The organism is Nonomuraea sp. KM88, from assembly GCF_052245635.1.
In the GTDB taxonomy this organism is placed as follows: Bacteria; Actinomycetota; Actinomycetes; order Streptosporangiales; family Streptosporangiaceae; genus Nonomuraea.
The window spans coordinates 506,210-561,784 of sequence record NZ_JBQQCC010000005.1 but is presented as its reverse complement, the minus strand read 5'-3'; the positions used below and the strand labels follow the sequence as shown (position 1 = coordinate 561,784).

Below are 55,575 nucleotides of genomic sequence, written 5' to 3'. Positions count from 1 at the left end.
ATGTTCATGAGTCTTCTCTTTGGCAGAGTGTCTGGGGGTGGCGGCCGCGGGGCGGACCCGGGGTCCCGGGTCCGCCTGAGAGCCTGAGGGGGAATGTCCGCGTCAGATGAACTGCTGTCCGGGCTGGTAGTCGCCGCCGGGCGTCCGGGTGATCACGTTCAGCCGGTTGAAGGCGTTGATCGTGCAGATCAGGGCCACCAGAGCCATCATCTGATCCTCGTCGAAGTGCTTCGCCGCGTTCGCCCACGCCTCATCGGTGACGCCGCTGGAGTCGGCGAGGCGGGTGCCCTGATCGGTGAGTTCCAGCGCCGCCCGCTCCGCCTCGGTGTAGACGGTCGTCTCCCGCCATGCCCCGACCAGGTTGATCCGCACCATGCTCTCGCCGGCGGCCGCGGCGTCCTTGGTGTGCATGTCGAGGCAGCCGCCGCAGCCGTTGATCTGGCTGGCGCGGATCTTCACCAGCTCCTGCACCGCCTTCGGCAGTGCCGAGTCGGTGATGACCTTGTTCGACGAGATGATGTACTTGGCCCACTTCGACCCGACCTCGTTGACCATGGGGTTGATCCGGGTTTCCATCTCAATCTCCTTCGTCTTCGGATACTTGCACCACTACGACGAAGCACCCCACCAAGACGTAACAACCCCATGCGGCAGACGTGCGCTACTCGGGTCGCGCGGGCAGATTCATGGCGTCGAGGAGCTTGCGGTCGCTCACGGTCAGGAGCTCGACGATCCGGCCGTCGACCACGGTGCACCCCACCACGCCGAGCACCTTGCCTTTCGCACCCCAGACCACGAACCCGGGCTCGCCGTTGACCAGAACCGCCAGCGCCGAGGTCATCGACCGCATGCCGCGCAGGACCGGACCGGCCACCTCGGCCGCCCCGACCGTGGTCAGCACGCCCTGCGGGTGGTACGTGCGCCAGGTCACCTGCGGATCGAGCAGCCGTACGAGCCCTTCGAAGTCCCCGTTCCGAGCCGCGGCAAGAAATGCGTCGACCACGGCGCGCTGCCGCCGCGGCTCCTCCTCCGGCCGCGACGTGCCCTGCACCTTCCGGCGGGCCCGGCTGGCGAGCATCTTGGTCGCGTCGGCGGACCGGCCGATGATCTCGCCGATCTCGGCGAAGGGCACCGCGAACATGTCATGCAGGACGAACGCCAGCCGCTCGGTAGGCGTGAGGGCGTCGAGCACCACCAGCAGTGCCAGCCCGACCGACTCGGCGAGCACCGCATCCTCCTCGGGCGCCGCCCCGCCGTCCACCGTCACCACCAGCTCGGGCAGCCAGTCGTCGTACGACAGCTGGGCCCGGTTCTTACGCGAGCGCAGCACGTCGATGCAGACCCGGCCGACCACCGTGGTCAGCCAGCCGGCCAGGTTGTCGATCCCGGCCGCGTCCTGCCGCGCCAGCCGCATCCACGCCTCCTGCACCGCATCCTCGGCGTCCACCCGCGACCCCAGCATCCGGTAGGCGACCGCCACCAGGCGCTCGCGCTGCTGTTCGAAGGCTCCCGCCAGTGCTTCGTGAGGACCTGATCCGGCCATGTTGTTACCTTCCTCGCGCGAATTCCGTCATGGTCATGACGCGACCGAAGGTGCCGAGGTAACCGTTCGGCGTGCGTCTGATGGGAGACCGCAATGTCACAGGGATCGGGTCGCCGGCGTCTCATGGTCGTCAGGACGCCGCGCAAACGATCCACGCGCCTCGTGGAACTTACCGCTGACCTCGAATCCACCGGACGGCTGGTCGAGTGACGCGATCGTCACCGACCGGCCCCCGGCTCAAAGAAACCAAGAAACTAAAGGAGATCCCCACCATGATCCTGGTAACCGGTGCCACCGGAAACGTCGGTTCCCACGTCGTCCGCCAACTCCTGGAGGAGGGTGAGAAGGTCCGCGTCATGACCCGCAACCCCAGCGGCCATGCGTTCCCTGACCAGGTCCAGGTCGTGACCGGCGACCTGACCCAGCCGGAAACGCTGTCTGAGGCACTGTCCGGCATCGAGCGGGCCTTCCTGTTCCCCGTTTTCCAGGGGATCGACGGATTCCTCGACGTGGCCAAGCGAGCCGGCCTGCGGCATGTCGTGATGCTGTCCTCGGTGTCCGTCACGTGGCCCGAGCCCGGCTGGGTCGGCGAGGTGCACCTGCGGCTCGAACGATCCGTCGAAGCGTCCGGGTTGGCGTGGACCTTCGTGCGGCCCGACGGGCTCACGACCAACGACCTGGTCTGGGCGCCCCAGATCATCGAGGGCGATGTCGTACGCGGACGCTACGGCGACGCCGAGACGGCCCCGATCGACCCGCGCGACATCGCCGCGGTCGCCGTCCGCAGCCTCCTCGATGGGCGTGCCGGCGAGGGGTACTCGGTGACCGGACCGCAGTCGCTGACCCAGATCGACCGCGTGCGCGTCATCGCGGAGACCATCGGGCGGCCGTTGCGGTGGGAAGAGCAGTCCGAGGACTGGTTCCGGGACGAGATGGCCCGCGCCGGCATGCCTGCCCCGGGGATCGACGATTACGTCAACTTGCTCACAGCGAGAGTCGGCAAGCCCACGGAGGTCCTGCCGACGGTCGAACAGGTCACCGGCCGAGCGCCCTTCACCTACGCACAGTGGGTCGCCGACCACGCCGACGCCTTCGGCGCGGCGTCGGCCTGACGGATAGGCGGCACCTGCCGGCCTCCGCGCACGTCCCGAGGACGAGCTCGACGATGACGACCCCCACCTCCTGCTCGCCTTTGTCCAGCTCGTCGACGACGTGTCGAAGGCCGGGTGCCTGTCCTCGCCCTCTGAAAGACCGGCAGAGGGCCGCAATCGCGCAGCCAGGCCGCCCGCCGCGGACGATTCGCCGGATCCGGGAGGGGTGACAGCCGCCGCAAAGCCAAAGCTCTACACGCCCTCTTCCTCCACCGTGCCCTCGCCGTCGGGCAGGTCGGGGATCTCGCCGAGCTGGCGCAGGCCTTCGGCCGGGGCGGAGGAGGCGATGGCGTAGCGGCCCAGGACGTTGACGTGGGCGTGGCCGAGCGGGCTGAGCCGGGCGGCGTCCTCATCCTTGACCGGCACGCTCTGGGCCCGCAGTTGGTCGACGGCGGCCGACAAATACCTCGATTCCACAGCGTGACCGCGTTGACGACCAGGCCGAGCGCGGCGAGTTGATCCTCCTGGCCCTCCCGATAAGCCTTCCGGATCTGCCCGCTCGCGCCGTGGCAGATCTTGCGGGCCAGCCGGTGCCGGGACTCTTGCACGGTGAGCTGTTTGTTCAGCTTGCGCCGGTAGGTGTCGTCGATCGGGTCCAGGATGGACAGCAGGTGCAGGGTCTTGTCGATGCGGCCGTATTCGGCGAACGCCTGCCCCAGCGGGGTCGGGCGCCCGGTGCGGGCGAACATGCGCAGCAGGTCGTAGGCGCGGACCTGGTTGGTGACCAGCGATCCGGCGACCCGGGTCATGTCCGACCAATGTGTAGCGATTTTCTGCCGGTTGATCTTGTTGCGGGCGATCGCGTCCAGCGGTCCGTACGTCGGCGTGCTCCCGTCGGGCGGATCGGCCCGCCAGAACCGCTGGTTGCCCAGGTCGGCGAAGCGCGGCGCGAACCGGTAGCCGAGCATGGAGAAGATCCTGAACACCATGTCCGACTCGGAGGCCTGGTCGGTGGTGACGACCTCGGGCTGGGGTCCGGCGTCGATGTTGATCAGGGTGTCGAGGATGTACAGGGAGTCGCGCGGCGTGCCCGGCACGACCATCTGCCCGATCCCCATCACTTGATCATTCAATGCCGCGTAGTTAAGGATCTTGCTGGTCTGTCAAGGTCCGGGATGAGATCTTGTAGGTTGCGGGGCCGGTCTTGGTGAGGAGTCCTTGGCTGGCCCATTTCGCCATCCGGGTACAGAAGGCGTCGAGGGGTTTCTTGCCGCTGATCCCAAGAGTTCGGGCGAGATCGCGGGCGCGCCAGGAGTGTTCTGGTGTGGCCTGCATGATGGCCAGGACGATCGTGGGGCCCGGAGGATAGGTGGCGGGGGTGTCGTCATCGTGTGGCTGGGCTGGGGCGCCTTGGCCGATGATGATGATCGCGATGTTGGTGATGTTCGTGCTGGCCAGGGGGCGGTTTCCGCCGTTCCAGGTGTGGTAGCGGGAGATACCGGATTTGACGGTGCGAGCGCTGAAGCGTGGCCGGCGGGGTGGGAGCAGGCTGGTCAGGACGGCGGTGGTGATCCGTCCAGTGTCGGGGGTGGGCAGGACGCCGGCGGCTGCGGTGACAGTGTCGCGGGCGGCGGCCAGTGCGGTGGTGAAGGAGGCCCGGTCGGGGTCGGTGCCCGGCATGCTCTCGACCGCGGTGACCATGGCGTGGCGCAGGGCCTGGTAGAGGGCCAGCAGTGCCCACATCTCCTGCTCGATCCCGGCGGGGTCCTTGGAGCGCAGGACTCGCCCGTGCAGGAGGGTGTGGCGCAGCGCGTAGTAGGCCGATTCGATCTCCCAGCGTTCGTGATACAAGGCCACGAGCGTCGCGGCGGGGTCGGTGTGTGGGTCGGTCAGGGTGGTCAGGAGCCGGTAGGTGCTGGTCACGACGGTGCCGTCCGCGCCGGTCACAGTGATGTCGGCTTCGATCGCCCGCAGCTTCAGGCCGGCGATCCGGGTCAGGTAGGAGCCGTCGCGCAGCCGGGCCAGAACCGGCGGCCGCCGGTCGGTCCTGCCCCGGACCAGGAATTGCGCACCGGTCTGGGTCACCGCTTCCAACAGGTCGTTGCCATCGAGACCGCGGTCGGCCAGCAGCAGCATGTCCGGGCCGAGCAGCGGCGCCAATCTCATCGCGTAAGCACGCTCACCCGTCGCCGAGGGGCCGAAGATCGCCCCGAGCAGCCCTCGGGTGCCGGTCTCGGCGAGCGTCATCAGCATCAAGGACGGATACCCGGCCACCCCGAACCTCGCCTTGAGCCTGCCGAACCAGCCACGATTGGCCTCCCGGTCGGGGACCCGCAAGGACGCGCACCCGTCGAAGGCCACCGTCCGCCACCGCCGATACCGCACCCCAGGTGTGGACGGTCGCGCCAGCGGGACGGCCAACACCTCGAACAAGGCCTTCAATGGGGCCGCTCCGATCCGGCGGCGCAGATCCCGCAACGCTTTCTCCGACGGGGCCGGAACCGGCAACCCAGCCAGGCCCGCGACCAGCTTCTGCCACACCAGCGCGGCGCCCATCTGCTCGAACAGCCCCAACGCCAGCATGAAGTAGACACCCACCCGCGACGGCAGCGACCGCAGCCGCCGCTCGGTCGTCCCGGTTTCCTCCAGTACGGCATCGACCAGCTCGAACGGCACCACCTGCGTCAACTCGCCCAGATGCCCCGGCGCGAAAACACCGCCGGCAACCTGGACCCTCCGCACAACCTCGACAACTACAGACCTGGCAGACTTGGGCAGCAACGAGACCTCGGCTCCGGGACGGATCTTTGGACGGACCACCCCGGCATAGCAGAGGTCTCGTCCCATACCCGGCCCCGACGCACTGTGCCGACGATCACACCCTCAGCCCCTTGAAGAACCCCGAACATCCTTAACTTCGCGGCATTGCTTGATCATTGACCGCGTTGAGGAGCGTCAGGCCGCGTTTGTAGCCGAAGTACTTCGGGGAGGGCGCGGCGTTGATCGTCTGGACCGGGACGACGAAGCGCAGCCCGTCGACCGAGGCCAGCAGCCCGCCGCCCCACAGCTTCACGATCGGCACGCCGCGCTGGGCCTTGATGAGGGTCGCGTTGGCGGCGGCGTGGGTTTCGGCGCGCACGTAGTTCTGGTCGACGTGCGAGAGCCGGCCGCGGGTCAGCGCCTCGTCCCCGTCCTTGATCACCGGGGCGAGGCCGACGTTGCCGGCCTCGCTGATCAGCAGAGCCGCCAGCGATCGCGGCCGGTCGTGCATGCGCGTGGAGATGTCGGCCAGATGCGTGTAGGCGTCCAGGAAACCGGTCCAGGAGTGCACCTCCAGCAGCAGCTCGGGCAGGTCGATGCGCGGCAGCATCGCCTGGCAGGCGCCGCGCAGCCACTTCAGCGACGGGCTCTCGCCGAGCGCGCCGAGCTTTTCCACCGACAACCGGGCGTGCCCGTCGGCCGGGGTGACCACCCGTACCAGGGCGTCGTCACCGGCCTCGGCCAGGCGGCCGGCCATCTGCTTCCACGCCGCGTCCAGCGCCAGCAGCTTGGCGTCCAGGTGCGCCTCGACCGGGTCGGTCAGCGACAGCGAGGCCAGCACGTCCTCGCTGATCGCCTCCCACGCAGCGCCGTCCAGCAGATGGGCGCGCGGGTCGGCCCAGCGCAGCGACGGCGCGGCGAACACGTCCCGCACCTGGAGCGCCCGAAAGGCCTTCGGGAGGATCGGACCGGATTTTGGCGCTACAGAGTCGATCTCGACGACGATTCGGTGACGACGGCTGTTTGCCCTGGTGCAGCGCCCTAACGTGCCTGCTCATGCCTGTGGATTTCCTCTCGAATGAGCAAGTGGCCCGCTATCGACGGTTCCGGCCCGAGGTGTCGGTGGCCGAGCTCGAGCAGTTCTTCCGGCTGGATTCCCGAGCGCTGGAGGCACTGGCGAGCAAGCGCCGTCCGGCGACGAAGCTCGGGTGGGCGCTGCAGTGGGGCACCGTGCGGATGCTCGGCACCTTCCTGGCCGAAGACCCTCTCGACGTGCCCAGGGACGTGTTGGAGTTCGTGGCCGAGCAGCTCGACATCGATCCCACCTGCGGGCCGGAGTACCTGACCCGGCCGAAGACCGCCTACGAGCACGCCTGGGAGATCCGGGGCCTGCTGGAGCTGTCGGAGTTCTCCAAACGCGAGCAGGAGGTCCGCGACTACCTGGCCGCGCGGGTGTGGTCGACGATCGAGGGGCCGCGGGCGTTGTTCGACCGGGCCGTGGTGCACATGCTGCGCGAGGGCATTCTGCTGCCCGCGGGGATCACCACGCTGACCCGGCTGATCAGTGAAGTGCGTCGGGCTGAGCACGCCCGGTTGTATCGCACGCTGGCTGAGCGCGCCGGCCCGGAGCTGCGGGCGAGGCTGGCCGATCTGCTGCAGGTGCCCGCCGATCGGCGAGTGTCGGAGCTGGAACGGCTACGTACCGCGCCGACGCGGGCCTCGGGGCGGGTGATGGTGGCGGAGTTGCATCGGGTGGCCGAGATCGTCGGCTTGGGCGCCGGGGCAGTGCGGGTGGACCCGGTGCCGGCGGTGCAACTGTCGGCGCTGGCCCGCTACGGGCTGGCCTCCAAGGCTCCGACGCTGCGAGATCTGGAAGGCGATCGGCAGGCGGCCACGCTGCTGGCCACCGTGCGGCACCTGGAGACCTCGTCCGTCGATGACGCCCTGGACGTGCTGGACCTGCTCATTACCTCCAACCTGCTGGCCCGGGCCGAGCGGGCGGGCAAGGCCGAGCAACTGCGCACCTTCCCGAAGCTGCGCAAGGCGGCGCGCACGATGGCCTCGGCGGTGGAGGTGCTGATGTCGGCGCCGGAGGCGACCGAGGATCGGCTGGTGTCGCTGGTGGAGGTGTGGAAGGCGATCGAGGAGGTGGTGCCGCGCGAGAAGCTGGCCTCGGCGGTGGAGACGGTCGCGGCGTTCGTGCCTACGACTGACGATGACGCAGCCGCCGAATGGCGAGCCGAGCTGGTCAAGCGCTACCGCACCGTGCAGGGCTTCATCGAGCTGCTGCTGGAGGTGATCCGCTTCCGCGCGGTCGAGGCCGGCAGCGCGGTACTGGCGATGGTGCGCACCGCCGCGGCTATGGCCAAGAGCCGCCGCCGCTACGCGCCGAGCGATATCGCAGCGCACGAGGAGTTGATCACCTGGTCGTGGCGGCCGCTGGTCTACCGCAACCCGGATCTGCCGGAGGGGCAGATCGACAAGGCCGCGTTCGTGCTGTGCGCGGTTATGCACCTGCATCATGGGCTGCGCTGGCGCGATGTGTTCGCCGAAGGCTCCGATCGGTGGAGTGATCCGCGGGCCCGGCTGCTGGACGGGGCGGCGTGGCAGCAGGCGCGGCTGCGCATCCTCACCTCGCTGGAGCTGGAGGTCGAACCGGCCGGGCATCTGGCCGAGCTCGCCGGCGCGCTGGAGGGCGCGTATGCCCGGGTGCTGAACGGGCTCGGCGCCAACACCGCGGTGCAGTTCGTCGGCGGCCGACTGCAGCTGGAGAAGCTCGGCGCGGCCGAGGAGCCGCCGCTGATGAAGGAGCTGCGGAGCCTGGTCGACGGCATGCTGCCCCGGCTGGACTTTCCCGAGCTGTTGCTGGAGGTGTTCGACCGCACCGGCCTGCCGGGCGACTTCACCCACATCTCCGGCGCTGATGCGTCGATGGAGGACTTCGGGGTGAGCCTGGCCGCGCTGATCGTGGCCGAGGCGTGCAACGTCGGCCTGGTCCCGATCGAGAAACCGAATGTACCCGCGCTGACGAGGGCCCGGCTGCTCCAGGTCGACCAGGGCTACCTGCGCGGCGAGACGATCGCGGCGGCCAACGCCCGCCTGATCGCCGCCCAGGCCGAACTCGACATCGTCGCCTGCTGGGGCGGCGGGCACATCGCCTCTGCCGACGGGTTGCGCTTCGTGGTGCCGGTGCAGAACCTGCACACCGGCCACAACCCCGTCTACTTCGGCCGTCAGCGCGGCGCGACCTGGCTGAACGTGGTCAACGACCAGGTGATGGGCATCGGCGGGCTGGTGGTGCCCGGCACGCTGCGCGACTCGCTGTTCATCCTGGACGCCATCCACAACCTCGACGGCGGGCCCAGACCGGAGACGGTGGTTACCGACACCGCCAGCTATTCCGACATCGTCTCGGGCCTGTTCGCGATCTGCGGCTACCAGTTCTCCCCGCGCATCGCCGACCTGGCCGACACCCGGCTGTGGCGCACCAACACCCGCGCCGTCTACGGGCCGCTGGAGCACATGTCCCGCCACACCGTGCGGCTGGACAAGATCCGCGCGCACTGGGGCGACATGCTGCGGGTGGCCGGCTCGCTGACGATGGGCACGGTGCGCGCCTACGACCTGATCCGGATGCTGTCGGCCGACGGCCGCACCACCGGTCTGGGCGAGGCATTCGCGCACTACGGCCGCATCTTCAAGACGCTGCACCTGCTGCAGTTCATCGCCGACGAAGGCTACCGCCGCATGATCGGCACCCAGCTCAACGTCCAGGAAGCGCGCCACCGTCTCGCCCGGAAGATCGCCTTCGGCAACCGGGGCCAGCTGCGCCAGCGCTACCGTGAGGGCCTTGAGGATCAGCTGGGCAGTCTGGGTCTGGCGTTGAACGCGGTCATCTGGTGGAACAGCCTGTATCTGGACGCGGCCATCAAGCACCTGCGTGAGCAGGGGTTCCCGGTCACTGACGAGATGTGCGCGCGGCTGTCGCCGATCCAGTACGACCACATCAACTTCCTGGGCCGCTACGCCTTCTCCCGCGCCGATGTGGCCGGAGGCCTGCGCCCCTTCCACGACGGCGCTCACGAGCCGAGCTGACCCGGGTCGGCATCGACGTGCGGGGCGGCTTGGACCCGCGGTGGGCGTCACCCGGCCCGGTCAGTCGTGTCTGGGGATGCCGGAGACCTCGTGGTCGGCGTGGAAGAGCGCCTCGCCGATCAGGGCGCGGACGTGGGCGTCGCGGGCTCGGTAGAGCACGCGGCGGCCGTCGCGCCGGGTCTGTACGAGACCGGCGAGGCGGAGTTTGGCCAGGTGCTGGGAGACCGATGGCCGGGCGACGTCGATGGCGGCCGACAGGCTGCTGACGTCGTACTCGCCGCTGGACAGCAGCCACATCAGCCGTAGCCGGGTGGCGTCGCTGAGCATCCGGAAGGCGTCGACGGCCGTGTCGACCTGCGCGCTTGTCGGTTGCTGTTGCGGCTGTGACGCACCTGATTGATTGTCGCGTGCATACATGACTACATATAATCCCGGCAATTGGGTCAATTGCAAGCGAGAGGTACGCGATGGCTGAGGTTGGTCCCCCGCAGCACGGACATGGTCACGGGCATGGGCACGGTCACGGGCATGGGCACGAACAGGTCAGGGGCAGGCGGTTGCTGTCGAAGCTTCGCCATGTCATCACTCCGCACAGTCATGACAGCGCGGACAAGACCGACACCGCGCTGGAGTCCAGCAGCCGGGGCATGCGCGTGCTGGCCATCTCGTTCGCGGTGCTGATCGTCACCGCGCTGGTGCAGTCGGTGATCGTTGCGGTGTCGGGGTCGGTGGCGTTGATGGGTGACACGCTGCACAACTTCGCCGACGCGCTGACCGCAGTGCCGCTGGCGATCGCCTTCTCGCTGGGCCGGCGGGCGGCCACGCGGCGCTTCACCTACGGCTACGGCAGGGCGGAGGATCTGGCCGGGGTCGTCATCGTGCTGCTGATCGGGGTGTCGGCGGCGCTGGCCGGTTATGAGGCGGTCAAGCGCCTGATCGACCCGGGCGACATGCAGGCGCTGGGCCTGGTGGCCGCCGCCGGCGTGGTCGGGTTCCTGGGCAACGAGTGGGTCGCCCGTTACCGGATCAGGGTGGGCCGGGAGATCGGCTCGGCGGCGCTGGTGGCCGACGGTCTGCACGCCCGCACCGACGGCTTCACCTCGCTGGCGGTGCTGCTGGGGGCCGGTGGAGCGGCGCTCGGGTTCCCGCTGGCCGATCCCATCGTGGGCTTGCTGATCACCGTGGCGATCTGCTTCGTGCTGCGCGACGCCGCCCGCGAGATCTACCACCGGCTGATGGACGCGGTCGACCCCAAGCTGATCAGCCAGGCGGAGGCGATCCTGGCGGCGGTGCCCGGTGTGGAGCGGGTCGGGGCGGTACGGCTGCGCTGGGTCGGTCACGCGCTGCGGGCCGAGGTCGAGATCGGCGTACGGCATGACGCCTCGCTCATCGAGGCGCACGGCGTGGCGGTCGAGGCCGAGCACCGGCTGATCCACGAGTTGCCGCGGCTTCGTGCGGCGACGGTGCACGCCGACCCGGACGGCCCGGCCGAGACCGATCATCACGCTGTTCTTCTCGCGCACCGGTAATGCCGGATAAGGGCTGTTTTGTCGGTGGCTTGTGCCAGGATGACGCGCTGGCGATTCGGGGGGCGGCGCGTGCCTGAGCTGGCCGCGGTGGCGCTGGCCTTGTTCGGGGTCACGGCGCTGATCTCACGGTGGGCGGGGGCGTTCCTGCTCGATCGGTTCCCGCCGCGCACGGTGCTGGCCGCCGGGCTGGTGGCGACCAGCCTGTCGCTGGCCGCCCTCGCCCTGGCTCACGGCCAGGTGCAGGTGCTGGTGGCGATCGCGGTGGTGGGGCTGGCCTTCGAGGTGTACGAGCCGGCGTCGCAGGAGTTGCTGGCCCGGGCCAGTACGGGAGAGCGGCGGCATCACACGTACGCAGTGATGGGTGTGGCGCTGTCGGCGGCCGGGGCGGCTGCGGGGCTCCTGGCGGCGGTGCTGCTGCCGCTCGGCGTGCGCTGGCTGGTGGCCGCCGACGCGCTCACCTGCCTGGTGGCGGCGGTCGTCGCGGTGACGTTCCTGCCCCGTGAGCTCGGCGGAGGCGGTGGCCGCAGACAGCGGGCGGGAGCGGGTGGGCGGTGGCGGGCCGCCGGCGGCGCTGATGCGGCTTACCGTGGCGGGCACCGCGTTCGCGGTCGGCTCCCTGGCCGTGATGATGTACCTGCCGCTGGCGCTGCTGGAGCGGGGCGCGCCCGCGTGGCTGCCGGGGCTGGCGCTCGCGGGCGCGGCCCTGCTGGCGCCGGTGGCCTTGTGGCCGTCCCGGCGGCTGCTGGCCGGGCGGTCGCATGCGGTGATCCCTCGGTGTGACGTGCCGCGGTTGATGTCGCTGTCCCTGCCGTGCTTCTGTCGTGGTCGTTCGGCAGCTGGTTGATGGCCTGGTGGGCATTATGACGACCGTCGCCCTGGGCCCGAAGTTCTCGATGGCCCGGGGCAATGGCCGGTACGTCGCTCACAGCCGAATGCAGGTTGACTCCGCAGGTGATGTCCCCTCGGGGCCGGCCGGTGACGAGTACGGCGAAGATCAGGAGGGTGATGACGCCGAGCGCGGTCAGCAGGAGCAGCCAGGCCCGGCGTTCGATGCAGGGCCGGGAGCTGAGGCGCCAAGTCCCGTGCCTGGACTCGCTGTTGCGGTTCGCCTTCATCAGCAGACCGCCGTCAACATCAGCATGGGCTGAGCGGTGGGACGACGTCGAGCTCCAGGCGGCGGTTGCCCGGCCTTGCCGTAGGCTGCGGCGCGGTGATGCGCTTGATGGTGCGACCTCGCGAGGCTGTCAAAGAGATGGTCACGGGCGGGTGTTGGTACCGGCTGGTGGTGGCGGAGGGGGGTCGCCAGCGGGCAGGCCAGATTTATGGCAGACCTTCCCTTTCATGACCGGGCGGACTTCGAGGCCGCCGACCGCGGGTTCGTGGCCGCGCTGAGTCCCGCGGTGGTCAGGGCCGACGGCCGTGTCGTGTGGGACACCGACTCCTACGGCTTCCTGGCGCAGGAGTGCCCGGACACCGCGCATCCCAGCCTGTGGCGACAGGGGCAGTTGTGCGTCAAGCAGGGCCTGTACGAGGTGACCGACGGTATTTATCAGGTTCGTGGCCTGGATCTGTCGAACATGACCTTGGTCGAGGGCAAGCAGGGTGTCATCGTGGTCGACCCGCTGCTGTCGGTCGAATGCGCCGCGGCCGGGCTGAAGCTCTATCGCGAGCGGCGGGGGGACCGGCCGGTCACCGCGGTCATCTACACCCACTCCCACGCCGACCACTTCGGCGGGGTGCGCGGCGTCACCGACGGCAGCGTGCCTATCCTGGCCCCCTCGGGGTTCATGCACCACGCGGTGTCGGAAAACGTCTACGCCGGCACCGCGATGAACCGCCGCGCCACCTACATGTACGGTCCTGCACTGCCCCGCTCGCCCGAAGGGCAGATCGGGACCGGGCTCGGGATGACCACCTCGACCGGCACCATCTCGCTCATCCCGCCGAGCAAGGACATCACCCACACCGGGCAGGAGGAGACGCTCGACGGGGTACGGATCGTCTTCCAGCTCACCCCGGGTACCGAGGCGCCGGCGGAGATGAACTTCCTCATCCCCGCCTGGCGGGCGTTGTGCATGGCCGAGAACGCCACGCACAACCAGCACAACATCCTCACGCTGCGCGGTGCTCTGGTCCGTGACACGCGCGTCTGGGCGCGCTATCTGACCGAGGCGATCGCCTTGTTCGCCGACCAGGCCGACGTGGTGTTCGCCTCGCACCACTGGCCTACGTGGGGCAAGGAGAATATCGTCCGCTTCCTGTCGCAGCAGCGGGACATGTACGCCTACATGCACGACCAGACGCTGCGGATGTTGAACAAGGGCATGACGGGCACCGAGATCGCCGAGGCCATGCGGATGCCGCCCGCGCTGGAGCAGGCCTGGCACACCCACGGCTACTACGGTTCGGTCAGCCACAACGTCAAGGCCATCTACCAGCGCTATCTGGGTTGGTTCGACGGCAACCCTGCCCACCTGTGGGAGCATCCGCCCATCGAGCAGGCACGCCGCTACGTCGAGTGCATGGGCGGACGCGAGGGCGTCCTCGCCTTCGCCCGCCGCTACATCGACGACGGCGACCTGCGGTTCGCCGCCTCGCTGCTCAACCACGCCGTCTTCGCCGATGAACACGACCGGCAGGCCCGCGAGATGCTCGCCGAGGTGTACACCCGGCTCGGCCAGGGTGCCGAGAACGGAACCTGGCGCAACTTCTATCTGGTCGGCGCGCTGGAGCTGACCGGTGACGTAGTGCCGGCCAACCTCGACACCACCTCGCCGGAGATGATCGCGGCCCTGACCGTCGAGCAGGTCTTCGACTCCCTGGCCATCCGCGTCGACGGTCCCAAGGCATGGGACGAGCGTCTGGTCATCGACTGGCGGCTGACGGATCTGAACCAGCGCCACCGCACCGCGCTGTCCAACGGCGCGCTCATCCACCAGGCCGACCCGCCGCCGCAGCCAGTGGACCTGACGCTCACGCTCACCAAGCAGCAACTGCTCGGCCTGCTCACCGGCCAGCCGGCCGACGGCATCGAGCACGAGGGCGACATGAACGTCCTGAACCGCCTGACCGCCGTCCTGGAGGACCCGGATCCCGCGTTCGCGATCGTGACGCCGTAATGCCTAGGCGAGCAGGCCGCGCAGGCCCTTGGCGAGGAACAGCAGGGCGAACACCAGGATCAACAGCAGGGTGAGGGCGCCGTTGTGCTGGATCAGCCAGCCGCGCATGCGCTGGAGCCGCTCGTCGCCGCCCGAGGTGAGCGCGGTGGCGTAGGGGGCGAGCACGCCGATGCTGCCGATGACGACGAACACGGCCGCCAGGATGAGCTGCCGGCCGGCGGTCAGAGGCTCATGGGCGGCGGCGATGGCGCCGCCGGCCAGGGAGGCGAGGTTGACCGGGTTGGCCACGATGAGCAGGGCCGCCACACCGATGATCTTCGGGGTGGTCATCGTGTCCATGGCGGCGATCCAGCGGGGCACCTCAGGGGCCTTGCCCTGCCTGCGGCGGGCGGCCCGGCGGATACCGGCGAACGCCATCGCCAGCAGGAGCACGCCGATGGCCAGGTCGAGCCAGGTGAGCCAGGTGGCCTTGGCGTGTCCGGTGACGCCCGCGGCGCCCAGCAGCATGATGAGAACGATCAGCACGACCCAGCTCATGATCAGCCAGGTCACCTCGAACAGCAGCGCCTTGGGTCGGCCGTTCGCGCTGATCAGCAGGGCGATGACGGCCACGGCCGGGAACGGTGAGACGATCAGGCCCAGCGTGTAGGGCAGCATGTCGGCGAACGCCTTACCCATGGTCACTCTCCCGGTAGGCGGCAGCCGCCGCCTCGTTGGAGTCGTAGTAGGTGAGCCCGGCCAGGCCGTAGCGGGCCAGGAGCCGGCGAAGCGAGCCGGTGGCGCGGGAGACGGCAAAGGTGACGCCGCGTTCGCGCAGCATGTCGGCGGTCTCGCGCAGCGCCTGGGCGCCGGTGGTGTCGACGTCGGTGATGGCCTCGGCGTCCAGGACGATCCACCGGGCGCCCTGGTCGGCGAGATGGGTGATCTCGGTCTTGAAGGTGTCGGTGTTGGCGAAGAAGAGCTGGCTTTCGAACCGGTAGACGGTCAGCGGGCCGGCCTCCTGGCCGCGTACGTACCGGCCGTGCTCGCCCGGTCGCAGGGTGGCGGTGCCGGGGCGGGAGGCGCGCCGGACGACGTCCACGGCTGAGAGCAGGAAGGCGATGATGACGGCGGAGAGCGAGCCGAGCACCGGGACGCCGAGCAGGCAGACCACGGCGATCCAGAACTCCGAGCGGCGCAGCCGCCACAGCTCGGCCAGTTTGCGTGCGTCGATGAGCCGGACGACCGCGACGGCGACGATGCCGGCCAGTGCGGTGTTGGGCAGGTAGGCGAGCAACCCGGAGAAGAACGCGACCAGGACGGCGACCACGATCGCGCAGACGACGCTGGGGATCTGGGAGCGGGAACCGGTGGCGTCCATAGCGGCGGTGCGCGAGGCGCTGGAGCCGATGGTCATCGACTGGGTGAACCCTGCGGCGGCGTTGGCCAGGCCGAAGGCGCGCAGCTCGGTGTTGGCGTCGATCCGGTAGTGGTGCTGTTCGGCGTAGCGGCGGGCGGTGAGCAGCCCGTCGGCCAGGGTGACGGCGCAGATGGCGATGGCGCCCGGGATGAGCGCGGCCCACTGGCCGAGCGTGATCTGCGGCCAGTGCGGGACCGGCAGTCCGGAGGGGACATGGCCGAGCACCGACACGCCGCGGGAGTCCAGCCCGGCCCAGGCGACGGCCACGGTGGCGGCCACCAGCGCGACCAGCGGCCCCGGCAACGCCGGTAGGAACCTCCGCAGTGCGACGATCACCAGCATGGTGGCGACCCCGACGACGACGCTCCACAGGTGCGCCTGCGGAATCTTGGTGATGATCTCCCACAGTTCCGGGAAGAACCGCTCGGCGGTGACGTGGATGCCGAGGATTTTCTCGACCTGGCTGATGAGGATCTCCACAGCCAGCCCGGCGATGAACCCGACCAACACCGGCTCGGACAGGAAACTCGCCAGGAAACCCAGCTTGAAGGCGTAGAAGAGCAGGAACACCGCCGCGCAGACGAGCGCCTGGGCGTAGGCCAGCTCGACGTACTGCGGACTGCCGGGCTTGGCGGCGATCGCGACCAGCAGCGAGGCGATCAGCGCGGCGATGGGCGCGTCCGGGCTGGCCACCAGCTGGCGCGAGGAACACACCAGCGCGAACACCAGCATCGGCACGATCGCCGCGTACAGGCCGACAATCGGCGGCAATCCGGCGATCTGTGCGTAGCCGATGTTGAGCGGGATGGCCAGCGCCGCCAACGTGACCCCGGCGGTGATCTCCTTAGGCCAGTTCAGCGGGCCTCGCATGCCCGCGGCGAACCAGGTCACGACACCAGCCCGCCCAGTCGCTCACCGAGCAGGACCAGCAGCACGACCATCACCACCATGACCGAGACCAGGCCGATCACCACGGACAACGACAAAGGCAGCAACCCCCACGAACCCCACACCCCAATGGTCACTGACGTACCCCATTTGACCTGGGATGATGCTTGACGATCTCGCAGGCTTCCCCTGGCCCGGGCGTGGCTACGAAACAGGGGTCGGCCACGTGAGGGGGGAGGCCGCGGATGCGCTGGTCCGCTGTCCCCGGATGGGCGGAGCTACGCGGCTACCAGCACGCGTGGCTGCGCCCGGACCTGCTCGCGGCGCTGTCGCTGTGGGCGGTGCTGGTGCCGCAGGCGTTCGCCTACGCGCAACTGGCCGGGCTGCCCGCGGCATCGGGCCTGTACACGGCGCTCGGCGCGATGATCGGCTACGCGATCTTCGGCGGGACCCGCCTGCTGAACGTCGGCCCCGAATCGTCGGTCGCGATCGTCGTCGCCGGCACGCTGGCCACCATCCAGGGCCGCCCACCCGCCGTGGCCGCGCTGCTCGCCCTGCTGATCGCCGCCTTCCTGCTCATCGGGTACGTGGCCCGTGCCGGCGTGCTGATGCGGCTGCTGTCCACCCCTGTGCTGACCGGCTACCTGGCAGGCTCGGGCGTGGTGATCATCGTCAGTCAGCTGGGCAAGGTCACCGGCATCGAAGCCAGCGGCAGCTCACTTGCCAAGGCCAGCGCCGTGCTGAGCGCCCTCGCAGATCTGAACGTGTGGGCCCTGGGGTGCGCGGCCGTGACCGCCGCGGCGGTGCTGCTGATCGGCTACTACGCCGCGAACCTGCCGGGCCCGCTGATCGCCCTGGCCGTGGCGACCGCGGTGGTCGCACTGGCCGGGCTGGACGACCGGCTGGAGGTCCTCGGCCCCGCCGAGCGCGGCCTGCCCCTACCGACCCTGCCCTGGACCGGCCTGGCCGACCCGCTGGCCGACACGGTGCACCTGCTCGGCCCCGCCCTGAGCATCGCCTTGCTGGTGTATGCGAGCAGCGTGCTGACCGCCCGCGCCATGGCGGCCAAACAGGGCAAGGACGCCGACCCGCAGCAGGAGTTCCTCGGCCTGGCCGCGGCCAACGCCGCCGCCGGGCTGCTGGGCGGCTTCCCCGCCAACGGCAGCGACTCGCGCAGCGCCCTGCTGGCCGGCTCAGGGGCGCGGACCCGGCTGGCGGGGCTGGGCGCGGCGGCGGCCGTGGCGGGCACCTTGCTGGCGCTGATGCCGTTGATCCGCACCATGCCCCAGGCCGCACTCGGCGCGGTCATCATCCTCACCGCCGCCCGCCTGGTGGACCTGCCGGCCCTGCGCAGGTTGTGGCGCATCCACCGCACCGACTTCGTGCTCGCGGCCATCACCGCCCTCGGCGTGCTCACCCTGGGCGTGCTCCAGGGCATCGTCGCCGGCGTGCTTGTCTCCCTGCTGGAGGTGCTGCGCCGCGCGGTGATGCCCTACACCGCCGTCCTCGGCCGCACCGGGGAGAACCGCGCGTACCGCGACGTCGCCCACCATCGCGACGCCGAGACGCTGCCCGGGCTCGTCGTCTACCGCTTCGACGCGCCGCTGTTCTTCGCCAACGCCGATGTCCTGCGCACCGAGTTGCGCCGTCTGATCACCGACGCCGAGCCGCCGGTGCGGCAGATCATCATCGACGCCGAAGCCGTCTACGACATGGACACCACCGGAGCCGAGACGCTGCATCGCGTCATCGACGACTGCGACCGGGTCGGCGTGCGCCTGGCGCTCGCCCGCACCCGCACCCCGGTACGGAAGCTCATACAAGCCACCGGCCTGGACGAACGCATCCGGCTCTACCCCCGGGTGGCCGACGCCGTCACCGCCTACCGCGCCGACCATCCCAGCCTGGAGCCGGCGGCGCGGCCAGCGCGTCCACACCGCCGCAGCCTCCTCGACCGGCTGCGCACCCTGCTCACCGGGCCGCGATCAGGTGCCTCATAATCGCCGCTGCAACCCGGTCAACCGGCATCCGACCCTGTCGTGAGGTTCCCTCGCCCTCACCAGGTCACCGGCCTGATCTACACCCACGTCCACACCGACCACGTCGGGGGCGCGCGGCGTCATCGAAGCGACGGACCCCCGTGCGACAACCGCAGCCTCCTACCCGGCCGGCTCGCGCAGCTTCGCGATGGAGCTGCTGGCCGCCGGCACCTGATCGGCCTCGATGCGGGCTCGCCGCATGGACACCAGCCGCCGGCAGCGCCACCTCACAGCGATGGCCGTCGTCCAGCGCGGCACGCTCACGCGTGAGGCGAGGGTCCGGGCCGCGGCCAGGGTGCTGCGGACGGTGACGGTGTCCAGGCGACCTGCGGGCCGGCTGATGGGGGTCCAGGCCACCGCCAGCATGCCGCCCAGCAGGCCCCAGATCATGCCGAGCAGGAAACCGCCCAGATTGGAGTAGACGAAGGACGCCAGGGACACCAGCACCGCGATCAGGCCGAGGAACACCCGCTGGCCGGGCTGCAACCAGATGAGCACCCCGGCGATGATCAAGGCGAGGGCGATGAGATAACCGGCCCCCACCGTGCCGAACAGGACGGCCACAGGCAGCGCGTCGATCGCTAGCGGGATCGACAGCAGCTCCAGCCCCGCCGCCACGATGAACAGCCCGCCCCAGAACGGCCGGGAACGCCGCCACGACTTCATGATTCCGCGCCTCCATCAACGGCCGCGGCGGACCGCTGTGATCGTGTGCCCTTCGACTTGTGCTCGCCATCACCTGCCCGCCATCCGCCACGCGAGGGTTGGCTCCGCCTCAATAGCACTCGTGCTCACCGCGCACTATTTTGAGGCCAAGGTCGGGCAGGCTGAACGTGGCGGCCGTGACGGCCCTGGCGCCCAGCCTGACGTCGCGTAGGGTGACCACTCTGGCCTGGCCGCCGAAGGTACCGGCAGGACCCCTGCCATCAGGGACCTCGTCCAAGGTGCTGGCATCGCGGCCCAGCTCAAGGTCGCGAATGGAGGCGGCGGTCTGTCCCACCGTCACATCGATCACCAGGTCCTCGATGGCCACCTCGTTGCCGCCCTGGCCGCCGGTCAGCCGGAGCGTCACCGTGCCCACGGGTGTCTTCACCAGCGCGCTCGAACACAGCTCGGTGACCGCGGCCCGCCGGACGCCGGCCACGATGACGGGAATCAGCCGGCCATCCTTGGTCCGATCCACGTCGGTGGCCAGGGTGAAACCCTGGCCGCGCAGCTGGCCGGCGAAGAGCTTGAAGCCGTTTCCGGAGACGACGAACGTGGCGCCGATGACCCCTTGAGCCGTGGCACCGACCAGCAGCGACGTCATCACCGCGACAGGAACCAGGAGCAGGCCGAAGCGTCTCCACCGCACGCGTCCCCGCTCAGCCATGATGCGCTCCCCCTTCACGCCGCCCCCGGACGGGCCCGCAATCTCTTCCAGACAGTCACAGTCCGGTCTATTGCCGAGCATGCGGGACATCCACGCCGCTCGTCGACCTACACGCCAGACGCCGCAGCGCTTATGGCGTACTGCTGGACAAATTTGCCCACATCTAGAAGGGCGGCTCCCATGCACCGATGGACCGAGAAGCGCTTTTGCGAGCAGGTCGGGAGGCAGTAGCGCTGGGCGGGGCGCCCAAGTGAATTGCCCAGCACCGCCGTTCAGGCGGCCGACGCGCACGTCCCGAGCAACAGGGGCGCCGCCGGGGCTGCGCTCACAAGCTAGGCGAGCCACGACCGGTTCTTAGATAACCTTTGTTATCTGGCAAGATAGCGATCACCGGCATAGCGCGAGCTGGGCGGCCGTCGCCCGGCGCGCAGGCTTCGTTTCCCGGTTATCTGGCAACTCGGCGGATGGTGGATGGCGACACGATGGATCCGGTTATCGCCGAGCAACTCGGCCGCGCCCACCCGCTCGCCCGCCATCTCGACGACTTCCTCACCGACCTGGCCAACGCCGGCGCCTCCGCCCACACCCGGCGCGCCTACCGCGGCGACCTGATCGCCTTCGCCGCCCACCACGGCGAGAAGATCGGCGCACTGACCGCCGCGCCCGTCCGCGCCTACCTGGCCGAACTCGCCGACCTGTCACCGGCCAGCCGCAAGCGCAAGCGCGTCGCCATCGCTTCCTTCGCCAAGTGGGCCGTCCGCCACGACCTGTTGGACGCCAACCCGATGGACCGCATCGACACCGTCAAGGTGCCCAAGAACCTGCCCCGCCCCGCCAGCGCGGCCGACGTCGCCAAGGTGCTGGCGATGATCTGCTCGCGGCGGCCGCGCAAAGACCTGCCGCTGGACCAGCTGCGGGATCGGGTGCTGTTCGAAACCTCCTACGTGTGCGGCGCCCGCGCCTCCGAAGTCTGCGGTCTGTACGTGGAGGACCTGGACCTGCGCCTGGACGACGAACACGTCCGCATCCACGGCAAGGGCGGCAGCGTCCGCACCGTCCTGCTGGACGACCGCGGCTACGTCGCCCTGCTCAAGCTCTACCTGGCCCGCACCGGCTACACCGCCGGGCCGCTGTTCCGCGCCTCCATCAACGGCCGCGGCGGGCCGCTGTCCTACGACGCCGCCCACCACCGCTGGCAGACCTACTGCGCGCAGGCCGGGGTCGAGATCGACATCCACCAGCTGCGGCACTCCCATGCCACCGAACTCATCAACGCCGGGGTGTCCATCGAGGCTGTCCGCCGCCGCCTCGGCCACGCCTCCACCGAAACCACCCAGATGTACACGCTGCTGGACGACAAGATCGCCGACGTCGAGATCCGCGCCGCCCGGCGGCGCCGAGAGCAGACAGCACGCTGATGCCGGCCACCGGGTGTGGCGTTGCCGAGGGGTCCCCCGGGGGACGTGTTACCGGGAAGGCAGCGGGATTGTGGCCTGAGCACGATGTCAATGGGCACGCAGGCGATTTGCCAGGGTCCCGGTTCAGGCCGACGTGACGCGGCAGGGTCCCGCTTTGCGCTGGTTGTCGCAACCGTGGCGCCCGCGGGTGTGGTGGGCGGTCATCGTGGGGACGGACGATAACGGGGTGAGCACCGCGAGGGAACATCACGCACAAGCCAGGCCGGGCAGCGGGAGCCATCGCGGCCTGGCCGGTCACGCCGCCGGGCGCGCCCTGGCCATGAGCCGGTACGAGATGCTCGCGCCGCACCTGCACGAGGGGGTGCCGCTGGCGCAGCTGGCCGCTGCCCAGGACGAGGACGGCGTCTCCTATCGGACGCTGCAGCGATGGCCGGCCGACTACCGGCAAGGCGGTCTGGATGCCTTGACGCGACCAGGCCGCCGCGACAAAGGGCTGCGCCGCTTCCCCGATGAGCTGGTGGCGTTCATCGAAGGGCTGGCCCTGCGCAAGCCTCGCCCCAGCGCGGCCGCCATCCACCGGCAGGCCGAAAGCATCGCCGAGGCGCGCGGCTGGCCCTCGCCCGCCTACCGGACCGTGGCCCGCATCGTCGCCGACCTGGACCCCGCGCTGGTCACCCTCGGCCTTGAGGGCACCAAGAAGTACCGGGAGACCTACGACCTGGTGTACCGGCGCGAAGCCAAGGCTCCGAACGAGATCTTGCAAGCCGATCACACCGAGCTGGACATCTGGGTGCTCGACGACAAGGGCCGACCGGCCCGGCCCTGGCTGACCGCCATCGAGGACGACCACTCCCGCGCCATCGCCGGATACGCCGTCAATCTGGAAGCACCTTCGGCGTTGACCACCGCGCTGGCCTTCCGGCACGCGATCTGGCGCAAGCCCGAACCGGGCTGGCACGTGTGCGGCATCCCGTCGGTCTTCCACCTCGACCACGGCTCCGACTTCACCTCGGCGCATCTGGAACAGGTCATGGCAGACCTGAGGGTCCAGCCGGTCTTCTCGCTCAAGGGCCAGCCGCACGGCCACGGGAAAATCGAGCGGCTGATCGGCACGATCAACCAGATGTGCCTGTCCCACCTGCCCGGCTACGCGCCCCGCGGCACCCCTGAGCGCGCCGGCCAGGCCAAGCTGACCCTGGCCGAGCTGGACGCCGCCCTCGGCCGGTTCATCCGCGAGGTCTACAACCTGCGCACCCACAGCGAGACCAAGGCGCCCCCGCAGACCCGGTGGGAGGCCGGCGGGTTCATCCCGCGCATGCCCGACTCGCTCGAACAACTCGACCTGCTGCTGCTCACCGTCGCCAAACCCCGCAAGATCCACACCGACGGGATCCACTTCCTCAGCCTGCGCTACCTCGACCCCGTCCTGGCCTTCTACATCCGGGAGCAGGCCACCATCCGCTACGACCCCCGCGACATCACCGAGATCCGCGTCTACCTCCGCTTGCCCGACGGCGCCGAGGAATTCCTGTGCCGGGCGATCTGCCCCGAACTCTCCGGCGCCACCATCAGCCTCAAAGAGATCACCGCCGCCCGCAACGCCCGACGCAAACAGCTACGCGGCCACCTGACCAGCCGCGAGGCCGTCGTGGACCGGCTGCTGGCCGCCCACAGCGAACCCCTGCCCGCTTCCCTGGCCGGCACCGAACTGGCCAACTGGGCAACCCTCACCCGAACCGACGGTGACGGTGACGGCGCCATCACCGCCCAGGACAGCTCCAGCCCTCGTACCAACCCGCTGACCGGCGTCGACACCGCCACTACCCCCAGTGACGGTCCGCGACTCAAACGCTACTGGAATGAGTGAGCCATCCCAGCCCCGGATAGACACCCCGCGTGGCGAAAGCAGACGACACCCTCCCCGAGCCAGCCCCTGAGTCAGCACGGCCCTCCGGCGCTTCGAGCAACGACACCTCCGACCCCGCGAGCGATCCGACCGCCGAGGCCCGCCCTGACGATCGCGACAATCCAGACCGACTCGGCGGCCGTCCCGACGTTGCCGACCGGCCTGCACCCTCCGGGCCTGGCTCTCCGCCCGGCCAGCTGGCAGGTGGCAATGGGCACAGGCCCGTCGCCACCCCCATCGTGATCACCAAGGAGCATCGGCTCTTCATCGAATTCGCCGATGCCGTACAGCGCGAACGCTACGTCGGCCTCTGCTTCGGCGCCCCGGGCGTGGGCAAGACCCAATCAGCCCGCTACTACTCCCAATGGGACCAGCTCGCCGGCCACCTCGACGGCACCCGCCCCGTCGGCTCCGACGGCGAGGCCTCGGCCGGGCAAATCCTGGCCGCCCGCGCCGTCATGTACACCCCAAGGTCCACAACACCCCGCACAACCTCGACAAAGAGATCTCGTTCCTGTGCGATCGGCTCGGCTGGAACGTCGAACTCATGCTCAACCCCGGCCGCGGCATCGACGAACACGGCAGGCTCAACACCAGCACCCACGCCGAACTTCTCATCGTGGACGAAGCGGACAGGCTGAAAGTCGGCGCCCTGGAACAGCTACGCGACCACCACGACCGCACCGGCATCGGACTCATCCTGATCGGCATGCCCGGCATCGAAAAGCGCCTCGCCCGCTACCCTCCGCTCTACTCCCGCGTCGGGTTCGTCCACCACTACAAACCCATGTCCGCCGACGAACAAGCCTTCGTCCTGGCCAGATCCTGGCCCCACCTCAGCCTCAGCGACACCGATGACTACGCCACCGCTGAAGCCCTCGCCGCCATCACCCGCATCACCAGCGGCAACTTCCGCCTCACCGTCCGCCTCGTCGGCCAGATCGAACGCGTCCTGAAAATCAACAACATGTCCACCGTCACCAAAGAAGTCGTCGAGACTGCCCGCAAGAACCTCGTCATCGGCTCTATGTGACCATCCCACGTCAAGCACATCCACCCAGAAATCACGCAACACCACGCACAGGCCGTTGCCCGGCCCCGAGTCCTCGGGGCCGGGCAACGGCCTTCATAACACCCAACACGCCAAGAACCAGCTGCCGAGCCAGCACGACAAAAGCACGGCAGGAACAGCGACATTAACCCTGGCACATTACACCTCGGCGCCGGCACGGTGCTGCTGGGGATGCTTGCGCTGGTCATGGCGGTCACGGCCAGTCCGGCCGTGACGATCGGCGCTTACCTGGCCTGCACGGTGGTGAACACTGTGCTGCTGGGCCGCTGGCAGTCCGCTGTGGCCGACGCCGCGCCTGACGCCGATCGGCCGCGCTGGTTCGCTTTCCAAGGATCGTCGTGGGGCGTGGCGCAGCCGGCCGTGCCGCCGCTGGCCGCGCTGGCCGGCACCGTGGCCGGAGCCATGGGGGCGGGCGCCTTCCTGGCAGCGGGCATGGACTTCCTGGCGGTGCCCTTCATGCTCCGCCGCATTGCTGCCTGACCTCGATCAAGGCTGCGATCACGGTTGCGCAGCCAGCGCACGCACGCCGGGAACGACGGTGGCGCGAAAGGCCGCCTCCAGCTCGGCCGCAGTGGCGCTGATCTCCCCGTCCACCCATTTGGCGCGGCAACTGTTCCTACCTCGTCGGCGAAGGCAAGGCGATGGAACTGCCCGACGCCTGTGCCGACGTGGTGGTCTCCAGCCTCGCGGTGCATCACATACCGTCCGCCGGTCGTGGCACGGCGATCCGGGAGATGTCCCGCGTGCTGCGGTCCGGCAGGCGGCTGCTGATCGCCGAGTTCCGCCCGCCCGCCAACCCGCTGCTCGCCCACCTGGTCGCGGCGCTGACCGGGCCTGCGATACGGCACAAGGCGCACGACATGCTCGGCGACCTCATCCCACAGGCAGGCTTTCAGGTCCTGGACGCGGGCGATCTCCCGATGCTGCTCTCCTACGTCCGGACTCGCCGACCGGCCAAGACGCCCGGTGATTGGTCGGGCCGAGCGTCTTGGCGAAGGTCAAGATTCTGGTCAAGGACCGCTGCGTGCCGGTGTGACGCGGCGCGCGCGTCTCCAGGGACGGTAGCGGCTCACGGCCGGATCGCCGTTCAGCAGGCGCACGGCCAGCGCGCTCATCGCCCCCACGGTGGCGAGCCCGGTCCAGGCCCAGGCTGGTCCGAGGTCGAGCAGTCGGCCCACCGCGAGGTTTCCGGCGGCGACGCCGATGCCGGCGAGTGTGTTGTAGAAGCCGTAGTGCGTGGCCACCCGCTGGCCTCCCGACAGGGCGACGACGGTGTCCATCTCGAACGGATAGGCCAGCACCGTGCCCAGCGTGAGCAGCACCGTGCAGGCCAGCACGGCCGGCACGGGCACCGGCGCGCCGGCGATCCCGTACGGGATCAGCGGAACGAAGGCCAGGGCCATCAGGGCCAGGCCGCGGACGATGGCCTGCGAGGCTGTCCAGCGCCGCCGTGCACAATCGGTGATGCGCAGCTGGCCCAGCAGCGCCACCAGCGCGGACACCACGAACAGCACGCTCACCGCGCCGCTGTTTTCGAGTTCGAGCGGCAGCGCCAGGTAGATCTGGAAGGACAGCACGTACGGGCCGACCATGGCCAGCGCGAAGGTGACGAAGCGCCGGTTTTTCGCGATGCCGCGCCAGTCCGCCAGCACGCCCCCGTGCTGCTGCGTCCCGGTGCGGCACGGCGGTAGCGCGGCCAGCTGGACCAGGGTGAGAGCGGCGAAGAGGCCCGCGGCCACCAGGCAGACGAGCCGGAAGTCGGCCGCGAGCAGGGCCACGCCGATCAGCGGGCCGAGCAGGATGCCGCCCTGGTAGAAGACGTTGAACAGGGCGAACGCCTCGACCCTGCGCTCTCCCGCGCTGTGCGCGACGTACGCGCGGACCGCCGGGTTGAACAGCGCCCCGGCGAAGCCGGTCATGGCCGAGGCGGCCAGCAGGGCCGGCAGCGTGTCCACGAACCCCAGCAGGCCGAAACCCGCCGTGCGCAGCAGGCAGCCCGCGATGATGACGGGCCGGTAGCCGAGCCTGTCGGCAAGCGTCCCGCCCACCAGGAACATGCCCTGCTGGCTGAGGTTGCGCATGCCCAGCACGAGTCCGACCGCCCAGGCGGCCATGCCCAGCCCGCCGGACAGGTGCCCGGCGAGATACGGCATCAGCATGTAGAAGCCGAGGTTGATGGCGAACTGGTTGACCATGAGCACCTGGACGCTGCGGTCGAAGGAGCGCATGCGGCGCCACATCAGCGCATCACCATGCGGGTCCACCGGGTGACCTCGGCCTCGCCGGGATCCTTGATCTCGTCGGGTTCGTCGTTCGGCGGCCGGTCCAGGAGGTGGTGCCCGGCGCAGTAGGCGTCGTCGAACACGGTCGTGTAGTAGCGGGCGGGACCGTCCGGGAAGACGGCGACGATGCGGGTGCCGGGCGGCTGGGTTCTGGCGTGCCAGGCGGCGACGACGGTGACCGCGCCGACACTCCATCCGCCCGTCGCGTAGTGGGTCTGCGCGAGCGTCCGGCTCGCCCACACCGCTTCGTGCGGCGCCACCCAGTGCACCTCGTCGAAGGCGTCGTGGTCGACGTTGCGCGGATGGATGCTGCTGCCCAGCCCTCGCATCAGGCGCGGCCGGGCCGGCTGCCCGAAGATCGTGGAGCCCACCGCGTCCACGCCGACCAGGCGCAGCGCCGGCAGCCGCCGCCGCAGCCGCCTGGCCACCCCGGCCGAGTGCCCGCCGGTTCCGACGCTGCACACCAGCACGTCGATCCGGCCCAGCTGCGTGAGCAGTTCGTCGGCCAGGCTCGTGTACGCCTCGACGTTGTCCGGGTTGTCGTACTGGTCCGGGCAGTACGAGCCCGGGACGCTCGCCAGAAGCCGCGCCACGCGGTCCAGGCGGGCCTGCTGCCAGCCGCCGCGCGGGTGAGGTCGCGTCACGGTCTCGACCCGTACGCCATAGGAGACGAGCAGGGTTTCCATGATCGCCTCCATGCCGGGGTCGGTGACGACCGTGACCGGATGGCCGTACGCGATGCCGGCCAGTGCCAGGCCGAGCCCGAAGGTGCCGGAGGTGGACTCGACGATCATCGCGCCCGAGGAGAGGTCGCCGCGAGCCCGGGCTCGCTCCACGATGTGCAGGGCCGCCCGGTCCTTCAGCCCGCCGGGGTTGGCGCCTTCGAGCTTGGCCCAAAAGCCCCGGCCCGGCGGCGCGAACGGTTCCCCGATCCGGCACACAGGTGTGTGACCCACCAGGTGCGTCGTGGTGAGTTCGGTGATGGAAGTCATGCTGAACACTCATTTCGGCGCGTGCTGCGCCAGGTCGCTGACAGTGGGATGACGTAGAAGCACGTCCTCCTCAGCAGCGGCACACTTCGAGCGTCTGGGTGAGCGCGGCGCGCCCCCGGTAGTCTCCCGGCGGAGCGCGTCCCAGCGCAGTGACGGTGCGGCCGTGCCCGGAGACGGCGGGCAGGACCGCCGACCCCGGCCACGCGGCCAGACCGTCGGCACAAGTGTTCACGACGGGGGCCACGAAGAGATGAGAGTGCTCCTGCTCGCCGTGGTCCTCTTCGTTCTCGTGCTCGTGATGTCCGCTGTCGCCGCTCGCGGTCACGAACGTATGCGGATGGTCAGGGGCTTGCACGGCGTGGGACCACAAGTGCGCGACCGAGAGGAGGCCGAGCAGCACGACGAACCACGCGTGCCTGCGCGGCCACCACACATCCCCCGACAATACGCACATGATTAACTACAGAGAGTAATTGAGGCGGTCGGGGCCCCTCCGGGCACCCCCTCGCCAGAGCTCGTGCACGACCCCCGCGCCCAGCACCCCAACGGCCTGGCCGGCTGACGGCCGAACACCACCTGGCGCCGCACCCGACCTCGCACGCGCCCAGATCCTCTCCCCGGCCGGGCAAGGGGTCAGGACCGGCGGCGCGCTCCCGGGTCTCGCCCCTCCTGCCAGCGCGCCAGCGCCTCCGGCGAGACACGGGCGTAGCGGGCCAGCGACGCCACGGACGTGTGCCCGGAGAAGGCCAGCAGGGTGGAGGTGTTGGCTCCGTCTTCAGCGGCATGCGTCAGTGCACTGTGGCGCAACTGGTGCAAGGTCCATGGTCCTGCCGGCAATGCGGCGGTGGCCAGCTCGAATAACTCGGCGGCACGCCGGTAGGACAGCCGAGCCCGGCCGCTGCCCGGATCCAGGTCACCCGGAGGCAACTGAACACGGGCGCGGCGGCCAGTGAGGAAGACCGGCCCGGTACGGCGACCGTCCAGCAGGCGAGGCAGAAGGCGCGCGGTGCCGGTACGCCAGACAATGACGTCGACCGCGCCGCCCTTGCGCCGTACCCTGGCCTGCCGGTTGCGCAAGTCGAGCTCGTCGACGTCCAGGGCCAAGACCTCCTCGGTCCGGGCCGCCGACTCATACAGCAGCCGCCACAGCGTCCGCTCGCGAAGGCCCGGATTCGGGCGGGTCAGCAGCGCCTCGACATCGACCCGGGCCAGCGCCCGGGTGCGATCCGGAGTGCGGGGCCGGCGGCGGATGCGGCGCAGCGGGTCGCCGGTCAGCCAGTCCTGGTCGCGCCACCAGGTGCAAGCGGAGCCGAGCGCGTCCAGACGCGCGTTGACCGTGCCCGCCGCTGAGCCGCCCCACCGGCCAGCGAACCACGCGGCCACGCGATCGGCGCCAGCCTCGCCCGCCAACTCGGTCAGAGCGGCTTGCTCGCCGAACTCAGCGGCCAGGGCCCGGACGGCGACCGCGTAAGCGCGGGCGGTATTCCGGTTGGTGATGGTGGCCAGGAACGCCTCCGCGGCCGCGCCGAGCCGGGGCACGCCCTCCCGGGAGTCGAGCCGGTGCACGGTCGCCACGTAGCCCCCTCGGATCGCTATCGCAGATAAGCACCTAGAGTCACGGGTGCCGCGGCGGGCTGTTCCCCCAGGACAACATCCAAAGTATCGCAGATAATGCGTCCCTATCCGCGATAACAACATAAGATCGCCGGCTGTCTTCGCCTACCGCCAAAATCCGGTCCAATCCTCCCCGAAGGCCGAAACAGGGCCTCCAGGACGCACACCACATAGGCATCACGATTGACCGTCCCCGCCGACAGGTCGGGGTTGGCGAAGACCGGCCGTTTCCACGCCGCGCTCACCAGCGACGCGTCGATCTCCTTCGGTAGCAGGGGCTTGCGGGAGACGTGCCGGCGCGCCAGCTCCGGCAGCCTGCGCACCGCGGCCAGCACCTTGCGGCCACCCGCCGCCGCCCCCAGCGCCTTCGACTCGCCCAGCAGCTTCAAGAACGGGCGGACGGTGTTGTACTTGTCCACCAGCGCGGCACGCAGCGCCGCCTCCGCCGACCCGTCGTCTTCCGGCACGAGCTCTTCGACCGATTCCAGCGCGGCCAGGACCTGTTCCTTGCTCGCGCCGGCCTGCGCGGCGACCGCCGTCCACAACGCGGCCACATCCAGATCGGCGTCCACCTCGGCGACCAGGTCCAGCTGCTCCACCAGCACCCGGCCCGCCCGCGACAGCAGCTTGGAAGCCCTCTCCAGCTTCGGCAACATCGCCAGCCGCTCGCCCGTCGACTTGCGCCGCGCCGGCGAGATCAACCTGGTGGCCATCAGCAGCGCGAACAAATCCAGGGCGTCGTCGATCGCCTCGGCCTCCAATGATCGGGTCACCGCGAGCATGGTGGCCGTCTTGCGCGGCTCGGCCAGCCGGGCCAGCAGCGGCGCCTTGGTACCCGCCCCGTACTTGGCGAGCGTCTTCATCCGCCGCACCGGCACCTTGTCCACCCGCACCCGCCCCAGCCGGAACGCCGCGATGTCGTCCACCCGCTGCAGTGCCTTGGCCATTTCCGTGCCCGACTGCCGCTTGGGCGCCTGCCGCAGCCGTTCCAGCTCCGAGATCCGCGCCCCCTTCGGGAACCACCAGCAGGCCCGACAGTGCCCGCGGCAACCCCTGCTCGGCGCGCTCCGCCTGGCGTGCGACAGTCGCATACAGGCGCTCATCGGCCCGCTCGCGCACCGAGCCGACCAGCCTCTCCAGCACCGTCACCCCCGGTAGCAGCACTCGGTGCCGGCGAAGCCATGCCACCGACTGATCGAACAGCGCCGTTGGCCCTTCGGCGTGTGTCCACGCCCGGCCGTGCAGGAACGTCCGGAACCGCTTCGCCAACACCCGCGCCTGCCACGACTCACGATCGTCGAAGTCGTGGTAGCCGTAGGCGGCTCGGATCATCCACGCGTGCTCGCGAACTTCTCCAGGTCCGGCAGCGACGGCATCTCCCCGAACGCCGAGTACGCCGTCCTCTGCTCATCAGACAAAAACTCTGCAGGCATGACCGACGACCGTAGGCGCGCCACCTAGCGCCCGGTAACAGCCGGAAACACACCACAAGTCCAGATCTTGAACGGAAATGATCAACCGCAGGACGACCTGCTGAAACGGCCAGCTAAGTTACTAGCGGGTACCGCCAACGGCTGTCCGCAGGTTCCTCAACCCCGGATCCCGCCTCCGGCCGGCATGCATAACTTGCGGGAATTCTGCCTTCTCGCAAGTTGAGGACGCCATGCTCGAGCGCAAGAGAGAGGGTTTTCTGATTTGGAATTTCTAGAAAATAGAAAATGCTAGACTGCCGCAGTGACGCAAGAGAGCAATCTGGTTACGCCGTGCAAGCACTGCGGGGCGGCGATCGAGCAGCGGCGGGGGAGAGGCCGGCCACGGGCGTACTGTCCGGAGAAGGACTGCCAGGCCGCCGCCAAGCGCGAGCGGGAGTTGCGGCGGGCCACGCCGGGGCTCGAGGGTGCGCTGGCCAGGGCCGAGCAGCTGTACGACCGCATGGAGAGCGGGCTGGCGGCGGCCATCGAGCCACTGGCCCGAGCGCTGGCCGACGAGCTGAGCCCGGCGGGGGTCGAGGCGAAGCTGAGTGCCGTGCAGGCGGAGGCGCACACGCGGGTGGCGATCGCGCGCACGGAACGGGAGCAGGCGTTCGAGCAGGTACGGCTGGCGCGTGAGGCCACCGAGCACGCTCGCCGGCAGACGGCCGAGATGCGGTCGCGGCTTGAGGAGGCGGAGCACGAGCGCCACACCGCGCTGGCGGATGCCGAACGGGCCCGCGAGCAGGCGCTGGCGGCGCTGCGGGAGGCGGCCAGTACGGAAAGGCAGGCGCTGCAGTCGGCCGAGGAGGCGCAGCGGCGCGCTGAGCTGGCCGAACGGCAGGCCACGGAGGCGGCTCACCAGGTGGAGCTGGCCGAGGAAGCCAGAGGTCAGGCCGTGCGCGAGCTCGCGGAGCGGGTGGAGTTGGCCGAAGGGCAGATCGCTGAGGCGCGGGCGCACGCCGTACGCGCTGAGCAGGCCGCCGGCCAGGCACGGACGGAGCGAGACCGCGCGAGGGAAGAGACGGCGGCGGCCGTGCGTGCTCGCGAGCAGGCCGAACGTGCGGCGGTCGGCGCCAGGGCCCGGGAGGAGGCGGCAGCGCAGGAGCGCGATCGGGCCGTGGAGCGGGCCGTCAAGGCGGAGCGGGCCGCAGCCGCCGCCGAGCGGGACCGTGCGGTCGCGCTCCAGGAGGCGGCGCAGGCCGCCGGTGAGGTGGAGCGGCTGACTGCGAAGACGGCGGCGCTCCAGGACGAGTCGGCGGCCGCGCTGTCCCGGGAGCACAAGCTGGCCGCGCGGGAGAAGTCGCGGGCCGACGCGGCGGTCAAGGAGCGCGACCGGCTGCGGGGGGAGCTGCGGCTGGAGCGGGTACGGCTGGAGGATGTGCGGGCCGAACTGGACGCGGCGCGTGCGGAGGCGGCGCAGTTGCGGGAACGCGCGGTGGCGGCCGAGCTGCGTGCGGGCCAGCTGGACTCCAGCGACGCTTCGCGATCTTGAAGCGTAGGGGTCGCCTGGCAACGGCGACCTGGTGGCCAATGCCCGAGAGCAGGCCGATGAGCGCTTGTAGGGGTGCCGCCAAGAATCGTGTCATGAGCCCCAGTGCGCCACGAGGCGCTGATTGTCCGTACGGAGGTGAAAGACCTCGTCGTTCTACCGTCGTAGCGGTGGGACGAAGCCGGAGGCAGCCTGAACCGGCCTTCCACTCCCGAACGTGCCCCCAGCCGCCAGGTAGCCGAGTGATCGATCGCGATTGCGGTTCGTGATCGTTTCGGAGCGGTGAATGTGGCTGGGTGGGGTTTCTGCTTGATCGTGTTCGGGTCGGAGACGGCCGGGCGGAGGGCGGGGTCGGATCCACTCGACGGGGGGTGGGAGTCGGCGACCCATATGGAGTTGGTCCGCAGGCGGCGTCTTGCGCCAGGGCTCGGATCGCTCGTTTGAGGGGGGCAGGGCCCTGTGCGGGCGTTTGTCGTAGCCGGATTGGCCTGTCAGGTAACAGCCCACACAAGCCCAAAACCCACATTGGGATGATCTTGAAAGGGTCGCGACGGTGAAGAGCTGACCGGCCAGCGACGCAGCCCCCGCCGGGTGGAATGGCTGGAGCGAGCCCTGCGAACCGCTCCGCGGCACCCTGAGCGAGGAGTCGTCTCAGCGCCTGATCTCGGTCCTGACCGTCGTGGTCGGCTGGGAGGCGCAGATCGCCCTGCGTGACGTCCGCGGCCTGGACCCCCAGGCCGAACAGGGGCCATCATCTGGGGCCGCACGCAGCCTGGTCACAGCAGCGATCAAGGACCACGAGGCGACGCTGCTGTCAGGGTGAACCGCGGAGATCGAGCGGAAGAGCCGGGAGTTCTGGTCGGCGGCCATGGGGTTGATGATGGCCGGTGTGGGAGGGTCATTCCGAGGCGGGAGCTTTGCGCGTGTGGCTCATCGCAGGAAGGCGTGCTGCGCCGGCGGGCGATGAAGCCGGCCATGCGACGTCGTCGACCGCGAGCCACGGCGCGACCGCCAGGGCCGTGGGCGTGAGCCCGGCGAACGTCGCGACCTCGCGGTGGAGGTGGGACTGGTCGACGTAGCCGTTCTCGGCGGCTACGTGGGCGGCGGAGTGACCCGCCGCGAGAAGGTGGGCGGCGTGGTCGAAGCGCACCAGCCGGGCGGCGCGTTTGGGGGTGATGCCGAGCTGGGACCGGAAGCGGGACCACAGGCGCTTGCGGCTCCAGCCGACCTCGTCCGCCAGGCCGTCGACCCGCACCCGGCCCCGGCTGGACAGCGTCCGCCGCCAGGCGTGGGCGACCTGGGGGTCGACCGGCGGGTGGTCGCCCAGCCGCCGACCTAGGATGTCCACCGCTATCGTGAAGCGTTCGTCCCACGACGTGGCGGTGCGCAGCCTGTCCTCGGCTTGCCCGGCGTCGCGGCCCCAGACGTCCTCAAGGGCTGCCACCGTCCCGCTGAGCTCGGCCGATGCGCCGCCCAGCAACGCAGCCGCCGCGACCGGATCCAGCCGGATCTGGAGCAACTGTCCGGCTCCCCGGCCAGTTGCCTGGAGATCGCCGGGGAGTAGCCCGGCGACGACGCTGCCGCGCTCGTGCCGGCCAGGGGCTACGTAGACGACGCCTTCTCCCTCGCCCAGATCGACGAACAGGGTGACGGACGGGTAGGCGATCATGGAGATGTCCACCGAGTCCGGGGCACGATGGCAGAACCCGGCCATGCTGACCCCCGGCAGCCGAACCGACGGGCGTGGGACTGCGATGTCCACCCACGCCTGGTCAGATGGCATTCCGGCAGGCAACACATGGCCAGTCTAGGCATCAGGGATCACGGGTCGTCGTCGGCTCCGCCGCCGTGAAGTCCAGCAGCAGTTTGCCGGTCGTCTCGGGCGCTTCCAGCATGGGTAGGTGCCCGACACCGGGTAGCAGCTCGACCCGCGCGCCCGGCACCGCGTCGTATCGGCGCGCCGACGACGGCTCCCAACGGGGATCGGCAGCACCGAAGATCACCTGCACGGGGACCCCGAGGGCGGCGAGCCGCTCGGGCACGCTCCGTTCGGCGATGTAGGCGGTGTTCTGGCGCAGCACCGTCCTCATCACGCGGTAGGTGATGCCCCGTACGTCGGCGACCACGTCGTCCGGGAGGTCCACGGGGCGAACGGCCGTCGCGCTGATCCCCTTGCGGATCATCGCGTCCGAACGCCTCGGCCACAGGAGCGGGCCCAGCGGCGGGGCCAGCAGCACCCGAAGGATGAACGGCTGCCGGAGGAGCGCATCCGGACTCGGGCCGCTACTGATCAGTGCGAGCGAACCCACGAGGTCGGGACGTTGCTCGGCCAGCGCGGTGGCGACGTAGCCGCCGCTGGAGTGCCCGGCCACGGCGACGTGACGAAGGCCGAGGTTGTCCAGCAGCGCCGCCACCTGACCCGCCTGCGCGGGCACGTCATACGACGGCGCGGGCGGGGACTGGCCGCAGCCCGGGAGGTCGACCCGGATGACGTGATGGTGACCGGCCAACGCCGGGACCACCGGACCCCAGAAACCGCCCGAGGCCCCCGACCCGTGGATGAGCAACAACGGTGGCGCCTGCCGCGGGCCGTCATGGACCACGTGCAGCCCATGCGAACGTTCAATGTCGTATTCACTCATGCGGAGAATATGCACGCGCGGCCCGCCGCCAGTCTTGGACATATGTTCCCGCGCAGTCGAAGAGCGGCGGCCATCACCATAACGGCCGTACCGAGGTCCCAAGGCCGGAACACGGGCCCGGCGGGCTCATTCCCGCGCGGCGGGAGCCATGGAGATGTTCCAGAAGCCGGCGTAGCGGCCGCACGCCCGCCGTTCCGGCTACTCCGCCCACGGCTCCGGCGATGCCGAGAGCCCGATTGCGTTCCCGCCCTTCCCGGAAGGTGACAGCCAGCAGCGACAAGACCGCCGGTGCGATGAGTGCACCGCCCAACCCCTGGAGCCCGCGCGCCGCGATCAGCACGGCGGCGTGCTGCGCCACGCCCGCCACCAGCGACGCGGCGGTGAACAAGCCGAGCCCGGCGAGCAAGACGCGGCGTCGTCCTAGCAGGTCGGTCATCCGGCCACCGACGAGGAGGAATCCGCCGAGCAGCAGACCGTAGGCGACGATCACCCACTGCAAAGCGCCTTGGCTGATGAGATCCCGCTGGATCGAGGGCAGGGCCACGTTCACGATGGCGATGTCGAGGCCCACCATCGCCATGGCGGCGCACGCCAGTACCACCACGAGCCGTTGCCGAGGGCCCGGCTTCCGCCGGCGAGTGGAGGTCAGCGAACTAGTGGCGGTTTCCACGGAGCTGTGTGTGAGACAGGGGTTCGGTGTCTTTCAGTTCGCGGCGGTTCACCGGCGGTAGCTCGCAATGGGCCGGCCGGCGCCGGAGGTGAGCAGCTGCGGCAGGCTCGTGGTGATGAAGAAGGTCCAGGCGCGCGAGCACGCTTCGAAGCAGGCGGATTCGGCCGCGGTGAGGCCTTCGTGTGTGAAATGCAGCGTCGTGCCCTGCGCGTCGGTGGTGATGTCGAAGATGACGTTGGTGCCGGTCCACTCGTCACGGTCGTCGAGGCCGGTGTTGTCGGAGTCCACGACGTGCCAGACCACCCGCCTGCCGGGCACGAACTCGGTGATCTGGAACCGGGCGAAACGGAAACCCTTCTTGGCCCGGACGGTCTCACCGGCGTATTCGCTGTCGTCGGTGAAGACGAACTCGTCGTGCAGGGCGGCAGAGTGGCCGATGAGGTTCTCGCTCCACCAGCCGCGGACGTCTGTAACGGCCTCGAAGATCTGCTCCGGCGTCCGGTCGACGGTCATGGTGGCGGTCAGGTACTCGGTGTCCGGCATGTCCTTGCCTCTCTCTTGGGTGGTTTCGCCCCACCGACGAAGGAGGCCGCCCGGGATCGACATCAACCGGGAAGAAACTTCGAAAATTCGGCCGCGATGGCCTTTGTGCTGGTCAGAGCTCGGAAAGACGACCCGTCAGATAGCGACGTTCGGCGTCGGTCGGCGCCAGTTTCAGCGCCTCCTCGTAGGACGTCGCGGCCTCGGCGAGGCGGCCGACCCGCCGGAGAAGATCGGCCCGTGTCGCGGGCAGCAGGTAGTAGCCATCGAGCTTGCCGGACTCGGTGAGCTCGTCGACTAGGGCGAGCCCGGCGGGGATGCCGTCGGCCATCGCGACCGCCACGGCGCGGTTGAGGTCCACCACGGGAGATGGCGCCAACCGCATGAGCTCCGCATAAAGGGCGGCGATCTGCGGCCAGTCGGTGGCCGCGGCGTCGGGCGCCGTGGCGTGACAGGCGGAAATAGCGGCCTGCACCTGATACGGCCCACAGCGCCGTACGGCCAACGCTTCGTCAAGCGCCGTAAGGCCTTCGGCGATCAGCGCGCGATCCCACTGGGATCGGTCCTGGTTCTCCAACGTGACCAGCACGCCGTCGTCGGTGCGATGCGCGCGGCGGGCCTCCAGCAGCAACATCAACGCCAACAGGCCGCGCGCCTCAGGCTCGGCCGGCATCAGACGGACCAGCATCCGGGCCAGGTGGATCCCCTCAGCGGCCAGTGCCCTGCGCCCGTCTTCTTCGTCGTAGCCCTCGTTGAAGATCAGGTACAGCACCGCGAGAACGGCTGTCAGCCGCTGCGGCAGGAGCTCCGCCGGTGGAACCCGGTACGGTATCCCGGCTTCGGCGATCTTGCGCTTGGCACGCACCAGGCGTTGCGCCATCGCCGGTTCGGCGGTCAGGAACGCCTTGGCGATCTCACCCGTGCTCAGCCCCGCCAGCGTCCGTAGCGTCAGGGCGACCCGGGCAGGGAACGGCAGCGCGGGATGGCAGCACGTGAAGATCAGCCGCAACCGCTCGTCAGGAATCTCCTCAGCCGACGGCTCGATCGCAGCCCGCTCCAGCACAGCAAGCTGCCGCAACTTCGCCGCCCCCGTTGCGTCCCGCCGCAGCCGATCGGTCGCCCGGTGACGTGCCGTCGTCGTCAGCCACGCACCCGGACGAGCCGGAACGCCATCACGCCCCCACGTCGCCAACGCGGCGGCGAAGGCGTCCTGCGCGCAGTCCTCCGCCAGGTCCCAGTTCCCGGTCAGCCGGATCAGTGTGGCGACCACTTGGCCCCACTCGTCCCGATACGCCGCATCGACCGCGGCACGAACCGCCTCCGGCGTGGTCATTCCCAGACCGGGCGGACCTCGACACAACCCCGGCTCGCGTAGGGGTGCCGTGCCGCGATCGTGATCGCCTCGTCCAGATCGGCACACTCGATGATGTCAATACCGCCGATGAAGTCCTTCGTCTCCGCGAACGGGCCATCGGACACCAGCGTCTCCCCATCACGGACACGGACCGTCGTCGCATCCGCCACCGGACGCAACCGCGCACCACCGATAATGGCTCCCCGCCGATCCACCTCCGCCCGATACGCCCGATACGCCGGGTCCACCGCAATCTCCTCCATGGACGGCGACACCTTCTCATCGTCACAGATCAGCAACACATACTTCATGAGGCCACTATGCCCGACCCGCCCGATCCGCTCGAACGCCATACCTCTGCCAACGATCTCCGATGCCGCCGCGGGCGCTGGAGCGCGCGCCGCTGTCGGCCGAGACCCGGCGCACCTACCGCTCCCGGGTGCGCATGTTCCTGTCCTGGCTGTCCGATCACGCCGCCACCTACGCGGCCGATCCCCCCGCCGAGCGGCAGGCGCGGGACTGGGCGGTGCGCGACTATCGCATGTGGCTGCTGCGCGACGGCCCGGCCCGGCGCAGCCGCGTCTACGTCAACTCCGCCCTCACCGCACTGGACGACTGAGCCGCGCAGGGCGAAGCCCTCGCCGTCCCGCGTGACGAGCGCGTCGAAGCGATCCTCCTCCGGTTGGCTGTGCCGCCGCCAGCCGCTGATGTCGTCAACGCTCCCGGCCAGCCCCACGACGGGTGCCCGTCGATCGGCAATAAACCGAATGCGCGGAACCGACCGGGTGGTGTTGCATACAGACGTGACCGGCGGACCCCTCGCACTCCTCCAGAAAGCGGTCGACCGCACACGGGCGCTGACGCAACGCCGGCCGCCCACCGGACGAACCTGCGACCGCGTCGCCGACGACCTCGGCGGCATCGACACCGACGACGCCCGCCGCTTCGAACCCTTCCCGCTGCTGCGCGCCCTCCCGAGCAGGCCGACGCGCTCGCGTCCACCCTCGCCGCGGCCGGCCGCCGTCCCGAGGGCCCGCGCCGCACATCAACTCCGGCAGGGAGAGGCACCGAACGCATGAAGGACTTCGAGATCCCGCGGGCGGTGGCCGCGGCCGTCGACACGGCCGCCGAGTACGGTCTGGGCGCCGACGACGCCGCTGTGCTGCACAACTCGAACCGGATCGCCGTCAGGCTGCGGCCCAGCGGCGTGCTCGCCCGGGTCGCGCCCCTCGCGCACCGCCTCGACTTCGAGGTCGAGATCGCCCGGCGCCTCGCCGGGACCGGCAGCCCGGTGGCGGGGCTCGATCCGAGAGCCGAGCCCCGCGTCCATGTCCGCGACGGCTTCGCCGTCACCCTCTGGACCTACTACGAGCCCACCGCCGCACCCGAGAACCACCCGCCCGCCGCCTACGCCGACGCCCTGGCCCGGCTGCACGCCGGCCTGCGCCGCGTCGACCTCGCCACACCGCACTTCACCGACCGCGTCGCCGACGCCCTCCGGGTGGTCGAGGACCCCGCCGTCAGCGCGGACCTCGGCGCCGCGGAACGCGCCCTGCTGACCGACACCCTCCACGGAATCAGCCGCGCGATCCTGGACCGCGGCGCGCGGCAACAGCTCCTGCACGGCGAACCGCACCCCGGCAACCTGCTCGCCACCGCGGACGGACCGCTCTTCATCGACCTGGAGACCGTCTGCCGCGGACCCGTCGAGTTCGACCTCGCGCATGCTCCGGAGGACGTCGCCGCGCACTACCCGGGCGCCGACTCCGAGCTGCTCGCCGACTGCCGGATCCTCAGCCTCGCCCTCGTGGTCTCCTGGCGTTGGGACCGCGACGACCAACTCCCCGACGGGCGCGGAAGGGGCCGGGAGTGGCTCGCCCAGCTGCAGGCCGCCCTCGACCGCCGGGAGCACGCCGCCGGTGGCGGCCGCTGAGCGGCGCCCCCACCGCGCCCCCTGAGGTCGTCCACGAACGCGGCCGGACGACCCGCGAAGGCCTGGCCGACCAGGTGGGCACGAGCCCGGAAGGCAGCGGCTTCAGCGGGCTGGTCCTCACCTACGTCGTCCGTAGCGAGGCGCGGGTTCGGCGTCGACCCGGATCGTGTCGACGCCGAACCACCGCGTGTTGCCGGGCGAGGCATCCCGCAGACCTCGCGCGAGCTCCCGGCTGGCGAATCCTCCTGCGGGCTGCTACCCCGAGCAGCACATGCCACGGAGTGACAACAGCGGGCCTGTGCTCATGGTGACGCCCTTGATCCGTCGTGGCGCGGGCGGTCGGCACGTACGGAGTGCTGCGCGGGCCACGGGAGAAGCGGGCGACCGGGCGGCCGGCACGCCCACGGCGGCCAGCTGCGGCCTCCCACGTCATGCCCGGCGCGACTGCCTGGACGTGCCCACCCCGAAGCCCTGCCAGTCCCTGCCGGGTTGAGGCCTGAGGCCTGCTCCCTTCGGTGTAATGCGTACAGCGAACGGTGCAAGGTCAAGTGACGATCAACGGACGACGCGCTCCCGGTGCGGCCCGGCCTAGCGTTTCTCGGCGAGATAGCCGGATGAGAACGGGAGGAATCGCCATGAGCAAGAAAGCGATGACTGCGATCGCCGGGCTGAGCTTGACGGCCGGTCTGCTGGGATGGGCCGGAGCCCCGGCTGGTGCCCAGGCCGACACGGCGAGCACGGCCACCGCTGCGATGGCCGCGCCGAAGCCGCCGAAGGGCGCCAGGGCGGTGGTTCGGGTCAGCCCCAATCCCACCACCAGGCGCGGCGAGGAAGTGACGATCACCGGTCACTGCGGCGGCGGCAAGGGGCTCAAGGCCGTGCTTGCCGGGCTCGACAGGAAGCACCCGGTGCTACAGAACATCCGCATCGTGGAGGACAGCCCGAAGGGATTCGTGGCCAAGGCGACTCTCGCGCCCAAGATCGGTAATGGCGTCGGTCCTGTTCTCGTCGACTGTGGCGGCGAGGCGGGCGTGACCCTCCTGGTCACCCACGTCTGATCCGGACCTGCCCACCCGGGCTGGTAGACAGATCCGGAGCCTCCGCAGTCCTTGATCGCCTACGGAAAGAACATGCCGACGGCGTCGCCCATGTGAGCACCTGGGCGACGCCGTCCGGTACGCCCCGGCCCGGCGTCACAACGGTCACCCCTCGAGAAAGGGCCTCCGCATGGCCGAGCCGTCACCACGACGCGAACCCGCGCCTGTCCGGCACTTCGTCCGGATCACCGATGTCACGCTCGCTGCTCTCACTCTGGTCTTCTTCGTCGCCGTAGCCCTCGCCACCGGGGTGCACACCCCCTGGCAGGGCCCTATCCCCCTGGGGCTGCTTCTCGGAGCACTCCTGCTGGTCAGACGCCGCTGGCCGATGACCGTGCTGCTGCTGTCGATCGGCGGGATCTTCGTCTATCACCTCACCGGACATTGGTCTCCCGCCGGTTGGATCTGGCCGGCCGCGGTCGCCTACTTCACCGCCGCCACCACACCACGCGTACGCTGGGTGACCGCGATCGGCCTGGCCCAGCTGGTTTACTCCGCGGTCGACGCCCACTGGATCCTGGACACGAACGCGACCCGCTACCTGATCCACGTCGCGGGGGAAGGGCTGCTCCTGGCGATCCTCATCGCCGCGGGCCTCACCTACGCCGCCGCGATGCGCTGGCACGAGCGGCTGCGCGAAACCGACAACCGTGCGCACGCTGCCGAGGAACGGCTGCGCGTCTCGCACGAGGTTCACGACGTCATCGCCCACACGCTGGCCGTCGTCGGCGTGCAGCTCAATGTCGCCGCCGACGCTCTGGAGGAGGACCCGGCAGCGGCCGCCGCGGCGCTACGCCTGGCGAAGGACGTCAGGAACCGGGCGATGACCGACCTCCGTTCCCTCATCACAATATTGCGTGAAGATCCCGGCGACACCGCACCCCAGGCGGATCTGGCCTCCTTGGACACCCTCATCGCCGACGCCCGTACCGCAGGGCTTGAGGTGACCCTCGACGAGCACGGCGACCGCGCGGCCGTCCCCGCCATCACCGCCATCGCCATGTACCGCGTCGTACAGGAGTCCCTCGCCAACACGCTCAAGCACGCGAGGGCGAGCAAGGCCGAGGTGACGATCGGCTACCAGCCTCGCTCGATCACCGTCGAGATCACCGACAACGGCCGCAGCGTCCCGGGCGGCGCCGATGTCACCGAAGGCCACGGCCTGGCCGGCATGCGCGAGCGGGTGAGCGCACTCGGGGGCGCGCTCACCGCAGGACCCGTCCCCGGCGGCGGCTTCGCCGTGCGGGCCGACATCCCTGTGGCAGGCTCGACGGCATGACGATCAAGGTGCTTCTCGCCGACGACCAGGCACTCGTACGGGCCGGCTTCCGCAGCCTGCTGGCCCGCTCCCGGGACATCACGGTCGTCGGCGAAGCCCAGGACGGCGACGAAGCCGTACGGCTGGCCGCGAGCACCCACGCCGACGTGATCCTCATGGACATCCGCATGCCGGGCACCGACGGGATCACCGCCACACGCCGCATCGTCGCCGATCCGACCACTCCGGACTGTCGCGTCATCATCCTCACCACGTTCGACACCGACGAACACGTCTTCGCCGCCCTGCGCGCCGGAGCCAGCGGTTTCCTCACCAAAGAGGTCGAACCCGCCGAGCTCCGCCGGGCGGTCGCCGCCGTCGCCGGCGGAGACGCGCTCCTGTCGCCGGGCGTGACCCGGCGCGTCATCGAGCAGTTCGCCCACCGGCAGGACCTCACGCCCAGCGCCGGGCAGCGGCTGGCCGCCCTCACCTCCCGGGAACTGGAGACGGTCAAGCTCGTGGCGATCGGACTCTCCAACAACGAGATCGCCGAGCGCCTCATCATCAGTCCGCTCACTGCCAAGACCCACATCACCAGGGCCATCGCCAAGCTGGACGTGCGCGACAGGGTCCAGTTGGTCATCCTGGCCTACGAGAGCGGCCTGATACGGCCCGGCGCGTGACATCGCGCCCTGCGGCCCCGCCACCCCGGTGGGCGGAGGGGCCGTGACCTGCTGGAACCGATCTATCCGAGCACCGGGTAGTTCGCTCGGAACACGTTGTGCGGGTCACGGGCCCGCTTGATCTGGCGCAGTCGCGCGAGCGCGCTGGGGGAGAAGGACTCCGCCGCCGTTTCGCCGGGGGACAGTACGGTGTACGGCTTGCGGCCGCTGGTGTAGGCCTCCAGGTCGGCCACGATGTCGGCCTGCTTGGCGCGCGTCGCATCGGCCGCCTGCGGCAGGCCGAGACCCAGCAGGCCGAGCAGGTACGGCTCGGCCACCGTGCCGCTCGCGCCGGCCCCGCCGCCCGGCTCCGCGAGTGCCCCGCCCAGATGCCTGATCTGCACGTTGATGAGCGGTTCGACCGGCTTGGCCAGCAGGAGCTCCACCGCGTCCGCGTCCAGGCCGGTGAGCAGTTCCGCACGAGCGATGGATGGGGCCGGATCGGTGGGCTCGGCGGTGATGTCACCCAGGTCGGCGATCGGGACGACGCCGCGGCTGTCGGAGATCGCGCCCTCGATCTTGTCGATGCGCGCCAGCAGATCCTCTCCCTGAGCCGCCTCACCCAGGTAGGCCAGATCCAGCGTGACCATCGGCGCCGCGCCGGGGGGCTGGAACCGGTTGATCCAGACACTGAGTTCGCGCGGCGCCTCGGCGGTGATCTCCAGGAACGCGTCGTACACCTCGCTGGTCCGGTGCTCCGGCCAGATCACGCGCCCGCCGTAGAGGACCGGCACGGGATACAGCTCGAGTTCGAGGGCGGTCACCACCGCGAAGTCCCCGCCACCGCCGCGCAGCGCCCAGAACAGCTCGGGGTCGGACTCGGCGGTCACCCGGCCGGGCTCGCCGTCGGCGTCCACGATGTCGACGGCCCGCACGCTGTCGGAGGCGAAGCCGTACTTGCGGCTGAACCAGCCGACCCCGCCGCCCAGGGTGTAGCCGGTCACGCTGACTCCGGGCGCGCTGCCGGACAGGCCGGTCAGGCCCAGCGGGCCGCTCGCGGCCAGCACCTGCCCCCACTTCACGCCCGCGCCCACCCGGGCCACGCGCTCCTCCGCGCGTACCTCCACCTTATTCAGCAGGCCGGTACGCAGCAGGATCAGGCCGTCCACGTCACCGGAGGCGCCATGCCCGCTGGGCTGCGCGGTCACCGTCATGCCCGCCCGCCGCGCGTAACGCACGAGCGCCGCCACGTCATCGGCATCCGCGGCCTCCGCCACGGCCGCCACCGGCTGCCTGACAGTCAGGTTCCACGCGGTGGCAGCCTGTTCGAAGCCGTCGTCATCGGGCAGGAGCACGCGCCCCTTGAGGACACCGCGCAGATCGTTGATCGTCATCGTCGTCTCCCTTATTCGAGTTCTCAAAGAAGTGGGGGAACACCGGACTGCGCCCTGACCGACGCCGACACGCACCAGGGTGGCGTCAGGCGGGCTGCGGGGCGGGCGTCGCCGGAGCGGCCGCGACCTTGCGGGTCTCGCGCATCATCAGCAGGCCGTTGACGACCATCAGCGTCGCGGTCAGGCCGTGGACGCCGAGCGCGGTGGCCACCGAGCCGTGGTGGGCCAGCACGGTGGTCATGTCGCCGTACGCGGCGAAGGCCTCCACCAGCAGCGCCCAGCCGAGCGCCCGGCGGTGGTCCGTCACCAGCAGGATGCCCAGCACGAGGGCCAGGACGACGTCGCGGATTCCCTTGATGATCAGGAAGCCGTCGCCGTCGCCGGACGGCCAGCTCGGCAGGCCGAAGCCCGGCGCCATCGTCTCGGGGCGCAGGATGAACTCCACCCCGAACCAGAGGATGAAGAGGATGAAGGCGGCAGCAAGGACGGTGTTGATCTTCTTCAGCGACATCGTTCTTCTCCTTGCGAGTCTTGTCGTTCGGGCCTGGTCAGGCGGCGCGGACCCGGCTGATGCGGCGGGCGTGGCGTCAAGGCTGCTCCCGGGCGCTTGGAAGGCACTTGGAACCGATGTGGAACACCCGCGCGCGTACGATGTTCCACGTCATGGTCTTCATCCGGGTTCTGGGCTCTTTCGGCGCGGAGGTCAACGGCGAGTCCGTCCCCCTGGGTGGGCCTCGGCAGCGCGGCGTCCTGGCCCTCCTGGTCGCGGCGCGCGGACAGGTCGTGCCGGTCGACCGGATGATCGAGGACCTGTGGCGCGGCGAGCCGCCGTCCCGTGCGCTGGCCTCCCTGCAGGCGTACGTCTCCAACCTGCGCCGGCTGCTGGAGCCCGGCCGCCCGCCCCGAACCCCGGCCCGCCTCCTGGTGAGCGCCGCCCCCGGATACGCGCTGCGGCTGCCGCCCGAGTCGGTGGACGCGTGGCGTTTCGAGGACCTGCTCGGCGAGGCCCGCACGTTCGCCGAGCCTCGGGCCACCCGCGCCCGGCTGGCAGAGGCGCTGGGCCTGTGGCAGGGACCCGCGTTCGCCGAGGTCGCCGACGAGCCGTGGGCCGCCGCCGAGACCGCCCGCCTGAACGAGCTGCGCCTGGTCGCCCGCGAGCTCCACGTCGCGGCGGGCCTGCGGGCGGGCGACCTCGCCTCGGTGGTCCCCGAGGCCGAACGCCTCACCCGCGACGCACCTCTGCGCGAAGAGGGCTGGCGCCTGCACGCCCTGGCGTTGTGGAGCAGCGCCCGCCAGGCCGACGCCCTGGCGACGCTCCGCCGCGCCCGCACCACCTTCGCCGACGAACTCGGTCTCGACCCCGGCCCCGACCTGGTCGCCCTGGAAAAGGCGATCCTCGACCAGCGCATCGACATCCTCCGCGCGGCCGTCCCCCCACCCGCGGCCACCGCGTCCACACCCACACAAGCCACGCCCTCGCACGCGGCGACCCTGCATCGGGCTGCCTCGTTCGTGGGGCGGGAGGTCGAGCTTGCCGCGCTGGTTTCGGCCGCCGGGGAGGCTGCCGCCGACCGGACGCGCGTCGCTCTTGTCACGGGGGAAGCGGGGCTGGGCAAGTCGACGCTCTTGGAGCACCTCGGCGCGCGGTTGGAGCGCGACGGCTGGCTCGTGGCCGCCGGGCGTTGTCCGGAGGTCGACGGCGCGCCGCCCGCGTGGGCGTGGGTCGAGGCGTTGCGGGCCGTCGCCGCGGCCGTTCCTCTGGGGCAGTTCGCGGAAGACCTGGCGCCGCTGCTCTCCGACTCCATGCCGGTGGACAGCGACGCCGCCGCCGGGCGGTTCCGGCTGCGCCGGGCCGTCTGGGGCTGGCTCGCGGCGGCCGCCACGGAACGGCCGGTCACCGTCGTGCTGGACGACCTGCACTGGGCGGACACGACCACGCTGGGGCTGCTCGGCGGCGGCGTCGGCGTGCGGGCCCCGATCCTGGTCGTCGCGGCGTACCGCCCGGACGAGAGCGAGCACCTCACCGAGACGCTGGGTGCGCTCGCCCGCACCGCGCCGCTCCGGATCGCGCTGCCCGGGCTCGACGGCGCGGCGGTGGCCGAGCTCGTACGGGCCGAAAGCGAGGCCGACGACGCGGCGGTGGCGGGGATCGCCGAGCGCACCGGTGGCAATCCGTTCTACGTGCGGGAGAGCGCGCGGCTGCTGAACGGCGAGGGCGCGCTGGTCGCGCTCTCCGAGGTCCCCGAGGGCGTACGGGACGTGCTGCGGCGCCGGCTGGCAAGGCTCCCCGAGAATGCCGTGTCCGTCCTGCGGCTGGCGGCGGTGGCCGGCCGGGAAAGTTCGGTGGACGTGCTCGTGCGGGCCGCCGACTCCGACGGGGACGGCGTGCTGGACGCGCTGGACGCGGGCGTCATCGCCGGGTTGCTCGACGAGCCGGGCCCCGGGCGCGTCCGGTTCGTTCACGCGCTGGTCAGGGACACGCTGGTCGCCGACGTCAGCAGGTTGCGGGCCGCGAGGATGCACGCCCGGATCGCCGCCGCCCTTGAGGGCACCGGCGACGTCGCGGCGCTCGCCCATCACCATGCGCGAGCGGGATCGCCGAAGGCCGTCGGCTACTGCGTGCGGGCCGCCGAGCTGGCCGAGGCGCGTTACGCCCACGACGTGGCGGCAGCCCTCCTCACCGACGCGGTCGCCAACTCCAGCGAACCGGACGAGCGCGTCGACCTGCTCGGCAGGCTGCTCCGGGCGCAGATCAGGGCCGGGGCCGTCGCCGCGGCCAGGGACACGCGCGAGAAGGCCGTGGAGTACGCCGAGTCGATCGGCCGCGACGACCTGATGATCGCCGCGTTCACCGCCTGGACCGAACCCACCCCCTGGCAGGCCCGCACGTACGGCACGGTCGACCGTCCCGTCGTCGGCCGCCTCAGCCGCCTGCTCAAGCGGACCGGTCTCGCCCCCGACGTGCGGTCCCGCCTCCTCATCGCGTACGCCAACGAGCTGGTGGGCGAGGACGATCCGACGGTCATGGCTGCGGCGCGGGAAGCCCTCGGCCTCGCCACCGATCCGCGCCTCCGGGCCGCGGCGCTCCTGGTCCTCGCCGGCGACCCCGGGCGGGAGGAGCACGCCCGCGAGCTCGTGGAGATCGGCGTCGAGCACGACCTGCCCGTCTACCGCGTGACCGGGCTGCTCAGCCAGGCGGCGAACGCCGCCGCGGCCAACGACCCGGCGACCATGCGCCGCGTGACCGGGGAGGCGCTCGACCTCGCCCGCGCCTACCGGATGCCGGAGGCGATCGGCGCCGTCGAGATCGCGCTGGCGACCCTGGTGCTCATCGAGGGCCGGTTCGCCGACGCCGAGCGCCTCTACGTCGAGGCCACCGAACGCATGGAACGCGCCGGATCGGTGCACGCCGGCTTCGTCGGCCTCGCGCTGGCGGCGATCCGGCTGAACGACGGCACGCTCGGCGACCACCTGGACGACGTGCGCGCTCTGCACGAGGCGCTCGGCCCGATGGTCGCCGACCTGCTCGCGCTCGCCCTCCACGCCGCCGGCCGTGGCGACGAGGCACGCCGGGCCCGCACGTCACCGACACCGATCCGGCCCGACTTCTTCTTCACCTTCCTGACCACCCTGCGCGCCATGGCCGTCATCGCACTGAACGACACCGGCGCCGCCGAGGAGTGCTACGCGGACCTGCTTCCCCATCGCGACGGGCCTCCGGCCGGTGCGGGGAGCCTGTCGCTGGCGCTGCGTCCGGTCGCCCACACGCTCGGCGAACTCGCCCTCTTCCTCGGCCGCGACGACGAGGCCGCCGCCCACTTCGCCCAGGCCGCCGCCATCGCCGACCGCTGGAACGCCCCCCACTGGTCCGCCTCAGCCCGCGCGCACCTCTGACCAGGCCAAGCCCGGACGGAACCATCGGGCGGTTCGTCGCCGCCAGGTGCGGCCCGAGCTGCCACACCTGGCAGGCCGCGATGCCCTGGCGGCGCGGATGTCACGTGGAGATCCTCATGCCGGCGGCCGGGCGAGTTTGGCGGCCACGGCGTCGAGGACCCAGTCCAGGCCGGTCGCGAACGACGTCTCCGCGTCCACGTCCGTGCCGTCGTGCACGACCCTGGCCAGCGCCGGGAAACGTCCCGTGGCCAGCATCCTCATCACATGCGGGCCGGAGCTGCGCTGCCAGTCGCGCTCGGACAGGCCCGTGGCGCGCTCGGCCCGCAGGTGCGCGATCTCGCGCCTGATCGCGCCGGTGAAGTAGGCGCTGACGGTCTCCACGGCGCGCATGACGGTGTCCAGGTCGGCGAGGCCGTCGAAGGCGGCGAGCGTGGCCTCGGTCACGGCGAGGGCGTTGGGGCCCAGGGACGGACGGCCGCCGAGCAGGTCGGCCAGCCATTCGTGACGGAGGGCGGCCTGCCTGGTGCGGCCGGCGAGAACGCGCAGCGCCTCCCGCCAGTCGCCGGGTTGCTCCTCGGGGAGGATCTCGGCGTGGACCTCGTCCACCATGAGATCGAACAGCTCCTCCTTGGTGGAGATGTATCCGTACAGCCGCATCGGGCCGGCTTCCAGCCGGGCGGCGACCTTGCGCAACGACACCGCCTCCAGCCCGCCCTCGTCGGCCAGCGCGATGGCGGCGGCGACGATGCGCTCCCGGTCGAGCGGCGCGGGGCGAGTCGGTGGCTCCGGACGGTCCCACACAGTCATGAATACATCGTACTGTTGCGATACATTGTATCGGAGCAATACAGTGTATTGACATGAGACATCGTATCGCCGTGATTGGAGGCGGCCCCGCCGGGCTTACCTTCGCCCGTGTCCTGCACCGTCACGATCACCCCGTCACCGTCCTCGAACGCGATCCCGCCCCCGACGCCCGCCCTCCGGGCGGCACGCTGGACCTGCACGAAAACCTGGGCCAGGTCGCGCTGGACAAGGCGGGGCTGCTGGCGGAGTTCCAGGCGCTGTCCCGTCCCGAAGGGCAGGCCATGCGCATCCTGGACACGGACGGGACCGTCCTTCGCGACTGGCAACCGCGACCGAATGACCTGGCCAATCCCGAGATCGACCGCGGACAGCTGCGGGACCTGCTGCTCGCCCCCCTGGACGTTCAGTGGGGGAGGGGCGTGACGGAAGTGCAGCCGGGGACCCGGAATGGCGTGCTGGTCCGCTTCGCGGACGGGCGGCAGGAGACGTACGACCTCGTGGTCGGCGCGGACGGCGCCTGGTCCCGGGTTCGCCGGGCGGTCTCGTCCGCGACGCCGCACTACACCGGCATCACCCTCGTCGAGACCTCCCTGGACGACGTCGACACCCGACACCCCGACCTCGCCCGGCTGATCGGCGACGGTTCCGTGGCCGTGTACGGCGCGAACCGCGCCCTCGTCGCCCAGCGCAACAGCGGCGGCCACGTCAAGGTGTACGCCCGGTTCCGCGCGCCCCTCGACTGGCACACGGATCCGGACCGGCACCTGGGCTTGAACCGGCGCGCGGGCCTGGACCTGGCCGACGTCGAGGCCATGCGATCAAGCCTGCTGGCTCTGTACGACGGCTGGGCCGCTCCCGTCCTCGACCTCCTCCGCCACGGCACCGCTTTCGTCCACCGCCCCCTCCACGTCCTGCCCGTGTCCCACACCTGGGCCCACGTTCCCGGGGTGACGCTGCTGGGCGACGCCGCCCACCTGATGCCTCCCTTGGGGGTGGGCGCGAACCTCGCGATGCTGGAAGGTGCCGAACTCGCCGAAGCCGTCGCCACCGCCACCGGCGATCTGGACGAGACCGTACGCGCCTTCGAGGAACAGATGTGGGCACGGGCCGGCAGATGGGCTGAGATCACGGCGGCCGGTCTGGAACGCCTCGTGAGCCCGGACCCCACCGAAGCCCTCGCCGTCTTCGACGAGGTCCAGCCATCCTGACCCCTGAACGCGAGATCCCAGCAGCACCATGTGACCGTGCATCTGGTCCGTTCGGGGGAGGTCACGGGTGCGGCGAGGAGCTGCGGCGGGAGCGTTCCGCGTTGGTCATGGTGATCGCTCCGAAGACGTTCTTATAGAGCAGGCATGTGGGGGCTTTCAGGCGTTCTTGACGGCGGACAGGTCAAACTCGAGCGTGATCTCCTCGGAGATCATCACGCCGCCGGTTTCCAGGACGGCGTTGAAGCTGACGCCGTAGTCCTTGCGATTGATCATGGTGCTGCCCTCGAAGCCGGCCCGGGTGAAGCCCTGGGCGTCGACGGCGGTGCCGGCGAACTCGAGCGGGATGGTGATCTCGCGGGTGACGCCGCGGATGGTCAGCCGGCCGGTCACCTCGAAGCGGGCGTCGTCGATGTGCTTGACGCCGGTGCTGGTGAAGGTGATGTGCGGGTGGGTCTCGGCGTCGAGGAAGTCCCCGGTGCGCAGGTGGCCGTCACGCTGCGGGTTGCCGGTGTTCACGCCGGCGGCGTCCAGCTTCACGCGGACGGTGGAGGCGGACGGGTCGGCGGCGTCCAGGTGGGCGGTGGCCTCGACGACGGGGAAACTGCCTCGCACCTTGGTGACCATCGCGTGGCGGGCCACGAAGCCGAAACGGCTGTGCGCCGGGTCGATGGTGTAGGTGCCGCTGAGCTCGCTGGGGTACACGAAGTGCTCCATCCAAAGTAGTTCAGTGCTGGATAATTCAGTTCGACACTACACCATCGGCGTATTTCAGCGCGCAACTATTGCGTACGATGAGGTCATGACGAGATGGCTCACCGACGACGAACAGCGCACCTGGCGGGCCTTCGGCCGGGCCAGCCGTCTGCTGACCGACCGGCTGGAACGCGACCTTCAGGCTGGGGCCGGCATGCCGCCCACCTACTACGAGCTCCTGGTCCTGCTGTCGGAGGCCCCGGACCGGACCATGCGCATGAGCGAGCTGGCCCACTGGACCCACTCCAAGCCCAGCCGCATCTCGCACGCGATCAACAAGCTGGAACAGGCCGGGTGGGTACGCCGGGAGCACTGCGCGGACGACCGGCGTGGCTGGCTCGCCATTCTCACCGACGAGGGAAAGGCCGCGCTCGAGGCCGCCGCCCCCCTCCACGTGGAGAGCGTGCGCACCCACCTCATCGACCTCCTGTCGCCCGAACAGATCCGGCAGCTCGGCGATATCAGCGAGACCGTCCTGAAGCATTTGACCGACACCAAGTAGGGCGCAGGTCGGACCATTCATGCCGATCGGAGGCGGTCGGACAGGACGTCGGTGATGATGCGCCGGTTGATGGCAGCCGTTCTCCGGTCGGAGCCGGATCCGGCGGTCAAGGTCAGCATGAGAAGGGACTTCCACTGAGGTGCCGAAGTCGATGACGGCGGCGAGCCTGCCGCCGGCGGAGGGCGGATGGCGGCGTCCGCGCAGGGGTTCGGAACCTGGAACAGATGTGATGTGCTTCGGCGCGCGTGCGAGGCGACGTCCTCGGTCTCGAAACGCGTCAGAAGGCGGGAAAGGCCCAGCCCGAGGGATGGAAGGGCTCGCGCTCTCCATGGAAGGCGAGCGAGGCGGCGGTCACCGCGCCGGAGCGTAGCTCCTCGACCCGCCCCGCCGCCGCCAGGGACGACAGGGTGGTGCCGCCCAGATAGGCCGCACCGAGTTCGGCGGAGGTCAGCCGCAGGTCGGGCCTGGCCTGGGTGCGTGGGCAGGACCGCGACGAGTGTGATGCCCGCGACGGGGGTGGCCGCGCCGGGGACGGTCATGACGCGGCCGTAGATCGACGCGCCGCCGACGATTCATCGCGGTCTGCCCGGCGCAGTAGAGCGTCCGGGTGTGCCCGGAGACGATCTCGCCCTGGTTGTACCCCATCTCCACCGACCACGCCCACGGGTTGACTGCCGTTCGCTCCATTGCCACATCAGCTCCATTCGCTTCATCGAAAGCAGGGACGTACACCGGCCCGGGTGGCCCGCGGAGACAAGCCTCCCGGCAAATCACGACATCCTTTGTCGTGTATTCCGATAACTTCTTCGTATGCGCGCCGACCGGTTGGTCTCGCTGGTGTTGCTGCTGCGGCGGCACGGCCGGCTGTCCGCGGCCGCGCTGGCCCGCGAGCTGGAGGTGTCCACCCGCACCGTGCTGCGCGACGTCGAGGCGCTGTCCGCGGCCGGCGTCCCGGTCTACGCCGAACGCGGCCGGCACGGCGGTTTCGCGTTGTTGCCCGGTTTCCGTACCGAGCTCACCGGGCTGAGCCACGACGAGGCCCTTGCCTTGCTGATCGCCGGATCGCGGCGCGGCGCGCAGGCGTTCGGCCTCGGCTCGGCGCTCGCTTCGGCGATGCTCAAGGTGGTCGACGCGCTGCCCGAGAGCTACAGGAACACCGCGGCCGGCGCGGCGGAGCGACTGCTCATCGATCCGGAGACCGACCTGCTCTCGCGCCGGATGGTCGCCGAGGAGGTGCCTGACGCGATAGTGGCCGGTGTCCGGCGCGCGGTGCTCGCCGGACACCGGCTGCGCATCCGCTACGCGGCGGTGGACCAGACCCCGAAGTGGCGCACGGTGGACCCGATCGGCCTGGTCACCGTGCGCGACCGGGGCTACCTGCTGGCCACGAGGTCCGGCGCGGACCGCACCTACCGGCTGTCGCGGGTCCTGGCCGCCGAGGAACTCTCCGAACCGGCACAGCGACCGGACCGGGTCGATCTGGACCGGGCCTGGCAGGAACGCAGCACGCGGTTCCGGACCGGCGGCGACCAGGTCACCGTGCTGGTCCGCGTGGACCCGGGGCGGCGGGAGGAACTGGTGGGCACCGCGGTGGCCGTCCACACCGAGGAAGCCGACGCGGACGGCCGACTGCGGCTGGAGGTGTCCTTCCAGGACGCGCGGCACGCCGAATGGGCGCTGTGGCAGCTCAGCACGGGCGCGGAAGCCCTGGCCCCGCAGTGGTTGCGCACCTCCCTGCGCAACCGCGCCGCCGCGATCGCCACCCGCTACGCGGGCTGATTGAGCGAGTCAGCGGGCTGCCGTGACCGCTCGGGGCCAGAGCGCGCCTTGCCCACCCCCTCGGTGTCGGTGAACCCGGGGGAGACGAGGGTGACCCGCAGGTCAGGCCCCGACTCCTGCCGCAGCGCCTTGGTACTGATGGACCGCCGTGTTCGTGAGGAGCTTCAGGTCCGCACGGCGCGTCACGTCGATGACGGCTCCGACGGCATGCACCACGCCCGTTGCGAGCCGACGCGCGACGCAACCGGGAGAAGATCATCACGGCTGCGGTGAGCGTCTCGCCGAGGAGGGACTGGACGCGCACCTGGAGCGCATCGCCAAGGAGGCGGGCGTGGGCACGGCGACGCTGTATCGCGACTTCCCCGACGCCCTGCGCGCCATCGTCGCCACGGGAGGGTCACCGATCCAGCGGGCCGTGCGCCTGTGCCGAGAGGTCCTGCCAGTCGGCCCAGGTCTTGAGCCGGTCGGCGTAGGCCTGCTGGACCATCGGGTAGAAGCCCTGCCCGAAGAGCACCCGCAGCGGCGGGGCGTCGGAGTCGACGAGCGTGAGGAGCGCCTGTGCCGCGGCGGCCGGGTCGCCCGCGGGCTGCTTGCCGGTGAAGCCCGCGAGCCGCTGGCGGAGGCCGTCGTAGATCGGGTTGGCCTCGGCCATGTGACCGTTGTCCAGCGGGTCCGGGTTCTTGCCCGACCTGGTGGCGAAGCCGCCGGGCTCGATGACGGTCACCTTGATGCCGAACTCGGCGACCTCCTGGGCGAGGGATTCGTTCACCGCTTCCAGGGCCCACTTGGAGGCGCAGTAGGCGGCGCCGAGCGGCATCGCGAGGAGCCCGGCCGCGGAGGACAGCTGGATGATGTGGCCCGAGCCCTGCTCGCGCAGGTAAGGCAGGGCGGCCTGGATCACCCACACCGCGCCGAACAGGTTGGTCTCCAGCTGGTCGCGCAGGTCCTGCTCGGTCAGTTCCTCGATTGCGCCGACCTGGGCGTAGCCGGCGTTGTTCACGATGACGTCGAGCCGGCCGAAATGCTTGGCGGCCCGCTGCACACCGTCGAAGACGGCGGCCTTGTCGGTCACGTCCAGCTCCAGCGGGAGCACCGCCTCGCCGTGAGCGGCGACCAGGTCGTCCAGGCCGGCGGTGGTGCGGGCGGTGGCGGCCACCTTGTCGCCGCGCGACAGGGCGGCCTCGACGAAGTTACGGCCGAGGCCGCGCGACGAACCGGTGACGAACCAGACCTTGCTCATGGTGTCTTTCCGATCTTCATGGTGTGGCGGTCACGCCGCGCGGATCGATCGCGCGGCGTCCTGACGACCATGAGTCACCGGCGGCGCGATCCTTGTGACAGTGCGGTCGTGTGATGTGCGCCACCACACGCTTGCGGCGCGTGTCACTCCTGAGCGACCTGCTCGTTGAGCTTGCGGGTGACCAGTAGCCGGATCGTGCCCCGCTGCGGCTCGTCCGCCTGCCAGACGAACCAGTCCTCGCCGACCGGAGTGTTCTGCCTATTCGGGTACATGACGTAGGGGACGTTGCGCGCCATTTCGGGCGGCAACCGGTCGCTGTCGGGATGAGGCTCGGTGATGAGATAGGTGACCTTGAGGCCGCGCTCGGCGATCTCCGGCCGGACCTCGCCGACGGTCTTCCCGGCCACCTCGTACCCCTCCAGAGACGTGGTCTGCCACGGGAATGTAGCGGGCACGCTGTGCCGCGTGTCGTCGGGGACCAGCACGCAGGGCGCCACGGGGTCGTGCATGAGGATGGTGCTGGTGCCGGACCATCCGTGGACGGGATCGACCTTCAGGGTCCAGACGAAGGTCTGGCCCGGCTTGAACAGCTTGGTGTCGATCTGCATCCGCCAGCCCTGGCCCTCCTTGTCGCCGGGGATCTTCGTCGGCGGGTGGTACAGGCCGCGCGGGATGTCCTTCACGGAGGTCCCCCGTTCGTCCCTGCACTTCTGGCCCGCGGGGACGAAGTCGACGAGGGCCGGGACGCCCAGGCTGGCGAGCTGCCTGCTCAATCCCTTCGCGTCGCGGAAGTCGCGTACCGTCACATAGACGATGCCGTCGGAGTCCTTGGTGACGGCTTAGGCGGTGTCGCCGCCTCCCATGGAGGTGACGGTGGCCACGGCGGCCACGGTGGCGGCCACCGCTCCGGCCGCTACGGCGAGAGCGATCCGGCGGCGTGGCCGCCTGTCCGCGCGGCCGCAGCCCGCGCGGTGATGTGGTCCTTGAGTTCGGCCAGCCGGCGCTGTTCGAACCCGGCAAGAGTCTCATTCATGACGATCCTTCCAAGATGGATTCAGGGAGGCCGGTCGGGTCGGCCATGAGCCGGCGGCGCGCGCGGTGCAGCCGGACCCTGGCGGTGCTGACGCGAATGCGCAACGCGGTCGCCGCATCGGCGACCGACAGGCCGTCCACGTCCACCAGTTCGGCCACGGCCCGCAGGCTCTTGGGCAGGCCGGCGATGGCGGACAGCAGCGGGCGGGCGGCTCGTTCCGCGTCGATGCGTTCTTCCAGACGGGTGAGGTCATCGGCGTCCAGCGTGCGCTGTCCCGCCGCCCTGGCGTTCTTGTGCAGTTCCTTGGCCGCCCTACGCTGCTCGGAGGCCACCACGTTGCGCGCGATGCCGAAGAGTCAGGCCTCCTCGCTGCCCCGATCCGGCCGGTAGGTGGCCGCAGTGTCGATGGCGGCCAGGAACACCTCTGTGGTGAGATCGTCCACCGTGTGCGGATCAGTCATCCGCCGGGCCACGAAGCGGCTCACTCGTTCGGCGTGTCTTCGGTAGAAGACCTCGAACGCCGCGGGAGCCCGCATCGTCCTGCGGAGATCCTGCGATGGATTGTCGGCCATCCCGTGTGCCTTCCTGTAGCTCCCGCTTTTCCCCTTCTTGGTCAGAAAGGCGGTGACCTATTACATCCGGGTGCTCAACGTCTCCCGGTGGTGGAGGGGCCCGGCCGACCCTGTCGCGACGGGTCTCGCCTCCTCCGGCCGTGGCGATGAGTTCTGC

General features: G+C 70.4%; 52 protein-coding genes and 7 pseudogenes (1 of these 59 running past the window's edge). 25 read left to right on the top strand and 34 right to left on the bottom strand.

The window, feature by feature from the left end:
* The 3 genes from ACTWPV_RS19315 to ACTWPV_RS19305 form a co-directional block, all read right to left on the bottom strand.
* Positions 1–8, bottom strand: the start of a protein-coding gene (locus tag ACTWPV_RS19315) for a DoxX family protein (protein ID WP_357631771.1). The gene continues 379 nt to the left of window position 1, outside the view; only the first 8 of its 387 coding nucleotides appear in the window; its start codon is at positions 6–8; its stop codon lies beyond the left edge, outside the window.
* Positions 9–102: 94 nt separating this feature from the next.
* On the bottom strand, positions 103–576 hold the full coding sequence (locus ACTWPV_RS19310; RefSeq protein WP_443152836.1) for a carboxymuconolactone decarboxylase family protein: 474 nt from the start codon (positions 574–576) through the stop codon (positions 103–105).
* An 85-nt stretch (positions 577–661) separates the two neighbouring features.
* Entirely contained in the window at positions 662–1,543 is an 882-nt protein-coding gene (locus ACTWPV_RS19305) for a sigma-70 family RNA polymerase sigma factor (protein ID WP_443152835.1), read from the bottom strand.
* A 272-nt stretch (positions 1,544–1,815) separates the two neighbouring features.
* Between ACTWPV_RS19305 and ACTWPV_RS19300 the strand changes: the two genes are divergently transcribed.
* Positions 1,816–2,655: an NAD(P)H-binding protein gene (locus ACTWPV_RS19300; RefSeq protein ID WP_443152834.1), complete on the top strand. Its 840-nt coding sequence runs from the start codon at positions 1,816–1,818 to the stop codon at positions 2,653–2,655.
* Between the two features lie 231 nt (positions 2,656–2,886).
* Here the strand turns inward: ACTWPV_RS19300 and ACTWPV_RS19295 are convergent.
* From ACTWPV_RS19295 to ACTWPV_RS19285, 3 genes and pseudogenes are all read right to left on the bottom strand, one after another.
* Positions 2,887–3,776 (bottom strand): annotated as a pseudogene (locus tag ACTWPV_RS19295) (Tn3 family transposase); the annotation flags it as partial.
* Position 3,777: 1 nt separating this feature from the next.
* Positions 3,778–5,481 carry an IS4 family transposase gene (locus ACTWPV_RS19290; protein ID WP_443152833.1) on the bottom strand — a complete coding sequence of 568 codons (1,704 nt, stop codon included), beginning with the start codon at positions 5,479–5,481 and terminating at the stop codon, positions 3,778–3,780.
* 79 nt (positions 5,482–5,560) lie between these two features.
* A pseudogene (locus ACTWPV_RS19285) lies at positions 5,561–6,358 on the bottom strand (Tn3 family transposase); the annotation flags it as partial.
* A 92-nt stretch (positions 6,359–6,450) separates the two neighbouring features.
* Here ACTWPV_RS19285 and ACTWPV_RS19280 point away from each other — a divergent pair.
* Positions 6,451–9,489, top strand: a complete 3,039-nt coding sequence (locus tag ACTWPV_RS19280; protein WP_443152832.1) for a Tn3 family transposase — start codon at positions 6,451–6,453, stop codon at positions 9,487–9,489.
* Between the two features lie 60 nt (positions 9,490–9,549).
* Here ACTWPV_RS19280 and ACTWPV_RS19275 read toward each other — a convergent pair whose 3' ends face one another.
* Entirely contained in the window at positions 9,550–9,906 is a 357-nt protein-coding gene (locus ACTWPV_RS19275) for an ArsR/SmtB family transcription factor (protein WP_443152831.1), read from the bottom strand.
* A gap of 140 nt (positions 9,907–10,046) precedes the next feature.
* Between ACTWPV_RS19275 and ACTWPV_RS19270 the strand changes: the two genes are divergently transcribed.
* The 4 genes from ACTWPV_RS19270 to ACTWPV_RS19255 all read left to right on the top strand — a co-directional run bounded on the left by ACTWPV_RS19270 (position 10,047) and on the right by ACTWPV_RS19255 (position 14,137).
* On the top strand, positions 10,047–11,018 hold the full coding sequence (locus ACTWPV_RS19270) for a cation diffusion facilitator family transporter (RefSeq protein ID WP_443152830.1): 972 nt from the start codon (positions 10,047–10,049) through the stop codon (positions 11,016–11,018).
* Between the two features lie 69 nt (positions 11,019–11,087).
* Positions 11,088–11,798, top strand: a complete 711-nt coding sequence (locus tag ACTWPV_RS19265; RefSeq protein ID WP_443152829.1) for an MFS transporter — start codon at positions 11,088–11,090, stop codon at positions 11,796–11,798.
* Between the two features lie 41 nt (positions 11,799–11,839).
* Entirely contained in the window at positions 11,840–12,166 is a 327-nt protein-coding gene (locus tag ACTWPV_RS19260) for a hypothetical protein (protein ID WP_443152828.1), read from the top strand.
* 174 nt (positions 12,167–12,340) lie between these two features.
* Positions 12,341–14,137, top strand: a complete 1,797-nt coding sequence (locus ACTWPV_RS19255) for an alkyl/aryl-sulfatase (protein ID WP_443152827.1) — start codon at positions 12,341–12,343, stop codon at positions 14,135–14,137.
* 3 nt (positions 14,138–14,140) lie between these two features.
* On the opposite strand, the gene ACTWPV_RS19250 is transcribed toward ACTWPV_RS19255, so the two are convergent.
* The 3 genes from ACTWPV_RS19250 to ACTWPV_RS19240 are packed head-to-tail and all read right to left on the bottom strand — an operon-like array spanning position 14,141 to position 16,561.
* A complete protein-coding gene (locus tag ACTWPV_RS19250) occupies positions 14,141–14,815 on the bottom strand; it encodes a GAP family protein (RefSeq protein WP_443152826.1) in 675 nt (224 codons plus the stop codon).
* A complete protein-coding gene (locus ACTWPV_RS19245; RefSeq protein WP_443152825.1) occupies positions 14,808–16,427 on the bottom strand; it encodes a SulP family inorganic anion transporter in 1,620 nt (539 codons plus the stop codon). The genes ACTWPV_RS19250 and ACTWPV_RS19245 overlap by 8 nt, the downstream gene beginning before the upstream one ends.
* Complete coding sequence (locus ACTWPV_RS19240; RefSeq protein WP_443152824.1) at positions 16,424–16,561, bottom strand: hypothetical protein; 138 nt, start codon at positions 16,559–16,561, stop codon at positions 16,424–16,426. Before ACTWPV_RS19240 ends, ACTWPV_RS19245 begins: the two co-directional genes overlap by 4 nt.
* 108 nt (positions 16,562–16,669) lie before the next feature.
* On the opposite strand from ACTWPV_RS19240, the gene ACTWPV_RS19235 reads away from it, so the two are divergent.
* Entirely contained in the window at positions 16,670–18,424 is a 1,755-nt protein-coding gene (locus tag ACTWPV_RS19235; protein ID WP_443152823.1) for a SulP family inorganic anion transporter, read from the top strand.
* A gap of 39 nt (positions 18,425–18,463) precedes the next feature.
* Positions 18,464–18,538: pseudogene (locus ACTWPV_RS19230) on the top strand (MBL fold metallo-hydrolase); the annotation flags it as partial.
* Between the two features lie 45 nt (positions 18,539–18,583).
* Here ACTWPV_RS19230 and ACTWPV_RS19225 read toward each other — a convergent pair.
* The gene (locus ACTWPV_RS19225) at positions 18,584–19,129 is read right to left on the bottom strand and encodes a DUF6114 domain-containing protein (RefSeq protein WP_443152822.1); all 546 of its coding nucleotides are present in this window, start codon (positions 19,127–19,129) and stop codon (positions 18,584–18,586) included.
* A gap of 109 nt (positions 19,130–19,238) precedes the next feature.
* A complete protein-coding gene (locus tag ACTWPV_RS19220) occupies positions 19,239–19,835 on the bottom strand; it encodes a DUF6230 family protein (RefSeq protein ID WP_443152821.1) in 597 nt (198 codons plus the stop codon).
* A 482-nt stretch (positions 19,836–20,317) separates the two neighbouring features.
* Here ACTWPV_RS19220 and ACTWPV_RS19215 point away from each other — a divergent pair, with 482 nt between their 5' ends.
* From ACTWPV_RS19215 to ACTWPV_RS19195, 5 genes and pseudogenes are all read left to right on the top strand, one after another.
* Positions 20,318–21,253 (top strand): tyrosine-type recombinase/integrase, encoded by a 936-nt coding sequence (locus ACTWPV_RS19215; protein WP_443152820.1) that lies wholly within the window; start codon positions 20,318–20,320, stop codon positions 21,251–21,253.
* 226 nt (positions 21,254–21,479) lie between these two features.
* Positions 21,480–23,120, top strand: coding sequence for a Mu transposase C-terminal domain-containing protein (locus ACTWPV_RS19210; protein ID WP_443152819.1), 1,641 nt, complete (start codon positions 21,480–21,482; stop codon positions 23,118–23,120).
* Positions 23,121–23,706: 586 nt separating this feature from the next.
* Positions 23,707–24,192 carry an AAA family ATPase gene (locus ACTWPV_RS19205; protein WP_443152818.1) on the top strand — a complete coding sequence of 162 codons (486 nt, stop codon included), beginning with the start codon at positions 23,707–23,709 and terminating at the stop codon, positions 24,190–24,192.
* Between the two features lie 210 nt (positions 24,193–24,402).
* The gene (locus ACTWPV_RS19200) at positions 24,403–24,711 is read left to right on the top strand and encodes a hypothetical protein (protein ID WP_443152817.1); all 309 of its coding nucleotides are present in this window, start codon (positions 24,403–24,405) and stop codon (positions 24,709–24,711) included.
* 116 nt (positions 24,712–24,827) lie between these two features.
* A pseudogene (locus ACTWPV_RS19195) lies at positions 24,828–24,989 on the top strand (class I SAM-dependent methyltransferase); the annotation flags it as partial.
* A 252-nt stretch (positions 24,990–25,241) separates the two neighbouring features.
* On the opposite strand, the gene ACTWPV_RS19190 reads toward ACTWPV_RS19195, so the two are convergent.
* The 6 genes and pseudogenes from ACTWPV_RS19190 to ACTWPV_RS19165 all read right to left on the bottom strand — a co-directional run.
* On the bottom strand, positions 25,242–26,459 hold the full coding sequence (locus ACTWPV_RS19190) for an MDR family MFS transporter (RefSeq protein ID WP_443152816.1): 1,218 nt from the start codon (positions 26,457–26,459) through the stop codon (positions 25,242–25,244).
* 11 nt (positions 26,460–26,470) lie between these two features.
* A complete protein-coding gene (locus ACTWPV_RS19185; protein WP_443152815.1) occupies positions 26,471–27,505 on the bottom strand; it encodes a PLP-dependent cysteine synthase family protein in 1,035 nt (344 codons plus the stop codon).
* A gap of 70 nt (positions 27,506–27,575) precedes the next feature.
* The gene (locus tag ACTWPV_RS19180) at positions 27,576–27,950 is read right to left on the bottom strand and encodes a hypothetical protein (RefSeq protein WP_443152814.1); all 375 of its coding nucleotides are present in this window, start codon (positions 27,948–27,950) and stop codon (positions 27,576–27,578) included.
* 188 nt (positions 27,951–28,138) lie between these two features.
* Complete coding sequence (locus ACTWPV_RS19175; protein ID WP_443152813.1) at positions 28,139–29,080, bottom strand: tyrosine-type recombinase/integrase; 942 nt, start codon at positions 29,078–29,080, stop codon at positions 28,139–28,141.
* 104 nt (positions 29,081–29,184) lie between these two features.
* A complete protein-coding gene (locus ACTWPV_RS19170) occupies positions 29,185–30,066 on the bottom strand; it encodes a hypothetical protein (RefSeq protein WP_443152812.1) in 882 nt (293 codons plus the stop codon).
* Positions 30,067–30,298: 232 nt separating this feature from the next.
* Positions 30,299–30,451 (bottom strand): annotated as a pseudogene (locus ACTWPV_RS19165) (hypothetical protein); the annotation flags it as partial.
* Between the two features lie 402 nt (positions 30,452–30,853).
* Between ACTWPV_RS19165 and ACTWPV_RS19160 the strand changes: the two are divergent.
* Together ACTWPV_RS19160 and ACTWPV_RS19155 are read left to right on the top strand one after the other, a co-directional pair.
* Positions 30,854–32,083 carry a hypothetical protein gene (locus tag ACTWPV_RS19160; protein WP_443152811.1) on the top strand — a complete coding sequence of 410 codons (1,230 nt, stop codon included), beginning with the start codon at positions 30,854–30,856 and terminating at the stop codon, positions 32,081–32,083.
* A gap of 676 nt (positions 32,084–32,759) precedes the next feature.
* Positions 32,760–32,903, top strand: a complete 144-nt coding sequence (locus ACTWPV_RS19155; RefSeq protein ID WP_443152810.1) for a hypothetical protein — start codon at positions 32,760–32,762, stop codon at positions 32,901–32,903.
* 75 nt (positions 32,904–32,978) lie between these two features.
* Here the strand turns inward: ACTWPV_RS19155 and ACTWPV_RS19150 are convergent, their stop codons facing one another.
* From ACTWPV_RS19150 to ACTWPV_RS19125, 6 genes are all read right to left on the bottom strand, one after another.
* A complete protein-coding gene (locus ACTWPV_RS19150; protein WP_443152809.1) occupies positions 32,979–33,842 on the bottom strand; it encodes a helix-turn-helix domain-containing protein in 864 nt (287 codons plus the stop codon).
* Between the two features lie 52 nt (positions 33,843–33,894).
* Positions 33,895–34,722 carry an alpha/beta fold hydrolase gene (locus tag ACTWPV_RS19145; RefSeq protein ID WP_443152808.1) on the bottom strand — a complete coding sequence of 276 codons (828 nt, stop codon included), beginning with the start codon at positions 34,720–34,722 and terminating at the stop codon, positions 33,895–33,897.
* Between the two features lie 73 nt (positions 34,723–34,795).
* Positions 34,796–35,302, bottom strand: a complete 507-nt coding sequence (locus ACTWPV_RS19140) for an MFS transporter (RefSeq protein ID WP_443152807.1) — start codon at positions 35,300–35,302, stop codon at positions 34,796–34,798.
* A 138-nt stretch (positions 35,303–35,440) separates the two neighbouring features.
* Complete coding sequence (locus ACTWPV_RS19135; protein WP_443152806.1) at positions 35,441–35,935, bottom strand: SRPBCC family protein; 495 nt, start codon at positions 35,933–35,935, stop codon at positions 35,441–35,443.
* A 112-nt stretch (positions 35,936–36,047) separates the two neighbouring features.
* Positions 36,048–37,265: an RNA polymerase sigma factor gene (locus ACTWPV_RS19130; RefSeq protein WP_443152805.1), complete on the bottom strand. Its 1,218-nt coding sequence runs from the start codon at positions 37,263–37,265 to the stop codon at positions 36,048–36,050.
* Positions 37,262–37,597, bottom strand: coding sequence for a YciI family protein (locus ACTWPV_RS19125; RefSeq protein ID WP_443152804.1), 336 nt, complete (start codon positions 37,595–37,597; stop codon positions 37,262–37,264). The genes ACTWPV_RS19130 and ACTWPV_RS19125 overlap by 4 nt, the downstream gene beginning before the upstream one ends.
* Before the next feature lie 62 nt (positions 37,598–37,659).
* On the opposite strand from ACTWPV_RS19125, the gene ACTWPV_RS19120 reads away from it, so the two are divergent.
* The 6 genes from ACTWPV_RS19120 (at position 37,660) to ACTWPV_RS19095 (ending at position 42,257) form a co-directional block, all read left to right on the top strand.
* On the top strand, positions 37,660–37,905 hold the full coding sequence (locus tag ACTWPV_RS19120) for a hypothetical protein (protein WP_443152803.1): 246 nt from the start codon (positions 37,660–37,662) through the stop codon (positions 37,903–37,905).
* Positions 37,906–38,089: 184 nt separating this feature from the next.
* Positions 38,090–38,365: a hypothetical protein gene (locus ACTWPV_RS19115; protein ID WP_443152802.1), complete on the top strand. Its 276-nt coding sequence runs from the start codon at positions 38,090–38,092 to the stop codon at positions 38,363–38,365.
* On the top strand, positions 38,362–39,219 hold the full coding sequence (locus tag ACTWPV_RS19110; protein ID WP_443152801.1) for a phosphotransferase: 858 nt from the start codon (positions 38,362–38,364) through the stop codon (positions 39,217–39,219). Before ACTWPV_RS19115 ends, ACTWPV_RS19110 begins: the two co-directional genes overlap by 4 nt.
* A gap of 635 nt (positions 39,220–39,854) precedes the next feature.
* Complete coding sequence (locus ACTWPV_RS19105; protein ID WP_443152800.1) at positions 39,855–40,277, top strand: hypothetical protein; 423 nt, start codon at positions 39,855–39,857, stop codon at positions 40,275–40,277.
* A gap of 169 nt (positions 40,278–40,446) precedes the next feature.
* Positions 40,447–41,595: a sensor histidine kinase gene (locus ACTWPV_RS19100; protein WP_443152799.1), complete on the top strand. Its 1,149-nt coding sequence runs from the start codon at positions 40,447–40,449 to the stop codon at positions 41,593–41,595.
* Positions 41,592–42,257: a response regulator transcription factor gene (locus tag ACTWPV_RS19095; RefSeq protein WP_347648236.1), complete on the top strand. Its 666-nt coding sequence runs from the start codon at positions 41,592–41,594 to the stop codon at positions 42,255–42,257. Before ACTWPV_RS19100 ends, ACTWPV_RS19095 begins: the two co-directional genes overlap by 4 nt.
* A gap of 62 nt (positions 42,258–42,319) precedes the next feature.
* Here ACTWPV_RS19095 and ACTWPV_RS19090 read toward each other — a convergent pair whose 3' ends face one another.
* A complete protein-coding gene (locus ACTWPV_RS19090) occupies positions 42,320–43,630 on the bottom strand; it encodes an FAD-binding oxidoreductase (RefSeq protein ID WP_443152798.1) in 1,311 nt (436 codons plus the stop codon).
* An 85-nt stretch (positions 43,631–43,715) separates the two neighbouring features.
* The gene (locus tag ACTWPV_RS19085; protein ID WP_443152797.1) at positions 43,716–44,141 is read right to left on the bottom strand and encodes a DUF4267 domain-containing protein; all 426 of its coding nucleotides are present in this window, start codon (positions 44,139–44,141) and stop codon (positions 43,716–43,718) included.
* Positions 44,142–44,293: 152 nt separating this feature from the next.
* Here ACTWPV_RS19085 and ACTWPV_RS19080 point away from each other — a divergent pair, with 152 nt between their 5' ends.
* Positions 44,294–47,524, top strand: coding sequence for a BTAD domain-containing putative transcriptional regulator (locus ACTWPV_RS19080; RefSeq protein ID WP_443152796.1), 3,231 nt, complete (start codon positions 44,294–44,296; stop codon positions 47,522–47,524).
* A gap of 114 nt (positions 47,525–47,638) precedes the next feature.
* Here ACTWPV_RS19080 and ACTWPV_RS19075 read toward each other — a convergent pair whose 3' ends face one another.
* Entirely contained in the window at positions 47,639–48,331 is a 693-nt protein-coding gene (locus ACTWPV_RS19075; protein WP_443152795.1) for a TetR/AcrR family transcriptional regulator, read from the bottom strand.
* A gap of 53 nt (positions 48,332–48,384) precedes the next feature.
* Between ACTWPV_RS19075 and ACTWPV_RS19070 the strand changes: the two genes are divergently transcribed.
* Positions 48,385–49,539: an FAD-dependent oxidoreductase gene (locus tag ACTWPV_RS19070; RefSeq protein WP_443152794.1), complete on the top strand. Its 1,155-nt coding sequence runs from the start codon at positions 48,385–48,387 to the stop codon at positions 49,537–49,539.
* A 156-nt stretch (positions 49,540–49,695) separates the two neighbouring features.
* Here ACTWPV_RS19070 and ACTWPV_RS19065 read toward each other — a convergent pair whose 3' ends face one another.
* Positions 49,696–50,253 carry a YceI family protein gene (locus ACTWPV_RS19065; protein WP_443152793.1) on the bottom strand — a complete coding sequence of 186 codons (558 nt, stop codon included), beginning with the start codon at positions 50,251–50,253 and terminating at the stop codon, positions 49,696–49,698.
* Positions 50,254–50,338: 85 nt separating this feature from the next.
* On the opposite strand from ACTWPV_RS19065, the gene ACTWPV_RS19060 reads away from it, so the two are divergent.
* The gene (locus ACTWPV_RS19060; RefSeq protein WP_443152792.1) at positions 50,339–50,794 is read left to right on the top strand and encodes a MarR family winged helix-turn-helix transcriptional regulator; all 456 of its coding nucleotides are present in this window, start codon (positions 50,339–50,341) and stop codon (positions 50,792–50,794) included.
* A 277-nt stretch (positions 50,795–51,071) separates the two neighbouring features.
* Here the strand turns inward: ACTWPV_RS19060 and ACTWPV_RS19055 are convergent.
* Both ACTWPV_RS19055 and ACTWPV_RS19050 read right to left on the bottom strand, forming a co-directional pair.
* Positions 51,072–51,266 (bottom strand): annotated as a pseudogene (locus tag ACTWPV_RS19055) (sterol carrier protein domain-containing protein); the annotation flags it as partial.
* A gap of 65 nt (positions 51,267–51,331) precedes the next feature.
* A pseudogene (locus tag ACTWPV_RS19050) lies at positions 51,332–51,481 on the bottom strand (RidA family protein); the annotation flags it as partial.
* Positions 51,482–51,604: 123 nt separating this feature from the next.
* On the opposite strand from ACTWPV_RS19050, the gene ACTWPV_RS19045 reads away from it, so the two are divergent.
* Complete coding sequence (locus ACTWPV_RS19045; protein ID WP_443152791.1) at positions 51,605–52,573, top strand: helix-turn-helix transcriptional regulator; 969 nt, start codon at positions 51,605–51,607, stop codon at positions 52,571–52,573.
* A 397-nt stretch (positions 52,574–52,970) separates the two neighbouring features.
* Here ACTWPV_RS19045 and ACTWPV_RS19040 read toward each other — a convergent pair whose 3' ends face one another.
* The 4 genes from ACTWPV_RS19040 to ACTWPV_RS19025 all read right to left on the bottom strand — a co-directional run bounded on the left by ACTWPV_RS19040 (position 52,971) and on the right by ACTWPV_RS19025 (position 55,418).
* Positions 52,971–53,813: an SDR family NAD(P)-dependent oxidoreductase gene (locus tag ACTWPV_RS19040; protein WP_443152790.1), complete on the bottom strand. Its 843-nt coding sequence runs from the start codon at positions 53,811–53,813 to the stop codon at positions 52,971–52,973.
* Between the two features lie 143 nt (positions 53,814–53,956).
* Complete coding sequence (locus tag ACTWPV_RS19035) at positions 53,957–54,619, bottom strand: hypothetical protein (RefSeq protein WP_443152789.1); 663 nt, start codon at positions 54,617–54,619, stop codon at positions 53,957–53,959.
* A 223-nt stretch (positions 54,620–54,842) separates the two neighbouring features.
* Positions 54,843–55,181: a sigma factor-like helix-turn-helix DNA-binding protein gene (locus ACTWPV_RS19030; RefSeq protein ID WP_443152788.1), complete on the bottom strand. Its 339-nt coding sequence runs from the start codon at positions 55,179–55,181 to the stop codon at positions 54,843–54,845.
* A gap of 21 nt (positions 55,182–55,202) precedes the next feature.
* Positions 55,203–55,418: an RNA polymerase sigma factor gene (locus ACTWPV_RS19025; RefSeq protein ID WP_443152787.1), complete on the bottom strand. Its 216-nt coding sequence runs from the start codon at positions 55,416–55,418 to the stop codon at positions 55,203–55,205.
* Positions 55,419–55,575: the final 157 nt, after the last annotated feature.

Bases quoted from the DNA above. Each gene is read 5' to 3' on its own strand.
- ACTWPV_RS19310 (WP_443152836.1), bottom strand. From the start codon at position 576: ATGGAAACCCGGATCAACCCCATGGTCAACGAGGTCGGGTCGAAGTGG.
- ACTWPV_RS19305 (WP_443152835.1), bottom strand. From the start codon at position 1,543: ATGGCCGGATCAGGTCCTCACGAAGCACTGGCGGGAGCCTTCGAACAG.
- ACTWPV_RS19300 (WP_443152834.1), top strand. From the start codon at position 1,816: ATGATCCTGGTAACCGGTGCCACCGGAAACGTCGGTTCCCACGTCGTC.
- ACTWPV_RS19290 (WP_443152833.1), bottom strand. From the start codon at position 5,481: ATGGGACGAGACCTCTGCTATGCCGGGGTGGTCCGTCCAAAGATCCGT.
- ACTWPV_RS19280 (WP_443152832.1), top strand. From the start codon at position 6,451: ATGCCTGTGGATTTCCTCTCGAATGAGCAAGTGGCCCGCTATCGACGG.
- ACTWPV_RS19275 (WP_443152831.1), bottom strand. From the start codon at position 9,906: ATGTATGCACGCGACAATCAATCAGGTGCGTCACAGCCGCAACAGCAA.
- ACTWPV_RS19255 (WP_443152827.1), top strand. From the start codon at position 12,341: ATGGCAGACCTTCCCTTTCATGACCGGGCGGACTTCGAGGCCGCCGAC.
- ACTWPV_RS19250 (WP_443152826.1), bottom strand. From the start codon at position 14,815: ATGGGTAAGGCGTTCGCCGACATGCTGCCCTACACGCTGGGCCTGATC.
- ACTWPV_RS19235 (WP_443152823.1), top strand. From the start codon at position 16,670: ATGCGCTGGTCCGCTGTCCCCGGATGGGCGGAGCTACGCGGCTACCAG.
- ACTWPV_RS19225 (WP_443152822.1), bottom strand. From the start codon at position 19,129: ATGAAGTCGTGGCGGCGTTCCCGGCCGTTCTGGGGCGGGCTGTTCATC.
- ACTWPV_RS19220 (WP_443152821.1), bottom strand. From the start codon at position 19,835: ATGGCTGAGCGGGGACGCGTGCGGTGGAGACGCTTCGGCCTGCTCCTG.
- ACTWPV_RS19215 (WP_443152820.1), top strand. From the start codon at position 20,318: ATGGATCCGGTTATCGCCGAGCAACTCGGCCGCGCCCACCCGCTCGCC.
- ACTWPV_RS19205 (WP_443152818.1), top strand. From the start codon at position 23,707: ATGCTCAACCCCGGCCGCGGCATCGACGAACACGGCAGGCTCAACACC.
- ACTWPV_RS19200 (WP_443152817.1), top strand. From the start codon at position 24,403: ATGCTTGCGCTGGTCATGGCGGTCACGGCCAGTCCGGCCGTGACGATC.
- ACTWPV_RS19190 (WP_443152816.1), bottom strand. From the start codon at position 26,459: ATGCGCTCCTTCGACCGCAGCGTCCAGGTGCTCATGGTCAACCAGTTC.
- ACTWPV_RS19185 (WP_443152815.1), bottom strand. From the start codon at position 27,505: ATGACTTCCATCACCGAACTCACCACGACGCACCTGGTGGGTCACACA.
- ACTWPV_RS19170 (WP_443152812.1), bottom strand. From the start codon at position 30,066: ATGGCCAAGGCACTGCAGCGGGTGGACGACATCGCGGCGTTCCGGCTG.
- ACTWPV_RS19145 (WP_443152808.1), bottom strand. From the start codon at position 34,722: ATGAGTGAATACGACATTGAACGTTCGCATGGGCTGCACGTGGTCCAT.
- ACTWPV_RS19140 (WP_443152807.1), bottom strand. From the start codon at position 35,302: ATGGCGATGGTGGGCCTCGACATCGCCATCGTGAACGTGGCCCTGCCC.
- ACTWPV_RS19135 (WP_443152806.1), bottom strand. From the start codon at position 35,935: ATGCCGGACACCGAGTACCTGACCGCCACCATGACCGTCGACCGGACG.
- ACTWPV_RS19130 (WP_443152805.1), bottom strand. From the start codon at position 37,265: ATGACCACGCCGGAGGCGGTTCGTGCCGCGGTCGATGCGGCGTATCGG.
- ACTWPV_RS19125 (WP_443152804.1), bottom strand. From the start codon at position 37,597: ATGAAGTATGTGTTGCTGATCTGTGACGATGAGAAGGTGTCGCCGTCC.
- ACTWPV_RS19120 (WP_443152803.1), top strand. From the start codon at position 37,660: ATGCCGCCGCGGGCGCTGGAGCGCGCGCCGCTGTCGGCCGAGACCCGG.
- ACTWPV_RS19110 (WP_443152801.1), top strand. From the start codon at position 38,362: ATGAAGGACTTCGAGATCCCGCGGGCGGTGGCCGCGGCCGTCGACACG.
- ACTWPV_RS19105 (WP_443152800.1), top strand. From the start codon at position 39,855: ATGAGCAAGAAAGCGATGACTGCGATCGCCGGGCTGAGCTTGACGGCC.
- ACTWPV_RS19100 (WP_443152799.1), top strand. From the start codon at position 40,447: ATGGCCGAGCCGTCACCACGACGCGAACCCGCGCCTGTCCGGCACTTC.
- ACTWPV_RS19095 (WP_347648236.1), top strand. From the start codon at position 41,592: ATGACGATCAAGGTGCTTCTCGCCGACGACCAGGCACTCGTACGGGCC.
- ACTWPV_RS19090 (WP_443152798.1), bottom strand. From the start codon at position 43,630: ATGACGATCAACGATCTGCGCGGTGTCCTCAAGGGGCGCGTGCTCCTG.
- ACTWPV_RS19085 (WP_443152797.1), bottom strand. From the start codon at position 44,141: ATGTCGCTGAAGAAGATCAACACCGTCCTTGCTGCCGCCTTCATCCTC.
- ACTWPV_RS19080 (WP_443152796.1), top strand. From the start codon at position 44,294: ATGGTCTTCATCCGGGTTCTGGGCTCTTTCGGCGCGGAGGTCAACGGC.
- ACTWPV_RS19075 (WP_443152795.1), bottom strand. From the start codon at position 48,331: ATGACTGTGTGGGACCGTCCGGAGCCACCGACTCGCCCCGCGCCGCTC.
- ACTWPV_RS19070 (WP_443152794.1), top strand. From the start codon at position 48,385: ATGAGACATCGTATCGCCGTGATTGGAGGCGGCCCCGCCGGGCTTACC.
- ACTWPV_RS19065 (WP_443152793.1), bottom strand. From the start codon at position 50,253: ATGGAGCACTTCGTGTACCCCAGCGAGCTCAGCGGCACCTACACCATC.
- ACTWPV_RS19060 (WP_443152792.1), top strand. From the start codon at position 50,339: ATGACGAGATGGCTCACCGACGACGAACAGCGCACCTGGCGGGCCTTC.
- ACTWPV_RS19045 (WP_443152791.1), top strand. From the start codon at position 51,605: ATGCGCGCCGACCGGTTGGTCTCGCTGGTGTTGCTGCTGCGGCGGCAC.
- ACTWPV_RS19040 (WP_443152790.1), bottom strand. From the start codon at position 53,813: ATGAGCAAGGTCTGGTTCGTCACCGGTTCGTCGCGCGGCCTCGGCCGT.
- ACTWPV_RS19025 (WP_443152787.1), bottom strand. From the start codon at position 55,418: ATGGCCGACAATCCATCGCAGGATCTCCGCAGGACGATGCGGGCTCCC.